At 72.1% G+C, this 50593-nt stretch carries 49 protein-coding genes and 1 tRNA gene (1 of these 50 running past the window's edge); 30 read left to right on the top strand and 20 right to left on the bottom strand.

The genetic code is table 11. The features are described from left to right. Positions 1-5163: hypothetical protein (locus ACWEGE_RS11075; protein WP_449660261.1), on the bottom strand; the 5163-nt coding region annotated here is incomplete at its 3' end. Positions 5164-5239: 76 nt separating this feature from the next. Next, positions 5240-5821, bottom strand: a complete 582-nt coding sequence (locus tag ACWEGE_RS11070) for a TetR/AcrR family transcriptional regulator (RefSeq protein ID WP_449660260.1) — start codon at positions 5819-5821, stop codon at positions 5240-5242. Positions 5822-5881: 60 nt separating this feature from the next. Here ACWEGE_RS11070 and ACWEGE_RS11065 point away from each other — a divergent pair, with 60 nt between their 5' ends. From ACWEGE_RS11065 to ACWEGE_RS11055, 3 genes are all read left to right on the top strand, one after another. Further along, on the top strand, positions 5882-6346 hold the full coding sequence (locus ACWEGE_RS11065) for a GNAT family N-acetyltransferase (RefSeq protein WP_449660259.1): 465 nt from the start codon (positions 5882-5884) through the stop codon (positions 6344-6346). Positions 6347-6457: 111 nt separating this feature from the next. Further along, entirely contained in the window at positions 6458-7363 is a 906-nt protein-coding gene (locus ACWEGE_RS11060; protein WP_449660258.1) for a hypothetical protein, read from the top strand. A gap of 231 nt (positions 7364-7594) precedes the next feature. Beyond that, the gene (locus ACWEGE_RS11055; protein WP_449660257.1) at positions 7595-7924 is read left to right on the top strand and encodes a hypothetical protein; all 330 of its coding nucleotides are present in this window, start codon (positions 7595-7597) and stop codon (positions 7922-7924) included. Here ACWEGE_RS11055 and ACWEGE_RS11050 read toward each other — a convergent pair. Then, complete coding sequence (locus ACWEGE_RS11050) at positions 7913-8752, bottom strand: EamA family transporter (protein WP_449660256.1); 840 nt, start codon at positions 8750-8752, stop codon at positions 7913-7915. The two genes, ACWEGE_RS11055 and ACWEGE_RS11050, sit on opposite strands and share 12 nt — an antisense overlap. Then, complete coding sequence (locus ACWEGE_RS11045; RefSeq protein WP_449660255.1) at positions 8749-9267, bottom strand: MarR family winged helix-turn-helix transcriptional regulator; 519 nt, start codon at positions 9265-9267, stop codon at positions 8749-8751. The genes ACWEGE_RS11050 and ACWEGE_RS11045 overlap by 4 nt, the downstream gene beginning before the upstream one ends. A gap of 75 nt (positions 9268-9342) precedes the next feature. On the opposite strand from ACWEGE_RS11045, the gene ACWEGE_RS11040 reads away from it, so the two are divergent. Together ACWEGE_RS11040 and ACWEGE_RS11035 are read left to right on the top strand one after the other, a co-directional pair. Further along, positions 9343-10737 carry an MDR family MFS transporter gene (locus ACWEGE_RS11040; RefSeq protein ID WP_449660254.1) on the top strand — a complete coding sequence of 465 codons (1395 nt, stop codon included), beginning with the start codon at positions 9343-9345 and terminating at the stop codon, positions 10735-10737. An 81-nt stretch (positions 10738-10818) separates the two neighbouring features. After that, entirely contained in the window at positions 10819-12306 is a 1488-nt protein-coding gene (locus tag ACWEGE_RS11035) for an alpha/beta hydrolase (protein WP_449660253.1), read from the top strand. A 21-nt stretch (positions 12307-12327) separates the two neighbouring features. On the opposite strand, the gene ACWEGE_RS11030 is transcribed toward ACWEGE_RS11035, so the two are convergent. Continuing rightward, positions 12328-12510: a hypothetical protein gene (locus ACWEGE_RS11030; RefSeq protein WP_449660252.1), complete on the bottom strand. Its 183-nt coding sequence runs from the start codon at positions 12508-12510 to the stop codon at positions 12328-12330. A 160-nt stretch (positions 12511-12670) separates the two neighbouring features. Between ACWEGE_RS11030 and ACWEGE_RS11025 the strand changes: the two genes are divergently transcribed. Next, a complete protein-coding gene (locus ACWEGE_RS11025; protein WP_449660251.1) occupies positions 12671-13111 on the top strand; it encodes a GNAT family N-acetyltransferase in 441 nt (146 codons plus the stop codon). Positions 13112-13113: 2 nt separating this feature from the next. On the opposite strand, the gene ACWEGE_RS11020 is transcribed toward ACWEGE_RS11025, so the two are convergent. After that, a complete protein-coding gene (locus ACWEGE_RS11020) occupies positions 13114-13824 on the bottom strand; it encodes a hypothetical protein (RefSeq protein ID WP_449660250.1) in 711 nt (236 codons plus the stop codon). Positions 13825-13912: 88 nt separating this feature from the next. Next, entirely contained in the window at positions 13913-14608 is a 696-nt protein-coding gene (locus ACWEGE_RS11015; protein WP_449660249.1) for an SDR family oxidoreductase, read from the bottom strand. Positions 14609-14711: 103 nt separating this feature from the next. Between ACWEGE_RS11015 and ACWEGE_RS11010 the strand changes: the two genes are divergently transcribed. The 3 genes from ACWEGE_RS11010 (at position 14712) to ACWEGE_RS11000 (ending at position 17259) form a co-directional block, all read left to right on the top strand. Continuing rightward, positions 14712-15626 carry a LysR family transcriptional regulator gene (locus ACWEGE_RS11010; RefSeq protein ID WP_449660248.1) on the top strand — a complete coding sequence of 305 codons (915 nt, stop codon included), beginning with the start codon at positions 14712-14714 and terminating at the stop codon, positions 15624-15626. 194 nt (positions 15627-15820) lie between these two features. Beyond that, complete coding sequence (locus ACWEGE_RS11005; RefSeq protein ID WP_449660247.1) at positions 15821-16999, top strand: lytic transglycosylase domain-containing protein; 1179 nt, start codon at positions 15821-15823, stop codon at positions 16997-16999. A gap of 5 nt (positions 17000-17004) precedes the next feature. Beyond that, the gene (locus ACWEGE_RS11000; protein ID WP_449660246.1) at positions 17005-17259 is read left to right on the top strand and encodes a hypothetical protein; all 255 of its coding nucleotides are present in this window, start codon (positions 17005-17007) and stop codon (positions 17257-17259) included. Here ACWEGE_RS11000 and ACWEGE_RS10995 read toward each other — a convergent pair. Further along, on the bottom strand, positions 17256-18026 hold the full coding sequence (locus ACWEGE_RS10995) for a TetR/AcrR family transcriptional regulator (RefSeq protein WP_449660245.1): 771 nt from the start codon (positions 18024-18026) through the stop codon (positions 17256-17258). The two genes, ACWEGE_RS11000 and ACWEGE_RS10995, sit on opposite strands and share 4 nt — an antisense overlap. A gap of 62 nt (positions 18027-18088) precedes the next feature. On the opposite strand from ACWEGE_RS10995, the gene ACWEGE_RS10990 reads away from it, so the two are divergent. The 4 genes from ACWEGE_RS10990 (at position 18089) to ACWEGE_RS10975 (ending at position 21443) form a co-directional block, all read left to right on the top strand. After that, the gene (locus ACWEGE_RS10990) at positions 18089-18502 is read left to right on the top strand and encodes a DnaJ family domain-containing protein (RefSeq protein ID WP_449660244.1); all 414 of its coding nucleotides are present in this window, start codon (positions 18089-18091) and stop codon (positions 18500-18502) included. 199 nt (positions 18503-18701) lie between these two features. Beyond that, on the top strand, positions 18702-19823 hold the full coding sequence (locus tag ACWEGE_RS10985) for a metallophosphoesterase (RefSeq protein ID WP_449660243.1): 1122 nt from the start codon (positions 18702-18704) through the stop codon (positions 19821-19823). Between the two features lie 122 nt (positions 19824-19945). Further along, on the top strand, positions 19946-20737 hold the full coding sequence (locus ACWEGE_RS10980) for an alpha/beta fold hydrolase (protein ID WP_449660242.1): 792 nt from the start codon (positions 19946-19948) through the stop codon (positions 20735-20737). A 58-nt stretch (positions 20738-20795) separates the two neighbouring features. Next, on the top strand, positions 20796-21443 hold the full coding sequence (locus ACWEGE_RS10975; RefSeq protein WP_449660241.1) for an HAD family hydrolase: 648 nt from the start codon (positions 20796-20798) through the stop codon (positions 21441-21443). Here ACWEGE_RS10975 and ACWEGE_RS10970 read toward each other — a convergent pair. Next, complete coding sequence (locus tag ACWEGE_RS10970; RefSeq protein ID WP_449660240.1) at positions 21433-21900, bottom strand: NUDIX domain-containing protein; 468 nt, start codon at positions 21898-21900, stop codon at positions 21433-21435. The two genes, ACWEGE_RS10975 and ACWEGE_RS10970, sit on opposite strands and share 11 nt — an antisense overlap. 102 nt (positions 21901-22002) lie before the next feature. On the opposite strand from ACWEGE_RS10970, the gene ACWEGE_RS10965 reads away from it, so the two are divergent. Next, the gene (locus tag ACWEGE_RS10965) at positions 22003-22437 is read left to right on the top strand and encodes a DoxX family protein (protein ID WP_449660239.1); all 435 of its coding nucleotides are present in this window, start codon (positions 22003-22005) and stop codon (positions 22435-22437) included. Between the two features lie 19 nt (positions 22438-22456). Here the strand turns inward: ACWEGE_RS10965 and ACWEGE_RS10960 are convergent, their stop codons facing one another. The 5 genes from ACWEGE_RS10960 to ACWEGE_RS10940 all read right to left on the bottom strand — a co-directional run bounded on the left by ACWEGE_RS10960 (position 22457) and on the right by ACWEGE_RS10940 (position 27647). Then, positions 22457-23059 (bottom strand): GTP-binding protein, encoded by a 603-nt coding sequence (locus ACWEGE_RS10960; protein WP_004561734.1) that lies wholly within the window; start codon positions 23057-23059, stop codon positions 22457-22459. After that, the gene (locus ACWEGE_RS10955) at positions 23040-23411 is read right to left on the bottom strand and encodes a DUF742 domain-containing protein (RefSeq protein WP_004561733.1); all 372 of its coding nucleotides are present in this window, start codon (positions 23409-23411) and stop codon (positions 23040-23042) included. The genes ACWEGE_RS10960 and ACWEGE_RS10955 overlap by 20 nt, the downstream gene beginning before the upstream one ends. Continuing rightward, positions 23408-23824 carry a roadblock/LC7 domain-containing protein gene (locus ACWEGE_RS10950; protein WP_043776694.1) on the bottom strand — a complete coding sequence of 139 codons (417 nt, stop codon included), beginning with the start codon at positions 23822-23824 and terminating at the stop codon, positions 23408-23410. Before ACWEGE_RS10950 ends, ACWEGE_RS10955 begins: the two co-directional genes overlap by 4 nt. After that, positions 23824-26391 carry a nitrate- and nitrite sensing domain-containing protein gene (locus tag ACWEGE_RS10945; RefSeq protein ID WP_449660238.1) on the bottom strand — a complete coding sequence of 856 codons (2568 nt, stop codon included), beginning with the start codon at positions 26389-26391 and terminating at the stop codon, positions 23824-23826. Before ACWEGE_RS10945 ends, ACWEGE_RS10950 begins: the two co-directional genes overlap by 1 nt. Positions 26392-26990: 599 nt before the next feature. Beyond that, positions 26991-27647 (bottom strand): transcriptional regulator, encoded by a 657-nt coding sequence (locus ACWEGE_RS10940; protein WP_449660237.1) that lies wholly within the window; start codon positions 27645-27647, stop codon positions 26991-26993. Positions 27648-27845: 198 nt separating this feature from the next. On the opposite strand from ACWEGE_RS10940, the gene ACWEGE_RS10935 reads away from it, so the two are divergent. Next, positions 27846-29702, top strand: a complete 1857-nt coding sequence (locus ACWEGE_RS10935; protein WP_449660236.1) for an AMP-dependent synthetase/ligase — start codon at positions 27846-27848, stop codon at positions 29700-29702. Between the two features lie 81 nt (positions 29703-29783). On the opposite strand, the gene ACWEGE_RS10930 is transcribed toward ACWEGE_RS10935, so the two are convergent. Continuing rightward, on the bottom strand, positions 29784-30683 hold the full coding sequence (locus ACWEGE_RS10930) for an SDR family NAD(P)-dependent oxidoreductase (RefSeq protein WP_449660235.1): 900 nt from the start codon (positions 30681-30683) through the stop codon (positions 29784-29786). A 337-nt stretch (positions 30684-31020) separates the two neighbouring features. Between ACWEGE_RS10930 and ACWEGE_RS10925 the strand changes: the two genes are divergently transcribed. Next, the gene (locus tag ACWEGE_RS10925) at positions 31021-32235 is read left to right on the top strand and encodes an MFS transporter (protein ID WP_449660234.1); all 1215 of its coding nucleotides are present in this window, start codon (positions 31021-31023) and stop codon (positions 32233-32235) included. Between the two features lie 283 nt (positions 32236-32518). Then, positions 32519-33934 (top strand): diguanylate cyclase, encoded by a 1416-nt coding sequence (locus ACWEGE_RS10920; RefSeq protein WP_449660233.1) that lies wholly within the window; start codon positions 32519-32521, stop codon positions 33932-33934. On the opposite strand, the gene ACWEGE_RS10915 is transcribed toward ACWEGE_RS10920, so the two are convergent. Further along, positions 33912-34991, bottom strand: a complete 1080-nt coding sequence (locus tag ACWEGE_RS10915) for a hypothetical protein (RefSeq protein ID WP_449660232.1) — start codon at positions 34989-34991, stop codon at positions 33912-33914. The genes ACWEGE_RS10920 and ACWEGE_RS10915 overlap by 23 nt on opposite strands. Positions 34992-35103: 112 nt before the next feature. On the opposite strand from ACWEGE_RS10915, the gene ACWEGE_RS10910 reads away from it, so the two are divergent. The 3 genes from ACWEGE_RS10910 to ACWEGE_RS10900 all read left to right on the top strand — a co-directional run bounded on the left by ACWEGE_RS10910 (position 35104) and on the right by ACWEGE_RS10900 (position 39714). Next, positions 35104-37257 carry a phospholipase gene (locus ACWEGE_RS10910; RefSeq protein WP_449660231.1) on the top strand — a complete coding sequence of 718 codons (2154 nt, stop codon included), beginning with the start codon at positions 35104-35106 and terminating at the stop codon, positions 37255-37257. 145 nt (positions 37258-37402) lie between these two features. Further along, positions 37403-39064, top strand: a complete 1662-nt coding sequence (locus ACWEGE_RS10905) for an LCP family protein (protein WP_449660230.1) — start codon at positions 37403-37405, stop codon at positions 39062-39064. A gap of 179 nt (positions 39065-39243) precedes the next feature. Next, positions 39244-39714, top strand: a complete 471-nt coding sequence (locus tag ACWEGE_RS10900) for a helix-turn-helix domain-containing protein (RefSeq protein WP_176178197.1) — start codon at positions 39244-39246, stop codon at positions 39712-39714. Between the two features lie 50 nt (positions 39715-39764). On the opposite strand, the gene ACWEGE_RS10895 is transcribed toward ACWEGE_RS10900, so the two are convergent. Then, positions 39765-41222 carry a flavin-containing monooxygenase gene (locus ACWEGE_RS10895; protein WP_449660229.1) on the bottom strand — a complete coding sequence of 486 codons (1458 nt, stop codon included), beginning with the start codon at positions 41220-41222 and terminating at the stop codon, positions 39765-39767. A 113-nt stretch (positions 41223-41335) separates the two neighbouring features. On the opposite strand from ACWEGE_RS10895, the gene ACWEGE_RS10890 reads away from it, so the two are divergent. Both ACWEGE_RS10890 and ACWEGE_RS10885 read left to right on the top strand, forming a co-directional pair. Next, a complete protein-coding gene (locus tag ACWEGE_RS10890) occupies positions 41336-41893 on the top strand; it encodes a TetR/AcrR family transcriptional regulator (protein WP_449660276.1) in 558 nt (185 codons plus the stop codon). 204 nt (positions 41894-42097) lie between these two features. Continuing rightward, positions 42098-42514, top strand: a complete 417-nt coding sequence (locus ACWEGE_RS10885) for a hypothetical protein (protein ID WP_449660275.1) — start codon at positions 42098-42100, stop codon at positions 42512-42514. Positions 42515-42518: 4 nt separating this feature from the next. On the opposite strand, the gene ACWEGE_RS10880 is transcribed toward ACWEGE_RS10885, so the two are convergent. After that, positions 42519-42740: a DUF3618 domain-containing protein gene (locus ACWEGE_RS10880; RefSeq protein ID WP_004559246.1), complete on the bottom strand. Its 222-nt coding sequence runs from the start codon at positions 42738-42740 to the stop codon at positions 42519-42521. 112 nt (positions 42741-42852) lie between these two features. On the opposite strand from ACWEGE_RS10880, the gene ACWEGE_RS10875 reads away from it, so the two are divergent. Next, positions 42853-42926: transfer RNA gene (locus tag ACWEGE_RS10875), tRNA-Leu, on the top strand. A gap of 82 nt (positions 42927-43008) precedes the next feature. On the opposite strand, the gene ACWEGE_RS10870 is transcribed toward ACWEGE_RS10875, so the two are convergent. Continuing rightward, positions 43009-43926 (bottom strand): helix-turn-helix domain-containing protein, encoded by a 918-nt coding sequence (locus tag ACWEGE_RS10870; RefSeq protein ID WP_449660228.1) that lies wholly within the window; start codon positions 43924-43926, stop codon positions 43009-43011. A gap of 70 nt (positions 43927-43996) precedes the next feature. On the opposite strand from ACWEGE_RS10870, the gene ACWEGE_RS10865 reads away from it, so the two are divergent. Continuing rightward, positions 43997-44950: a saccharopine dehydrogenase NADP-binding domain-containing protein gene (locus ACWEGE_RS10865; protein ID WP_449660227.1), complete on the top strand. Its 954-nt coding sequence runs from the start codon at positions 43997-43999 to the stop codon at positions 44948-44950. On the opposite strand, the gene ACWEGE_RS10860 is transcribed toward ACWEGE_RS10865, so the two are convergent. Next, positions 44944-46026, bottom strand: coding sequence for an aldo/keto reductase (locus ACWEGE_RS10860; protein WP_449660226.1), 1083 nt, complete (start codon positions 46024-46026; stop codon positions 44944-44946). The genes ACWEGE_RS10865 and ACWEGE_RS10860 overlap by 7 nt on opposite strands. A 118-nt stretch (positions 46027-46144) precedes the next feature. Here ACWEGE_RS10860 and ACWEGE_RS10855 point away from each other — a divergent pair, with 118 nt between their 5' ends. The 6 genes from ACWEGE_RS10855 to ACWEGE_RS10830 all read left to right on the top strand — a co-directional run. Next, complete coding sequence (locus ACWEGE_RS10855; RefSeq protein WP_449660225.1) at positions 46145-47020, top strand: AraC family transcriptional regulator N-terminal domain-containing protein; 876 nt, start codon at positions 46145-46147, stop codon at positions 47018-47020. A 49-nt stretch (positions 47021-47069) separates the two neighbouring features. Beyond that, complete coding sequence (locus tag ACWEGE_RS10850) at positions 47070-47957, top strand: hypothetical protein (protein ID WP_449660224.1); 888 nt, start codon at positions 47070-47072, stop codon at positions 47955-47957. Between the two features lie 130 nt (positions 47958-48087). Continuing rightward, positions 48088-48270, top strand: a complete 183-nt coding sequence (locus ACWEGE_RS10845; RefSeq protein WP_410616069.1) for a hypothetical protein — start codon at positions 48088-48090, stop codon at positions 48268-48270. 188 nt (positions 48271-48458) lie between these two features. After that, positions 48459-49004, top strand: coding sequence for a hypothetical protein (locus ACWEGE_RS10840; RefSeq protein ID WP_449660223.1), 546 nt, complete (start codon positions 48459-48461; stop codon positions 49002-49004). Positions 49005-49019: 15 nt separating this feature from the next. After that, a complete protein-coding gene (bcp, locus tag ACWEGE_RS10835) occupies positions 49020-49493 on the top strand; it encodes a thioredoxin-dependent thiol peroxidase (RefSeq protein WP_449660222.1) in 474 nt (157 codons plus the stop codon). A gap of 78 nt (positions 49494-49571) precedes the next feature. After that, positions 49572-50593, top strand: the 5' end (the start) of a protein-coding gene (locus tag ACWEGE_RS10830; RefSeq protein ID WP_449660221.1) for an NACHT domain-containing protein. 2095 nt of this gene lie beyond the right edge of the window; 1022 of the gene's 3117 nt are visible here — the first part of the coding sequence; its start codon is at positions 49572-49574; its stop codon lies beyond the right edge, outside the window.

Raw genomic sequence — 50593 nt, 5'->3', positions numbered from 1 at the left:
CCGGGCGGCGGAGACGCGGATGTGACGCGGGGCCTGGTCGTCGTGGGCGATCTCCCGCGCGACGACCGCGGCGGCTTCCCGGTGGCCGCGGTGCAGCCGCGCGGCGGCCCAGGCGCTGCGGCACCGGACGACCGGGCCCAGGGTTTCGTCTCGCGCCATCTCTAGGAGGCCCAGTGTCCCTTCCTCCGGCTGGAAGTAGCCGATCGCCTTCCAGGTCCGCAGCCGGGCGAGCGCGTCTCCGTCGGCCAGGAACCGGCGCAACACAGCGAGCACGTCACCGCGCAGATCCGGCCTGGCCGACCCCAGTCGCCGGGCGGCCGCCCGGCGCGCGGTGAGCGGGAGTGTTTCGTCCCGCATCAACGCTTCCAGGGCCGCCGTCCCGAGCTCGTGGCCTCGCGGCCCCAGCCGGGCGAGGTGCCGGGCGGCCCGCCAGCGCAGCTCCGGGTGGCAGCCTGAGCCGGCCGCGATCGCCTGATACAGCTCCGCGGCCGCGGAGCGGTCTTCGCGGCTGTACCCGGACAGCCAGTTCGCCGACTTCAAGCGCAGCCAGAGTGGTTCACGCTGATCGTCGCGCACCGCGCGGACGTCGTCCATGCGCCGAAGACCGATCAGGATCCCGAGCCGGAGCCGACCGGCGATGCGCTCGTCGGTCAGCAGCTCCTCCAGATCCTTCCGGCACGGCCCGGGCAGCTCGGAGGTCAGCTCGATAACGACGAACCCGGCTTCGGCCCGCTCACGCCCGGGCCGTTCGGCGTCCGCCAACACGGATTGAGCCTCGGCGATGACGCGTCCACGCCAGCGGTTGTCCAGGAAGGCCAGTTCCCGCCGCGCGCGACGGGTGGCGACCCGGCCGCGAGCCAGTTCCTCGAGTTCCCGCACCGCTCCCGGTTCGAGCGCGGGCGCGATCCGGCTCAGCGCCACCGCCGCTTCGATCCGGGCCGTCGGGGCCGATTCCGGGCCGGCGAGCCGATCGAGGAGTGCTCGCTCGGCTTCCTCGGCCAGCAGCGCGTCGGTCCACCGGCTCACGCGATCCGACCAGGTCTTCGGCGAGACCAGGCGGTCCTGCACCAGCGCGCGGCCGACGGATCGGCTGTCCTTTCCGGCGAGGTCACGCAGAACGCCGGCGCGGACCTTGCCCGAAGTGGCCGCCGGGTCGTGCGCCAGCGCCAGCCGGAGCGGGGTCATCCCGGTCTCGGGGGTGAAGTAGTCGAGCACCCGCAGCGCCTCCCCGCGTTCCCCCTGCGTGAGCTCCGGCGCCCCGGCCAATCGCACCAACGTCCGGCGCGCGAACTCGCCCGCCGGGCCGCCGAACACCGCGAGCTGACCGGCCGCGTCGCAGCGTTGGTCGATCGGCTTGCGCTCGTCCACCATCGTCGCGCGGAAGTCCGCGGCGGCCCCGCTGACGGTAGGCGGGTCCACGGTGACCAGCCTCGTCGTCGCCCTGGCTCGCCAGACGGCATCGCCGAACGGGTCTTCCGCCTGCGACCGCAGTTCGGCGATCACTCCGGGGACTTCGGTGGTGGCCATTTCCGCGAGCAGGACCGCCGCTTGCTGCCGGTGGCGGCAATCCGTATCGCGATCCAGCATGATTGCGCGCACGTCATCCACCACATCGACACCGGCCTCAACAGCACTGCGCACGCTGTAAATCCAGGCGGCCTGCTCCATTTTCGCCCGAAGACCGAGGACCGTCGCCACAGCATCCGCCGGTGGCATGGTGCCGTTTCTCAGCAAGAGCACCGCGGCATCGCACCGCGACGTGGCGTCCACCGCAGAGTCCACCGCGATCTTCGTCAGCGCTGCCAACACATCGTCGCCCAACGCGTCCAAAGCAGCCATTGCTTCCGCAGCGCTGCAGACCCGGTCAGGTCGGCTCTCTACGGAAAGCACAGTACGTCGCAGTGCATCGGACACGAGACGGCGCGTCGCCGCGCCAGTACGACTGGCTTGGCGTCCCAGTGTCGTGAGCCAGCTACCGCTCACGACAGCATCCCGGATCAGTCCCACCATTCCTCGTGCGGCCGCGAGGTGGTACCGGTGGTGCATCGACGTCACGATGAGAACCGCGTCAAACCGCTGGCGACCGCTGAGTGCACGGTCACCGACAACCCGTTCCAGCAGCCGCGCCAGCTTGTCCGGCTCAGGAACCTCCCAGCGGTACGACGGGAGACCTTCGCCCCACGCCTCGGCGCCTGCCCGTCCGAGCGGCAGCCTGCTGATCTCGGCGGAAGCCCGCTGGTCCATTCCCGGGAGGAAGCGTTCCAGTTGCCGCCACGCGGCCAACCGGGTCTTCAACGGGAGCGACGCCGCTGTCAGCCGAACCAGCCGATCCACTGCTTCGGCATGGAATTCCGGTCCGAGGGAAGCCAGTTCGTAGGCCGCGCTCAGTTGGGTGTAGGAGGTCGATTCCGGGCGGTTCAGTGCGGAACGGAGCCTCGCCACGGCTGATTCCCGGTGAGGGGCGCCGAGCGTGGCGAGGAACCCGAGAGCGCTCATGACAAGTCCGTCGTATCCACGCGAATGGTTCGCGGCTCGGGTGAGCGCGTCCACGGCATCCGGCCACTGGTCGGGTCCCAGGTCGATCAACCTGCTGCCCACCGTGAGCAGCGATCCCGATACCGCAGCGGGATCGTCCAGCGTGGAACGAGCCAGCGCCACGGCCCGGACGCGGAACTCGGGTCCGCAGTCGGCGAGCAGCGAACCGAGGTGGGCCTTGTCGAAAATGTGCCCGGCCAGGCCGGTCGCCAATTCGACCACGAGCTCGCCCGCCCGCGTGCGGTGTTGCGGACCGAGCTGTGACAGAGCCCGAGCGCTGTCGATTCGGTCGGCGAGTTGCAGCCGGGGGTCGGCGATCCGGTGTTCCAGCGCGGCGGCAGCCTCCGCGGAATACTCCGGACCCAGCGACGACAGGCCACGCGCGGCGTCCTCGATCCCGATGAGCGGCCACGACGGGCGATGGAGCACAGCCCGGAACACCGCCGCACAGCGTTCGTGGTGCGCGAAGTCGATGTCCAGCAGGCTGCGCGCCGCAGCCACGAGGTCCTGATCGGTCGCGCTCGGGTTCTCCAGGACCGCGGTCAGCGCGTCGATGGCGCGGGCCCGGGGCTCCGCACCCAACCCGGCCATGACGACGGCGGCGTCCCCGTGCTGCACTGCGGTGGCAGCCGGGCTGTCCAGAACGGCCAGCAAGCCGTTCACCGCCGCTTCGCGCTCGCCATCACCGCACTGCGACAGCGCTTCCGCCGCGTTGAGCCGGGCCTGCACGTCGACAGCAGCGCTCTGCACGGCCTGCCGGAGCGTCTCCACGGCCTCGTCACGGGCATCGTTGTCGAGCCGGGTCCCCAGCGCCACGGCGGCCTCGACGCGCGATGGCCACGGCATCCCGCCATCCCGCATGAGGGCCTGCAGCCAGATGACCAGGCCGGGGTGGTGCGCGGCCCGGCTGACCTCGGCCAGGATCTCGCCGCCCGGGTGCTGCGTGGTCGCGGCCCAGGCCCGCGCGGTGGCCAGGAAAGCGTCCACGACTTCCGTTCCCGCCGGCACGTGCCAAGCGAGCAGGCGCCCGGCGAGCAGGTGCTGCTGGGGCCCGCCGTCGTGGAGGTACCGGATCAGGCGATCCGCCTCCGCCGGGTGCAACCGCGTGTAGTGGACCAGGACGCGCCGGGCGTAGCGACCGCGTTCTTCGGGCTCGGCCGCGTGCAGCAGCCCGACGATCTCCTGGTGTGCCGAGTCGAAGGTCGCCGGGAGCTGCCGCGCCTTCGCGGTGGCGGCGAGGTGCTCGGCGAAACTGTGGTGGAGAAAGCCGAGGTCGTCGCCGCGGCGGAGGAAGGGCCCGACCGCGGCCAGGTGTTCGACGAGCTGCTCGCGCCAGCCGGTCTCGGCGCCCAGCCCCGGCAGCTCGGCGCCCACCCGGCGGCAGGCCGCGGTCACCAGGGAGGTGTCCTCCTCGAGCCGGACCCGGCCGAGGTACTCCATGAGCGAGCCGCAACACGAGTCGAACGGTCCCGGCTGCACGGGGTGCGCGGATCTCAGGTAGTCCAGGTACGTCTCGTACAGCTCGTACTGGTTGTCCGGCAGCGGGCGGTCGGCGTATTCGTCGAAGATGATCGCCGCGATCGTGGCCAGCAATGGGACCCGGACCAGCTCGTCCAGGTGCGCGTCGCGGATCTGGCGCAAGAACGTCTTCGCATCGCCCGAGCCCTGCGCGAACCAGTTCTCGGCGAACCGGCGGAACGCCTCCTCGTCGAACGGCAGCAGTTCGTAGCGCGCCGCGCCGATGCTCTGGAACGGCGCCAGCGTGGCGCCTTCGATCGGCCGGGTGGTGAGGACGACGCGATACGCCGCGGTGGCGTCCGACGCCCACGTGGCCAGGACCGTGACCAGCAGGTCCCGGACCGTCGTGTCGGCCACCTCGTCCAGTCCGTCGACGAGCAGCAACCACCGGCAGCCGGCGAGCCGCCCGGCCAGGTCGTCGGGCCTCGGCGGGTGGGCGAGCATCGCGCCGTACTCGCCGCGGACGGTCTCCGCCAGCGCTTCGAAAAAGGGCAGCTCGAGCCGGGTCGCCAGGGCACGCGCGGTCACCCTCAGCGGCACGACGGGTTCGCTCAGCGGGGCTGAGCCACCGGCGCCCTCCCAGTGGCGGGCCACATCGGCGGCCAGGCGCAACGACAGCGTGGACTTCCCCTGCCCCGGCCCGCCGGTCACCAGCAGGTGTGCACTGCTGTCGAGCGCTTCCGGCATGCTCCGCGACGGCGGCCGCACGGTGATCCGCGCCGCCGGCGGCCCCGGGACGTCGATGAGCCGCCCCTTGCTGTCGAGCACCGGGAGCGGGCGCGCCTGAGCGGACGGTGGCAGGTCGGTCCCGGTCGTCACGTCCTGGCGCACATAGACCGTCGACAGCGAGGTGCGGCGTGCTCCTCGCAGCCGGTACGGCATCTTCTCGGCGTTCCGGACCTGCGCCCGCAGCAGGGAAACGATCTTCGGCGGCAGCTCCGGGAGATCCGACCAGCTCGTGGGCGGATCCACCGGAACCGGCTCGGCCGCCGGAGAAGCCGACGGGAAGCCGACGTACATGTCGCCGTGCACCGTGCCGACCTGCAGGGCCGCTCCCGATACCTCTCCGGATATGTGGTTGGCCGGCTCCGGCGGTGGTTCCTCCGTCACGAATTCTCCTCCCGCCGGACCGGCATCCTAGCGGTTCACCGCGCGACCGAACACATTCAGTGATGACGGACAGGCGTCACGCCAGCGGCGCGAGCGCCTCGGCCAGCGCATCCTGCTGCAGCCGCACCGGGTAGGTCTTCGGGTCGGCTGCCGCCAGGACGTTCAATCCCTCCACCAGCGCCACCAGGCTCTTCGTCGTCAGCTCGACCCGGTCGTCTGTCCACTCCGGACGGCAGGCCGTCACCAGCCGGTGGATGCGGGCCAGGAACGACCGGTTCGCCGCGCGGTGGCGTCCGGCCAGGTCGTCGTCGGCCAGGGCCGCCGCCAGGAAACCCACCCAGATGCGGCTTTCGTCGTGGTGGCCGTGCGGGAGGTCCACCGCCTGGCCCAGGACCGCCGCGAGCGCGTCGAACGGCCGGGTGCACGCCGCTTCCGCCGCGTCCGCGCGGACCGCCGTGCGCTCGTACAGCAAATCGCGCGCGTGCAGCAGCAACGCCTTCTTCGTCGGGAACGCGTGCATCACCAAGCCGGTCGTGCAGCCTGCGCGGTCGGCGACCGCGCGCAGCGTCAGACCCGGGAGGCCGGCTTCGGCGAGCACCTGCCAGGTCGCGTTCGACAGCAGCTCCCGCTGCGCCTCGACGTCGCGCTGCTTGGGCATGGCCCGGAAGCGTAACAGATGCTACGGTAACGTCTGTTACGAAAAAGAGGGGGTGCCCCGATGATCGACTGCGCGCTGACGATCACCCCGGTGACCTGGGACGATCCTGACGCCGTCCGCCTGCGCGATGCCCAGCGGACCGAGCTCGATGCCCGCTACGGCACCGACGACCACGAGCCCGGCGCCGTCCCCACCGCCGAAACCGTCGCCGTGTTCCTGCTCGCGCGCGACGCCGGCGGCGCCGCCGTCGGCTGTGGCGGGCTGCGGCCGCTCGGGCCCGGGTCGGGCGAGGTCAAGCGCATGTACGTCGAGCCGGCCGCCCGGGGCACCGGCGTCGCGGTCGCCCTGCTGCGCGCCCTCGAAGACCACGCGCGGGAGCTCGGGATCACGCGGCTGCTGCTGGAAACCGGCACCGGTCAGCCGGACGCGATCCGGTTCTACCAGCGCGAAGGCTACGAGCCGATCGAGGCGTACGGGCCGTACCGCGGCGAACCGCTCTCACGCTGCTTCGCCCGCGATCTGTGATCGGCTTTCCGATGGCCGCCCCAGGCTGAGCTATTGGCGGCCGGACGCGCACCGGGCCTACCGTCGAAGGCACGGCGAATCCGCCGTGCCTCCCACGAACCGGAGTTTCCCTTGCGCATCAAGCAGATCGGCGCCGCGCTGGCCGCCGTCCTGGCCGTCTCCGCGACACCGGCCGAAGCGGCGCCGGGCGAAGCGGCGCCGCGGATCGTCCCGCTCGACCTCGCCGCCGGGCAGCAGCCCGAAAACATCGCCTTGGAGCCCGACGGCTCCGCCGACCTCACCTTCGCCTACACCGGCGAAATCGGCCGCGTCACGCCCGGCGGCCAAGTCGGTGTCATCGCCCGGATCCCGGTGCCCGCCGACGGCGACGTCCCGGTGGTGCACCGGAAACTGTTCCTCGGCGGGATCGTCCGCGCCCCGGGCGGCGATCTCTACGTCGCCGTTTCGACCGGCACGGCGGCGACCGGCCTCTACCGCGTGCGCCCCGGAACCGCGCCGGCGCAGGTGGCCGCGCTGCCACCGGCCGGCTTCCACAACGGCGTCGCCCGCGACCCCGTCAGCGGTGACGTCTTCGTCGCCGACTCGTTCGGCTCAGTCGTCCGGCGCGTCTCGCCGCGCACCGGGCGGGTCACCGACTGGGCCACCGGCGAACTGCTCGCCCCGGTGACCGGCTTCGGCGCGAACGGCGTCAAGGTCCACGACGGCGCGCTCTGGGTGTCCAACCTGGACCGCGGCACGCTGGTCCGGTTCCCCCTCACCGGAGCACCCGGCCGGGTCGTCGTCTCGGGTCTCGGGCCGGTCGACGACTTCGCGTTCCACGGCGGGGACGTCGTCGCGGCCGTCAACCAGGAGAACCGGGTGGTCACGGCGGGCCACGACGGGGTACGGACCATTTTGTCCATTTCGGATGGCCTGGCCAACCCGACGTCGGTCGCCGTCCGCGGTGACGCGCTGTACGTGGCCGACAGTGCGTACTTCGGCGGATCCCCCAACCTGTTGCGCACCTGGCTGAAATGAACGTGCATCCGCACGCCGATTGTGCACGCGCTTTCCGCGATCTTCGGGAAACGGTTGCTGGGAGCCAAATCCACCGGTAAATTGGCGGACCCCGGTGCTCGGCCATCGGTCACCGGGGTTCGCGCTGCTCGGCGGGGTGGGGAGGCCGCCGTCGAGAATGCGCTTTCCGGCGGTAGGGGTCACCGCCGGGTGCAGGAGGGAAGCGGTGCCTTGGTGTTGCGGGGAACGGTCATGGCCGAGCACGTGACCGAGCCGTACGTGGTCGGCCTGGAAGCCATCGCAGGTGAGCTGCTGCGCGGCAAGTGGTGCGTCTACCTGCACGAATGGCTCGGCGACGACCTCGATCTGCCCACCTGGCAGGCGGAAGTGGCCGCGCACGCCGAGCACGCCGGGGTCGAAGTCTGCTTCATCGAAATCCCCCGCAAGGACATGACGCTGGTGGCGAACGTGCGCGCGCTGCCGAGCTTCGAGCAGGTCACCGAATCCGTGGCGGCGCTCGAGCACTACCGGGGGCTCAAGGCGGGCAGCCGGAACGTCGTCAGCCGCCGGTCAGCCCAGTGACACGAGCGCGATCGCCGCGCCCGCACCGAGCAGCCCGGCGACCTGGGTCCGGCTGAGCCGCTCGCGCAGGAAGACCAGCGCCAGCAGCACCGGCACCGCCGGGTAGAGCGCGGCGAGCACGGTCGCGACGGCCAGTGGCTGCCGCTGGGCCGCGAGCAAGTAGAGCACGATCGCCGCGCTGCCGCACACCCCGGCGAACGCGGCCGCTCCGGACAGCCTCGCCGGCAGCCGCCACGGCGCCCGGGTCGCCGCCACGAGGACGGCGATGGCCACCACCGACACCGCGCGGCCGAGCACCACCGGCCAGAACCCCGCTTCGGGCGGGATCCGCGACAGCGCGACGAACTGGACGGCGAACCCGAGCCCGGCGACGAAGGCATCCGGGATCCCCGCCGCCGTCCGGCCCGCCCGCTCCCCACGCGACCGCGATACCAGCCACAACGCCGGTACCGCGCAACACGCCCCGGCGAGCGCGAGCGGTGAAAGCCGCTGCCCCGGCAGCACCAGGCCGAACAGGACCGGCAGGACCACGGCGGCGACGTCGCTCGCGGGAACGACCAGGCTCATCGCCCCCTTGCCCATCGCGCGGTAGAGGAAGGCGACGCCGACCCCGGTACCCGCGCCGGAGAGCGCGCCCCAGCCGAGCGCCGCCGCGGTGGGCGCGCCCTGACCGGCCAGCGCGGCGAAGGGAACGCTCACGACGGTGCCCGCGACCTGCGCGTACAGCGAGACGGTCATCCCCGGCGCGTGGCGGGAAACCAGCCCGCTGTTGAAGTGCGTGACCCCGAAGCACAGCGCCGAAACGAGCGCGAGGACGTTGCCCGTCACGGCGATCCGAGTTCGCGCTGCGCCTGACCGACCGGGCAGACCCGGTCCTGCGCCACGCAGCCGGGGCGGTCGCAGAGCCGGCACATCAGGTCGCCCGAGCGGACTTCGGCGTGCAGCCCCCGCAACAGCTGTTCCAGCAACGGCTCCAGCGCGTCCGGATCGGACACCGCGTCCAGCGCGCCGGCCAGCACTTCCCGCCGGGCTTCGAGCGCGCGGTTCGCCGCGGACCGGCCCGCGCGGGTGAGCACGATCCCGACCGCACGGCCGTTCCTCGCCTGCCGCCGCACCAGCCCGCGCGCCTCCAGCTGGTCGAGCATCCGGGCACAGGCCGGCTGGCTGAGCCCGATCCGCTGCCCGAGCGCGGTGCCGCCGGTGCCGGGGAACTCGGTCAGGACGACCAGCGCGGCCGTCCCGCTCAGGCTCACCCCGGCGGCCGCCGCGGCGGCGGCCGTCATCCGGTCGGACAGGTTCAGCACCGCCGCGCCGAGCAGGTTCACCAGCCGGGTTTCATGCATCGCTCATGCATAACACACAAGCCCGGCATCGACAAGGTTGACTTCAACCTTCCTCGAGCTTTTACCGTCGGAGCCATGACCGATCTCCGCACCGCACCGCCGCCGATCCCGCGCACCGTGTGGATCGCCTCCGGCGTGATGGCACTCGGCGGTTTCCTGGGCAACATGGACGCTTCGATCGTCGCCGTCGGGCTCGAATCGATGCGGGACAGCCTCGGCGTCGCACTCGCCGAGATCCAGTGGGTCGCGACGGCGTACCTGCTCGGCCTCTCCGCCGCGCTCCCCCTCACGCCGTGGCTCGGGCGCAAGTTCGGTGCCGGACGGCTGTGGCTCGCCGCGCTGTCCGCGTTCCTGGTGACGTCGGTGGCCTGCGCACTCGCCCCGGACGCGGGCATGCTGATCGGCGTCCGGGCCGTGCAGGGCATGGCCGCGGGCGTCATGGTGACCGCCGGGCAGACCGTGATCGGGCTGGCCGTCGGCCCGGAACGGCTGGGCCGCACCATGGGCACGCTGGCGCTCGTCGTCGGGCTCGCACCGGTCGTCGGCCCGAGCGTCGGCGGCTTCCTGCTCGCGCACTTCTCGTGGCCGGTGCTGTTCTGGCTCAACCTCCCGATCGGGCTGCTCGCGTTCGGCCTGGCGCTGCGGTACGTGCCGCGCGGCGACCGGCGGCAGCCGCCGCCGATGGACTGGCCCGGCCTGGCGATGGTGTCGCTCGGCCTGCCGCTGCTGGTGTACGGGCTGACCGAACTCGGCACACCCGGCTCGCTGAACATCGCGCTCGCCGCCATCGGCGCGGCCGCGATGGGGCTGTTCACCTGGTGGTCGCTGCGCACGCCCCACCCGGTGCTGCAGCTGCGGCTCGCCAGGCGGCCGGTGCTGGGCTCGGCGCTCGCGTCCGTGCTGCTCGGCGGGGCCGGGATGTTCGGCGCCGTCCTGCTGCTGCCGCTGTGGTTCCAGCTCCGGCTCGGCGCCGGGACCGCCGAGTCGGGTGTCCTGCTCGCGCCGATGGGGCTGGCCACGACGGTGTCCGTGGTCGTGGCAGGCAGGCTGGCCGACCGCCACGGCGGCGGGACCGTCGCGCTCACCGGGTCACTCGTGGTGCTGGCGAGCACCGTGCCGCTCCCGTGGCTCGGCCCGGAGACGCCGATGTGGCTCGTCCAGGCCCTGCTCCTGGTCCGCGGCGCCGGGCTCGGCCTGTCGATCATGCCCGCGTCGACGGCGGCGTACGCGTCGGTCGGCGCCGCCGAGCTCGGCCACGCCACCGCGCTGGTGAACATCGTCATGCGGGTGGGCGGCGCGCTCGGCGGGGCGTTGTGCGTGATCGTGCTTTCCCAGGGCCTCGACGCCGGCCCGGCGACCGGGTTCGGCTGGGCTTTCGGTGTGGTCGCGGCGCTGTGCGCGCTGGGTTCGGCGGCCGCGGAGTGGCTCCGGCGCGCCGAACGTTCGTCCACAGTGGACATTAAGGAGTGATTCACCAGGGAAGCTGGCGGGATCACCGGATCGGTGATTTGCTGGAGCCGGTCATGCACTGTCGGTAGGGGAGGACTGACGATGGCAGGGGTGGGCAAGCGGCTGCTGACGGCCGTGGCGGCGGCAACGGTCCTGGGGAGCTTGCTGGCGGCGGCGCCGGCTTCGGCGGCAGAACCGATCGGCTGGCAGCCGTGCGCGGACGCGCCCGGCGTCGACTGCGCCACGGTGACCGTGCCGGTGGACTGGGCCCACCCGGACCGGGGCACGACGACCGTCGCGCTCGCCCGGCGCAAGGCCACGGACCCGCAGGCCCGGATCGGCTCGGTCCTGATGGACCCGGGCGGCCCCGGCGGGTCGGGCACCGAGGAGGTCAAGGGCGGCTGGTCGCTCTCGCCCGAGATCACCCGGCGCTTCGACACCGTGGGGTTCGACCCGCGTGGCGTCGGCGCCAGCGCCCGGATTTCGTGCGGGCTCGAGGAACTGATCGCCGACCACCCGCGCGTGCCGCGCAACCAGGCCGAGTTCGAGCAGCTCGCGGCGTACAACCGGAAGCTCGGCGAGAGCTGCAACCGGCTCTCCGGGCCGCTGGGGCAGTTCGGCGACACGAAGAGCGTCGCCCGTGACATGGACGCCATCCGCGTCGCGCTCGGCGAGCCGAAACTGACCTACTACGGCGTTTCCTACGGCACGCTGATGGGCCAGCAGTACGCGGAACTGTTCCCGGACAAGGTCCGCGCCCTCGTGCTGGACAGCAACATGGACCACTCGCAGTTCACCGCGGGCGAGTTCCTGCTCAGCGAAACGCGCTCGGTGCAGGCGGAGTTCGGCGAGTTCGCGGCCTGGTGCGCCCGGACGCCGAGCTGCGCGCTGCACGGCCGGGACGTCTCGAAGCTGACCCGCGACCTGCAGGACAAGGCCGCGCGCGGGGAGCTGAAGGACCCGCGCAGCGAAGAGGTGATCGAGCCGCTGGACCTGGCGTCGATCTTCCAGGGCAACTTCTACGGCCCGAGCTGGGACAGGCTCGCGACGGTGCTCAAGCTGCTGGCGGACGGCACCGCACCGGCCGCGACGGCCCGGCTGCGCGACGACATCCCGATCAACTACGTCTTCCAGAGCGTGTTCTGCGACGACTGGCGCATGCCGGTGCACAGCTTCGCGGAACTCGAGACGTACCGCCGGGTGTCGGCCGCGTTCGCCCCGGACGTCAAGGTCAACTCGCTGGGCTGGACCGCGGTCACCGGCTGCATCGGCTGGCCGAACCGGACGAGCAACCCGCAGCACCCGCTGCAGGTGCACGGCGCACCGCCGCTGCTGGTGCTGAGCAGCCGCCACGACCCGGCGACACCGTACGCGTGGTCGCAGGCGGTGGCCCGCCAGACGGGCAACACCCTGCTCACCTACGACGGCTGGGGCCACGGGGCGTACTTCAAGAACAGCCCGTGCGTCACCAAGGCGACCGACGACTACCTGATCTCCGGCAAGCTCCCGGCGCCGGGCACGCACTGCGCCGCCGTCGAGCCGGGGGCATCGGCGCTGATCGCCCGTCCACCTTCGACGATCGGCTTCTGAAGCGCTCGTTCGCGGGGCGGGCTACCTCGGCTTGCGCCGCCACAAACCGGTCACGACGGCCAACGCGCGGGCTCCCGGCGAGGGAGCCCGCACCGCGGCCTCGGGGCCGATCCGGCGGCGCATGCGGTACGCGAGTTCGAGCACTTCCAGGTCCTCGGGGCGACGGCGGCCACGAACATCCGGCCGCAGCATCAGCTCCCCCACCGAGACGCGTCTGCCACTGGCACGGTGCGCCGTGCGCGCCATCAGGAACCTCCACTGCGTTGCCGACCCGAGCTCCGCGATTCTATGAATTCGTTTCGGGTTCGTCACCTTACTCGCGAGTTGTGTCCGGTGCCTGTCCCCCGCGCGTTAGCCTCCGGCCATGATCACCATTGGGGGCCTCACCGAAAAAGACCGCGCTTCCTGGGAAAACCTGTTCGCGGGCTACAACGCGTTCTACGGCAGGACGCTCGCGCCGGAACTGGTGGACCGGGCCTGGCGGGAGTTCGCCGACGGCACGCGCATGCACGCGCTCGGCGCGTGGGCCGACGGCGAACTCGTCGGCATCGTGCACTTCTTGACCCACGCCAGCACCACCTCCGCCGACGTCTGCTACCTGCAGGACCTCTTCACCGACGCCGGCGCCCGCGGACGAGGGGTCGGCCGCGCGCTCATCGAAGCCGTTGCCGAATGGGCGCGGGCACAGGGGTGCGTGCGCGTCTACTGGCACACCCAAACGTCGAACACGACCGCGCGGCGGCTCTACGACCAGGTCGCGCTCGACAAGGGTTTCATGCAGTACCAGATCCCGCTCGGCACCTGAGCTCAGCGACGGTGACGGCCGCCGCCACCGCATTCGTGGTGTTCGCCGAAGGGGAAGCCCGCGGGGCGGCGGCCGCCCCACATCGCCGGCCAGTCCGGGGTTTTCGGGCGGGCGCGCGACCAGAGCGGGATGTCCGGGATCTCGTGGCGGACCGGGGCCACCTGCTGCTCGGGCGGCGCCGGGGTCACCTTCTCCACCGGCTTCGGCACCTTGTCGACGACCTGCACCGCACGCGCCAGCTTGCCGCGGCGCACGGCCGGATTGGCGGATTTCGGTTCCGGTTCGAAAGATTCCGGGGAAACTGCAGCCGGATCAACCGGTGGTGCTACGGATTCCGGAGCCGACGGTGAACTCTGCGGAGTCTGCGGAGCCGGTGCCGCGTGCTTGGCCGGGGGCACGACGACGTCCGCCGGCAGCGGCACCAGCGCCACCGCCGGGGGTTCCAGGCCGATCGGGGGCCAGGCCGCGGCCGTGTTGCGCGAGGACGGCAGGGACACCGCCGCGCTGACCCCGCCCGTCAGGGCCAGCGCCCCGGCGACCACGGACAGCACCCGCAGCCGCGCGAGCGAACGCAAGACCTGTGGCTTCTCCCGGTGACGCGCCCGCGGGAGCACCAGGGTGTCCTCGTCGCGGTACCGATCGAACGGTGCGTCGGACCGGCCCAGCAGCTCGGCGACGGTGACCTGCTCTCGGCGCGGCGCCCTACGTGCCATCAAACCCTCCACCTGGGCCACCCGGACGTGCGGCAACGCGTCCGGGTGGCCGATCATAGGAACGCTTCAACTCCGTGTAAAGACTCGCTCACCCGAGCCGGCCGCCACCGTCCACATGCAGCACCGAACCCGTGACGAACGGGTTCTCCAGCAACTGGAGCGTGGCCGCCGAGACGTCCGCGGGACGGCCCACGCGGCGGGCCGGGTTCGCTTCCGCGGTCCGGCGGAAGAACGCCGCCTTCGCCTCGCCGAGCCGGTCCCACGCGCCCGAGTCGACGATGCCGGGGGAGATCGCGTTGACCCGGATCGGCGCCAGCTCCACCGCGAGCGCTTCCGCGAGGAACGCGACCGCGCCGTTCGTGGTCGCCATGACCGTCCTTTCCGGCATCGGCCGCCACGCGGCGACGCCGGAGAACAACACCATGGCACCGCCTTCGCGGAATCGCGGAGCGAAGTGCTTGGCCAGCATCAGCGGACCGGTCACTTTGGCGTCGAACGCCTTCGTGACCGCAGCCCGCTCCAGCGCCACGACCGGGCCGTTCGCCGGCGCCGCGGCGAGCGAAACCAGGTAGTCGACTTCGCCCGTTTCTTCGGCAAGCGCTTTCAACGACGATTCTTCCCCGAGGTCCGCGAACGCGGCCCGGACACCACGCTCGGCCAAAGCCGCCGGCTCGCGTCCGGCCCAGGTCACCTCCGCGCCCGCCGCGTACGCGTCCGAAACGATCCGCCGGGCGATCCCCGAACCGCCGCCCACGACGACCAGCCGCTTTCCCTCGAACGACATTTCCGTGCTCCTTCCGTCTCGCACACGTCGTTCAGCGCCGGCCGCCGCCGGAACAATCCCGTCGTGATCCGAAGGTTTTCGATGTCTGCGATAGAATTTCCGAATGCCTACGCTGCGCGCGCTGGAGTGCCTGGTCGCGGTCCTCGACGCGGGCTCGATCACCGAGGCGGCCGCGCGGCTGCACCTGTCGCAGCCCGCGCTGTCGCACCAGATCGGCGCGCTCGAACGGGAACTGGGGACACCGGTGCTCGAACGGCTGCCGCGCGGGGTCCGCCCGACGGCCGCGGGGCGGGCGGTGCTGGCGGACGCGCGCGCGGCACTGGCCGCCGCGGAACGGGTGGTCCGGACCGGCCGGGCGGTGGCCGGTGGCGGCCGCGGCACCCTGCGCGTCGCGTGCGCGGAGAGCATGACCGCCGGGCTGCTCGCCCCCGTCCTGCGGGCCTGGCACCGGCACCGGCCGGAAGTCCTGGTCACGCTGACCGAAACCACGAGCGCGGACGCGCTGGCCGAGGCACTGGAAACGGGCGAAGCGGACGTCGCGGTCGGCCCGCGGCCGAGCCGCTGGAGCGGCTCCACCGAACTCGTCGGGCGGGAGGAGATCGTCCTGGCGCTGGCCTCGGACCACCCGCTCGCCACCCGCGCGACTGTCCCGATGACCGCCCTCACGGGCATTCCGCTGGTGCACTACCACCGGGACAATGGGCTCGGTGGATGGCTCGACCAGGAAGCCGCACGGCGCGGCGCGGTACTCGAGGTGGTGATGCGCACGAAGCAGGCCACGACGGCAGCCCAGCTGGCCGCGGCGGGGCTCGGTGCCGCACTGGTCCCGACCACGGCGCTCACGCGGACCTTTCCGGGCGCACTGCGGCGGCTGAAGCCCGCCCTGCACCGGGACGTCGTGACGTTCAGCGCAACGCCGTCGGATTCGCTCGTCCGGCGGTTTTGTTCGGACGTGGCACAACGCGGGCTCACCGTGCCCGGTGTCCTGTCGGACAAACTGTCCGCAGCACCCGGTTAAGTCCTGGTGAATCTGACAGATTTCCTACGAAGGTTTTGTGCCATCCAGACGAACTTCTCCCGCGAGGGCGGATTTCGCTGTGGCATTCGCCAAAGTTCGCTTCCATCGGCTAGCTTGCTCCTACCGGTCAGTACCGGTGGGTGAGGCCGATCGGGTGAGGCGATCAGCGAGGATCGAGGGAAGCGGGGACGACCATGCCGAAGCACCGGCCACGTCGCAAGGGTGCGCGTTCGGTCCGCCGGACCGCGGCGGCGCTCGCGGGTGGGGCGCTCGTCGTGCTGCCGACGCTGACCACGGGCCTGCCCGCGCCGGTCGTCGTGGCCAACGCCGGCGACACGCAGCCGGACCAGGCCGTCGCCGCGCCACCGCCGAAGCAGCCGGACATCGTCATGCCGCCGATCGCGGTCGACGGCAGCCTGCCCCAGCCGCCGCTGCCCGAGCCGCTGGTCGTGCCGGGCGGGCGCGCCGGCTCCGCGGGCATCTCCGGGTCGCTCGGCATCCCGGGGAGCATGCTCAAGGCGTACCAGAACGCCGCGAACATCCTGGCCAAGGAACAGCCGAACTGCCACCTCGACTGGGCGCTGATCGCCAGCATCGGCCGGATCGAGTCCAACCACGCCCGTGGCGGGTACGTCAACGCCAACGGCGACACGCTGGAGCCGATCCTCGGCCCGGTGCTCAACGGCGCGGGCGCGTTCGCCGCGATCCCGGACACCGACGGCGGCAAGTACGACGGCGACACGGTGTGGGACCGGGCGGTCGGCCCGACACAGTTCATCCCGTCGACCTGGCGCGGCTACGCCTCCGACGGCAACGCCGACGGCGTGTCGAACCCCAACAACATCTACGACGAGACGCTGGCCACCGCGCGCTACCTGTGCTCGGGCGGCCTCGACCTCTCCACCGACGCGGGGCAGCGGATCGCCGTGCGCCGCTACAACAACTCGCAGTCCTATGTGGACACGGTGCTGGCGTGGGCCGCGGCCTACCGCGGCGGCGTGGCCCAGCTGCCCGACAGCCAGGTGCCGATCGGCACGCCCGGAGCCCCGGACGCCGCCGCGGCCGGGTCTCCGGTCGGCGTCCCGGCGCCGCCCGCGCCGCCGGCCGACACCCCGCCGAGCAACACCCCGCCGACCGAAACACCGTCGTCGACCACCACGCCGAGCACGCCGTCGACGAACCCCACCACGCCTTCCACGGACCCGACCACGCCCTCGTCGACCGACCCCGTCACGCCGCCGTCGACGGACCCGACCACGCCGCCGCCGTCGACGACCAGCACCACCACACCGCCGCCGTCGTCGACGGCCGCCGCCCCGGCCGACTCGGAGAAGACCCCGACCGAAACCACCTCGACCAGCTCGGCCGGGTGAGCCCGGTGGAGCCGTTCCTGGTGCACATCCGCTGCGACACCGACGGCTACACCCACGCCGTCACCGAAGAGGAGTTCGCGGCGGGGCGGCACGACGGCCGGTTCCGGGCGGTGTGCGGGCACGTCGTGCTGGCGGCGCCGATGATCGAGGAACCCGGCCGGTTCGACCCGGTCTGCCGGGACCTCCTGCGCGCCGCGCCGCAGCCGGCCGAGGTGCCCCAGCAGGAGCGCCGCCGGCTGCGGTGGCGCAGCCGGCGCTAGCCGACCATGGCCTGGATGCCGTCGAGCATCCGGTCCAGGCCGAACTCGTACGCCGTGTCGCCCTGCGCCTTGGCGCTCTGGTCGAAGCCGCCGCCGAGCCAGATGCGGTTCATCGCCGGGTGGTCGTCGACGACGAAGTAGTTCTCCCAGAACGACGACCGCTGGTGCCACCACGCCTCGGTCGACTGGCCGGTGCTGCGCTCCAGCCGGGTGTTCTCCGCGTCGAGCGCGGCGTTCGCGTCTACGTACGTGCCGATCCCGTTGGCCGCCGCGACGGCCTGCCGCGGCGGCAGCCCCAGCTCGTCCATGATCGACAGCAGGTACTCGTGCCCCGCCAGGTGACCGGGGCCGAGCGGCGGCCGGACGCGCGAGACCTCGCACAACCAGGGGTGGCTGCGGTAGGCCTGCCGGGTCCGCTCGGCGTAGAGCGCCACCTGCGCGCGCCAATCCCCGTGGCGCGGCTCGCCCGGCCCGGGCAGCCGGCGCCCGACGAGGACGTCGTCGACCATCAGGTCCACCAGCTCGGCCTTGCCGGGCACGTAGGTGTAGAGCGTCATCGTGCCCGCGCCGAGCTCCTTGGCGACGCGGTGCATCGACGCGGCGGCGAGCCCGTCGGCGTCCGCGACGGCGATCGCGGCCGCGACGATGCGCTCGATCGTCAGCGTCGGGCGGCGGCCCCTGGTCGGTTCGGCGGCGGCGCCGCGGGCGCGCCAGAGCAGCGCCAGCGTCCGGTCGACGTCCTCGGCGCCAGTGCGTTCGGCGGTCATGCGGTCCCCTCGCTCGTCGTTGCGGAGATTACCCTGGAAGAGGACGGAGGGGGTGGGAGGAGATGACCGCACGCAAGCCGCCCAAGGTGTCTTTCCGCTGGTGGGTCGACCGGAAGATCGAGGAAGCCCGCGAGCGCGGGGAGTTCGACGACCTGCCGGGCACCGGCAAACCCCTGCCGAAGCCCACCGGCAACGACGCGGCGACCGACTGGGTGCTCCGCGAAGTCAAGAGGGGCGGGCACGACACGAAGGCGTTGCTGCCGCCGGCGCTCGCGCTCAAGCGCGAGGTCCAGGACCTGCCGGCCCGGCTCGCCGGGGAGCGAACCGAACGGCAGGTCCGGGACGTCGTCGAGGACCTCAACACCCGCATCCGCCAGGCCTACCTCAACCACCACACCGGGCCGCCGCTCACGGTGGCGCTGGTGGACGTCGAAGAGGCGGTCTCGGACTGGCGGCGTTCACGAGCCGCGTCGTAGCAGCGATCCCGTCTCCCCCGCGCGGCCCGCCCCGCAGGACGACCAGCACTCGCGGCGGCGAGGGAGGCAAAGGCAACCAGTGCGGCCGGGCCGGCCGGCGCGGGGAAACGCCTGCTCCGGCAACGGGTGCACGGCGCCCCTTCCGCCGCCTCCAGCGGAGCCGAAACGCTAACAGCCCGATGGGCTGTAACCTGGTTCGATGAGAGGGCAACTCGTCGTCGTGCCGATCCTGGCCATGCTCCTGCTGTACGGCGTGCCGTGGTGGACGCTCGTGCTGGCGCCGGAGTGGGGCCTGGCCGGCACGATCGCCGGCACCGTCGTGCTGCTGGCAGGCCTGGTCACGATGCCGGTTGCGATGTTCCGCGGCCACTCCCGGCACCAGAGCGACGGCGCCGCCCGCCTCGGCGACTCGCTGCTCGCCGTGATCTGGGTGCTGTTCAGCTGGTCGATCCTGAGCCTGGTGCTGCGGGTCGCCCTGCTCGGCGTCGAAGACCCGCTTCGCTCGCGGATCGTCGCCGGCGCGACCGTGCTGGTCGCCGCCGGGCTGCTCGTGCACGGCAACCGCGTCGCCATGCGCGTGCCGCCGGTGAAGGCGGTCGACGTCGTCATCCCGCGGCTCGGGGCGGGGCTCGACGGCCTGCGCGTCGCCGTGCTGACCGACACCCACTTCGGGCCGATCGACCGGACGAAGTGGTCGGAGAAGGTCGTCGCGGCGGTCAACGCGCTCGAGGCGGACGTCGTCTGCCACGCCGGCGACCTCGCCGACGGCGCGGTGGCCAAGCGCCGCAAGCAGGTCGACCCGCTCGGCGGCGTCCAGGCCGGGCTCGGGCGGTTCTACATCACCGGCAACCACGAGTACTTCGGCGAGGCCCAGGCGTGGCTCGACCACATGGCAGGCCTCGGCTGGGACACCCTGCACAACCGTTCGACGCTGCTCGAGCGCGGCGGCGACCGGATCCTCTTCGCCGGCATCGACGACCCGACCGGCGCGGCGTCGGGCCTGCCCGGCCACGGCCCCGACCTGGCCGCGGCACTGGCCGACCGGCCCGGCGGCGTCCCCGTGGTGCTGCTGGCCCACCAGCCGAAGCAGGTCCGCGACGCCCGCGAGGCAGATGTCGACCTGCAGATCTCCGGGCACACGCACGGCGGGCAGATCTGGCCGTTCCACCTGCTGGTGCGGCTCGACCAGCCGACGCTGTCCGGCCTGAGCAGGCACGGCGGGACGCAGCTGTACAACAGCCGCGGCACCGGGTTCTGGGGCCCGCCGTTCCGGATCTTCGCGCCCAGCGAGATCACGCTCCTGACCCTGCGTTCCGCCTGACCCAAGCGCCCCAATGTGGCCTTGGTTGCGTCAGACGCACCGAAGGCCGCCTTGGGGCGCTTGACTGCACCGACAAATTTTTTTGTCTTGACAGATCGATACGTCGGAGTCAGGCTGTGCGCATGACGACGACAACCTCAGCCGACGGCACCCGCATCGCCTACACCCGCGCCGGGGCCGGCCCCGCGCTCGTCCTCGTGGACGGCGCGATGTGCTACCGCGGCTCATCCCCCAACGACGCACTGGCGAAGGAACTGGCCGCGCACTTCACCGTGTACACCTACGACCGCCGCGGCCGGGGCGAGAGCGGCGACACCGGGCCGTACGCGGTCGAGCGCGAGGTCGAAGACCTCGCGGCGGTCGTCAAGGAGGCCGGCGGCGAGGCGTTCCTGTTCGGCATTTCGTCGGGCGTCGCGCTGGCCCTCGAAGCGGCACCTCGGCTCGCGGTCCCGAAGCTGGCGCTGTACGAGCCGCCGTTCATCGTCGACGGCAGCCGCCCCCGCGTGCCGTCGGACTACGCGGCCCGGCTCGACCAGGCGGTGCGGGAGGGCAAGCGCGGCAAGGCGGTCAAGATGTTCATGACCGAAGGCGTCGGCCTGAGCGGGGTCATGGTGGCGACGATGCGGATCATGCCGTTCTGGGCCAAGCTCAAGAGGGTCGCCCACACGATCCCGTACGACACGGCGATGGTGATCGGCCACCAGGCGGGCGAGCCCCTGCCCGCGGCCTGGCCGGAGGTGACGGTCCCGTCGCTGGTGATCGACGGGGGCCGCAGCCCGGACTGGATGCGCCACGGCGTGGCGTCGCTGGCGAAGGTCCTGCCGTCGGCGGAGTACCGGACGCTGCCGGGCCAGACGCACATCGTGAAGGCGGCGGCGCTGGCCCCGGTGCTGACGGAGTTCTACCTGAGCTGAACCGGCCCTCGTCACAACTGTCTTGCCTGAACGATCACCGAGCGGGCAGGGTGCAGGCGTGCCCACCCGCGCCCTGGTCTTCGACTTCGACGGCACGCTCGCCGACACCGAATCCGCCGTGCTGCAGTCGTGGCAGGCCGTCTTCCGGGAACACGGCACCGAGCTGCCGCTGGACGCCTGGTACGCCGTCATCGGCACCCAGCACACCACGCCCGCCATGTTCGCCCTGCTCGCCGAGCACGTCCCCGGCATCGACCCCGAGGCGCTGCGGCCCAGGACACGCGCCCACGTCCTCCGGCTCCTCGAGGACCTCGGCCCGCGCGAAGGGGTCCGGGCGTACCTGGACGCCGCGCGCGAGCAGGGCATCAAGCTGGCCGTCGCCTCCAGCTCGTCCGGGGCCTGGGTGAACCCGCACCTCGAACGACTCGGCCTCGACCACTACTTCGACGCCGTCCTCACCGGGGACCTCCACAAGGCCAAACCCGACCCGGACCTCTACCTCGCCGCCCTCGACGCACTCGGCACGGCGGCCGGAGACGCCATCGCCTTCGAGGACACCCCGCACGGCGTCACCTCCGCCAAGGCCGCCGGCCTGACGTGCATCGCCGTGCCGAACGCGATCACCCGGAACCTCGACTTCGGGCAGGCGGACGTCGTGCTGCCGTCCTTCACCGCCAAGCCGCTGGACGCCCTGCTCAGCCGGTGACCACGGCCAGCAGCCGGTCCAGGAACGGCAGCTGGCCCTTCACCAGCTTCTCCCGGGCGTCCGGCAGCGAGAACCAGGCGACCCGGTCCACCTCGGGGAACTCCTGCTGACGGCCCGAGCGCGGCGGCCACTCCATGGTGAACGTCCCGGGCACCACCGCGGCCGGGTCCAGGTCGGCCTCGACCGCCCACGCCGTCACGACCTTGCCGCCCGACTGCTTCACCACGCCCAGCTCGACGTACTCCCCGGACGGCGCGGGCAGCCCCAGCTCCTCCGAAAACTCCCGCCGCGCCGCGGCCTCCGGGGACTCGTCCGGGTCGAGCTCGCCCTTGGGCAGCGACCACGCGGCCGCGTCCTTCTTCGCCCAGAACGGCCCGCCCATGTGCCCGAGCAGCACCTCGACGTCTTCGCCGCGGCCCCGGTAGAGCAGCAGCCCGGCACTCTGTTTGCCCGCCATGGGGAAAGTCTCCCAAGATTTTTCCGCGAGGGTGTCGAAACCCGCCGGGGCCCGATCGACGCGTGGGCAGAAGGCAAGCGGAACCCAGGGAAGGGACCCACCATGACCACCACCGTCGCCCGCGAAACCCAGACCGCCACCGCCCCGGCCAAGACCAAGGTCACCGGCATCGTGGTCGGCGCGAGCCGGATCGTGATCTCGTTCCTGTTCGGCTGCCACGGCCTGCAGGGGTTCGGCCTCTTCGGCGGGATCGACGGCCAGGGCGGCGGCGTCCCGTTCGGCTCGTTCCCCGGCTGGTGGGGCAGCGTCTTCGAACTCGTGGGCGCCGTGCTGCTGCTCGTCGGGCTCGCCGGCCGGCCGGCCGCGATCCTGCTGTCCGGCGTGATGGCCTACGCCTACTTCACCGTGCACGCCCCGATGGGCCTGCTGCCGCTGCAGAACATGGGCGAGCCCGCCGCGGTCTACTCGTGGGTCTTCCTGCTGTTCGCCGCGGTCGGCCCGGGCCGGTTCGCGCTCGACAACCTGCGCAAGCGCTGAGCGAACGCGGTCCGGCCGGTCAGTAGCCGCCCTGGGCGGCGGCCAGGTCGGACCGCGCCATCACGTGTTCCATCAGGCTGGTCAGCACCTGCTTCGTCGACTCGCGCTCACGCGCGTCGCACAGCAGCAGCGGGACGTCCATGCCGACGTCGAGCGCCTGCCGGACCTCCTCGGTGCCGTAGCGGTACGCGCCGTCGAAGCAGTTCACGCCGACGACGAACGGCAGGTTGCGGCGCTCGAAGAAGTCCACCGCGGCGAAGCAGCTGTCGAGCCGGCGCGTGTCGGCCAGCACGACGGCGCCGAGCGCGCCCTCGGCCAGCTCGTCCCACATGAACCAGAACCGGTCCTGCCCGGGCGTGCCGAACAGGTAGAGGATCAGGTCCGGGTTGATCGTGATGCGGCCGAAGTCGAGCGCGACCGTCGTGGTGGTCTTCTGCTCGACGCCGGACAGGTCGTCGACACCCTCGGACGCGGTGGTGATGACCTCCTCGGTCCGCAGTGGCGGCACTTCGCTCACCGAACCGACCATCGTGGTCTTGCCGACCCCGAACCCGCCGGCGATGAGTACCTTGACCGCGGTCGCGGTCAGGTTCCGCCGGGGGTCAGAGTTTCCGGATGCCATCAAGGACCGCCTGCAATACGTGTCGGTTGGGGGTTTCCTGGACCGGTGCCGCGGTACGGAACAGCACCAGGTTCTGCTCGATGAGGTCGCTCAGCATCACCTTCACCACGGGCAGCGGGAGATCGACCCTGGCGGCCACCTCGGCCACCGAGACCGGCCGCTGGCACAGGGCGATGATGCGGGCGTACTCCGGTTCGAGCATGCCTGCTTCGTGGGCGGTGCGCAGCGCGACCACCAGCGTGATGAGGTCGAGCCCGAGCGTGTCCGACCGGGTGCGGCCACCGGTGACCGCGTAGGACCGGACCAGCGGGCCGGCCTCGTCGTCGAACCAGGCTTCGTGCCGTGCGCTCATGGCGCAGTGGGCTGCGCGCCGGCGGTCCGCGGGGCCGAGGTGAGCACCTGCCCGACCCGCTTCACCATCAGGTTCATCTCGTACGCGACCAGCCCCATGTCCGCGTCTTCACGGGCCAGCAGGGCGAGGCAGGCGCCTCGGCCGGCCGCCGTCACGAACAGGAACGCGTGGTCCATCTCGACCATCGTCTGGCGGACGTTGCCGCCGCCGAAGTGCCGCCCGGTACCGCGGGCCAGGCTCTGGAACGCCGAAGCCACCGCGGACAGGTGCTCGGCGTCCTCTTCGGAAAGGTTGCCGGACCTCCCGATGAGCAGGCCGTCCGAGGACAGCACCACCGCCCGGTCCGCCCCGGCGACCCGCTTGACGAGGTCGTCCAGCAGCCAGTCGAGCTCGTGGGCGCCTGAGTTGACCATTACTCGCGCTCTCCGTACCTGTCGTCGTTCTCGGGAAACTCTTCGTCTCGGGCCCGCCGGGTGCCCTGCTGGAAGGCGGAGAGCCTGCTGCGGGCGGCCTCCGGCGAGTCCAGCCGGACCTCTTCGCGTTCCTGTGCGGGCTTATCTTCCCGCAGCTGCGGAACGAGGTTCTGCTGACGTCGCCGTTGCGGCAGCGGCGGGCGGCCGGGGGCCTCCGGACGGCGCGGCTGCTGCGGACGGCTCTCCGGCGTCGCCGCGGCCCGCGGCTCCTGCGGCGGCCACACCGGCTGCTGCGCGGCCGGACGCGCCGGGCGCGAAGTCCGGGCGGGCGGGGCGGGCGGCCGGACCGCGGCCACCGGCTGGGCCTGGGTCGGCTGGCTCACCGGCTCCGACACGGACCCGACCGGGACCGGCGTCGGCGCGGACGAAGGCTGGGCGGACGGCGACTGCGCCGGCGGCGGGACGGTGACCGGCGGGGCGGCCATCGGCGGCACGGGCGTCGGCGGCTGGGTCACCACGGTCGCCGGAGCCGTCGGGGGCGCCGGCGGGACGGCCATCGGCGGCTCGGTGCGGTGCCGGGCCGGGCGGCGCACCGGCCGCTTGAGCGGCGCGACCTCGTCGTTGGCCGTGGTCTCCGGCTCGACCGGGTTCGGCACGAGCTCCGGCTTCGGCGGGGTGATCGGCTGCTCCGGCTCGTTCTCGGCGAGCGGGGCCAGCAGGTCGGTGCGCACCAGGACGATGGCCCGGGTGCCGCCGTAGGCGGACTCACGCAGGTGCACCTGGATGCCGTGGCGGGCGGCCAGCCGCGCGACCACGAACAGGCCCAGGCGCGGCTCGTCCGACAGCGCCATGATCCCGAAGTCCGGCGGGTCGGCCAGCATCGCGTTGATCTCTTCGGTCTGGTCCGGCTCGAGCCCGAGGCCCTGGTCCTCGACCTCGATCACGACACCCTTGCCGACCACGTTGCCGCGGATCTCGACCCGCGACTGCGGCGGCGAGAACGACGTCGCGTTGTCGATCAGCTCGGCCAGCAAGTGCACGAGGTCGCCGACGACCGGGCCGCGGATGGCGATCTGCGGCAGCACCGCCGTCTTGACCCGCGCGAAGTCCTCGGTCTCGGCGGACGCGCCGCGGACCAGCTCGGCGAGCCCGACCGGGTTGCGCCACTGGCGGCCCGGCTGGCCGCCGCCGAGGATGATCAGGTTTTCGGCGTTGCGGCGGGCGCGGGTGGAGAGGTGGTCGAGCTGGAACAGCGTGTCCAGCTGGTCCGGGTCCTCCTGCTTGCGCTCGGCCTGGTCGAGCACCTTGAGCTGGCGGTGCACGATGACCTGGCTGCGGTGGGCGATGTTGAGGAACACCGTCTTGGTGCCCTCCTTGGTCTTCGCCTCGTCGATGGCGGCCGCGATGGCGGTCTGCTGCGCCTTGTTGAACGCGTCGGCGACCTGGCCGATCTCGTCGGTGCCGTGGTCGAGGAAGTGCCCGCCCTCTTCGAGGTCGACGGGCTCGCCGGCCTGGACCCGGGCGACCAGCTCGGGCAGCCGGACTTCGGCCGCGTCGAGGGTGTCCTCGCGCAGCCGGTGCAGGCGGCCGATGAGCCGGTTCGACAGCCGGACGGCGACGAAGACCACGAAGACCGCGAACAGGACCGCGACCACGCCGGCGATCAGCGACTCGGTGAACGTCGAGTCCGCGTCGTTGATCGCGGCCTGGCTCGCGTTGGAGCTCTGCAGGATGAAGATGCCCATCAGCGCGGCGCCGACCTGGCGGGCGGCGGTGCGCCACTGGTCCTGCGGCACCGGCAGCTTGGAGAGGTCACCGCGCAGGAACGCGGTTTCGACCTGGTTCACCGTCTGCCACGGCTGGCTGGCCAGCAGCTCGTCGTACTTGGCCTTGACCTCGGGGATCAGCTTCGGCGCCGACGCGTCGAGCTGGGCGTGGTAGGCACCGACCTGACCGACGTAGGTCCGGAAGTCGTCGTTGCTCAGCCCACCCGCGGCCAGCCCGGCGGCGGCGAGCGCGTCACTGCGCTGCATCTGGTCGGCCGCGGTGAACAGCGGGATCGCGGTCAGCCGGTCGAACGCGTTCTGGGCACCGCGCGCGTTCTGCGCGAGCCCGGCCACGCCGTCGGTGAACTGGTCGATCATCTTGTTGTAGTAGACGAAGGCCTGGTTGATCTGCATCTGGCCGCCGTCGATCGCCTGCCGGTTCTGCGGCAGCTGCTGGTACAGCCCGAAGAACGTGGCGATGTTCTTCAGGACGCTCGGCGGGGTGTCGTCGTAGTCGGCGAAGTTGTCCTTGAGGTACTGGATCGTCTTCGCGGCGTTCTCGTCCGTCTTCGGCCGGATGCCCGCGAGCACGGCGCGCTGGTTGCTCTGGCCCGCGAGCAAGCTCAGCGTGGCCTGGCGCTCCTGCTGCAGCGAGGCGAGGAACGGGATGGACGGAGCCTCCGAACCCCGGATACGGTTCGTGTAGTCCCGGCCGGTGACGGCGTCGTAGATGAGGTAGCCCGCGAGAGCCACACCGACCAGCAACAGCGCGACACTGGGGACGAGCGCGATCGTGAGCACGCGCTTCCGAATCGAGGATCCCCGGTTGCGTCGAAGAGAAATCTGCTTCACCTGGGTCCGTTTTCCTTCCGGCAGTACATGGTTTCGGGTCGCCCGAGGCGGTCAACACCCGGATTCCGACCAGCCGGATCAACATCACCGTGGTCTGCTTCGCCCGCGACGACGTTAGGCAGCCCTCCAGGGCTCGTCAAGTCCGTGGCGAGAACGTGATCTTGCGACCGTGATCCCTCCACACTCGCTGCCTGCGCTTCGAAAGTCCACCACCGAAAGTCGTGACGTTCGTCGCAGGGCAACTTTCCTTCCCTGTACGTATCTGAGCACTGGAAGCGCTCCCGGAGCCCCGCGCGTCCCGGCCGGCGCCCTCTACGTACGACAGAGCCGGATCGTTCGGTGACAAACATCACGGGGTCGCGGAGGCCACCCGGAACCCCGCCTTTGTCCGGGGTGGACGGTCCCGGAAAAGCGGAATGAGCAGGAATTCCGCGCCCGGCCGCGGATTCCCCGGGCAGCGAGCCGGAATTCCCGGCATTCCGCAACCGCAGCCGGTTGATCACCCTGCGCTGACCGCCGAAACCGGTTCCGCGGGGACGCGGGTCCGCTCAGCCCGGGAACTCGTCGGCCAGCGTGTTCCAGAAGAGCAGCTCGTAGCTCTGGAACAGCCGCGCGCAGCGGTGCGCCTCGCGTTCGTCGAGCCGGTGCGCGTCGAGGCCCGCCTGGATCGCCGCGAGCGCTTGTTCTTCGATTTCCGGAACGTCCGCAGCGAAGAAGTCGAAAAACGCGCACTGTTCGTCGGTGAAGCTGTAGTGCTCGCGCATGCCCGCGGCGACGTCGGCGCAGTACCGGCCGAAGGCGGCGAAGTTGGCGAAGATCCCCGCCGCGGTGGCCGACGACTCGCCGTTCAGCGCGAGCCAGGCGACGTAGGCCGGGTAGACCTGGCAGCCCGCGCGCGGCAGGTCCTTCCCGTGGTCCGGACCAGTGGCGGCGAGCAACGCGTCCAGCATCGCGTTCGCCTGCTGCTCGCCCGGCGCGAGCCCGCCGAAGAACGTGCGCGCGTTCGGTTCGTCGGCCCGGGCGGCCAGCGCGTGGAAGCTCCGCCAGTCGCTGAGCGTGATCAGCTTCTCTTCGGCGGCGAGCGCGGCGAACACCGCGCGCGGCGCCCGGCCCGCGGCGATCAGCGGCACGAGCCGGTTGTCGCCATCGCGCGGCACGAGCTCGGCCTGGATCGCTTCGAGCAGCTTGCGCGCGGAGTGTGTCATCGCCTACCCCCAGGTGTCCGTGACCACTCCATTGAAGCGCGATTCCCGCGCCGACGCCCGTGTGCACAGTGGACAGTCGTGGGGACCTGACCGCTTTGTCCGGTTCACCGGCGAGGCTTGACGTGGCCGCGATTCTCTATCCACCTGCGTCGGGAGCCCCTACAGTGTGGCCATCCGGAGCACCCGAGGAGGCCAGCGTTGACCACCCCGTCCGTCGCCGAGCAGACCGAAGGCCAGACGATCCCGCGGCTGCTGCACCGCAACGCGGTCGAGTACCCGGACCTGCCGGCGATCACCTCGCTCGACATCGAAGGACAGCCGACGCTCACCTGGCTGGAGTTCCGCACCGCGATCGCCGAGGTCTCCCGCGGGCTGGCCGGCCTCGGCCTCGCCACCGGCGACCGCATGCTGATCATGGCGCCCGGCTGCCCGGACCACATCGTCGCCGACCTCGCCGCGACGCACCTGGCCGCGATCCCCTGCACCGCCTACGCCACCCTCAGCCCGGACCAGATCCGGTTCGTCGCGCGGCACAGCGCGGCGCCGGTCGTGGTGCTCGGCGGGGAGAACGAGCTGGCGCGCTGGCGGCCGGTGCTCGAGGACCTCCCGGCGCTGCGCCACATCGTCGTCATGGACGAGACCGCGATCCCCGAAGGCGACGACCGGTTCCTGTCCCTCGCCGCGCTGCGGGAGCGGGGCCGGGAAGCGCTTGCCGCCGATCCGGAGGCGTTCGAACGGTCGTGGGCGGACATCAAGCCGGACGACCCGCTGTCGATGATCTACACCTCCGGCACCACCGGCGACCCGAAGGGCGTCGTGCTCTCGCACCGCAACGCGATCCACCAGGGGTACGCGGTCACCGAGCTGCACCACCCGCCGATGCACGCGACGAACATCGCGTACCTGCCGCTGGCCCACATCGCCGAGCGGGAGCTGTCGATCTACCTGCCGATCATCTGGGCCGGGCACGTGCACACCCTCGCCGACCCGAGCGGTGTCGTCGGCGCGCTCGGCAAGGTGCACCCGCAGAGCTTCTTCGGCGTCCCGCGCGTGTGGGAGAAGATGGTGGCCGGGCTCAAGAACATGCTCGGCGGCGTGCCGGAGGACCGGCGCACCGCGCTGCTGCAGGCGAACGAGCTGCTGCAGCAGGGCTACAAGCTGCGCAGCGCCGGCCGGCCGGTGCCCGCGGAGCTGGCCGAGAAGATCCGGCAGACCGACGAAGCCGCGCTGGCGCCGGTGCGCGCCCTGCTCGGGCTCGACAAGGTGCTCGTCGCCTCCAGCGGCGCGGCAGCGCTCCCGGTGGAGATCATCTACTTCCTGGCCGGGCTCGGCATCGAGATCAGCGAGGTCTGGGGCCTGTCCGAGACGACCGGCGCGGCGACGTCCAACTCCGGTTCGGCCTTCCGCGCGGGCACGGTGGGCAAGCCCCTCGAAGGCGTCGAGGTGAAGGTCGCCGAGGACGGCGAGCTGCTGGTCCGCGGCCCGATCGTGTTCCTCGGCTACCTGCAGGAGGACGGCACGATCGCCGATGCCACCGACGCGGACGGCTGGCTGGCGACCGGCGACATCGGCACGATCGACGAAGACGGCTTCGTGACGATCACCGACCGCAAGAAGGAACTGATCATCACCTCGAGCGGCAAGAACATCGCGCCGACCCGCGTCGAGGGCCTGCTCAAGGAGCACCCGCTGATCGGCCAGGCCGTCGCGATCGGCGACGACCGCCCGTACGTGACGGCGCTGATCGTCCTCGACGACGAGATCGCGCCCGGCTGGGCGGCGGCCAACGGCGTCGAAGCGGCGCCGGAGGAGCTCGCCGACCACCCGGCGGTGCGGGCCGAGCTGCAACGCGCGGTCGATTCGGCCAACAGCAGGCTCGCGCGGATCGAGCAGATCAAGCGCTACCACGTGCTCCCGAAGGCGTGGACGCCCGAATCCGGCGAGCTGACCCCGACGCTCAAGCTCAAGCGCCGGGTCATCAACGACCGCTATTCGGCCGACATCGAAGCCCTCTACGCGGCCACCCGCGACCCCGAGCCGGCCGCTGGTTCCTGACACGCGGGCTGAAGGGCACCTTCCTCCCATGGGACGGGTGGAAGGTGCCCTTCAGCGCGTCAGATGCGGTGAAGGTGCCCTTCAGGCGGTGCGGGGCGAGGTCGTCTCCGTCCACTTGCGCAGCCGCGGCGGCACGCGCTTCTCCAGGCCGTAGTTCTCCAGGTGGGCGGAGAAGACCTCGTCGAACGCCTTCTGCACGGTCTCGGTGTCCCACACCGGGCGCTCGAGGATCGGCTGCTTGAGGAACGGCTGGCCCATGATGTGCAGCTGCGGGCCGTTGCACCGGATCATCTGGCCGGTGATGCCCTGCGAGCCCTCGCCGAGCAGGAACAGCACGACCGGGGCGATCCGCGACGGCGTGCGGTCCGGCGGGCAGGCGCGCAGCGACCGCTCGGACTTCCACACCATCCGCGTGTGCGCGAGCGGGCAGACGGCGTTGACGCGGATCCCGACGTCCTCGAGGTCGAGCGCCCAGGAGTAGGTCAGCGACGCGACCGCGCCCTTGCTCGCCGCGTACACGCCGAGCTTGCGCTGCCCGAGCGAGGCGCCCGAGGAGATGTTGACGATCGAGCCGCCGGTGCCCGCGTCGACCATCGCCTTGATCGCGGCCAGGCCGGTGTTCACCACGCCGAGGACGTTGACCTGCACCAGCTCGCGGGCCTGCTCGGCGTCGTCCTCCCAGGGCAGCGCCTCGTAGTTCAGCCCCGCGTTGTTGACCAGCCCGTCGATCCCGCCGAACTCCTTGACGCAGAGGTCGACGATCTCCTGCGCCTCGCCCGCCTCGGCCACGCTGTGCCCGCTCGCGACGGCGCGGCCGCCGTGCGCGCGGATGGTCTCCGCCGTGCGCTCCGCCAGCTCGGCGTCGACGTCGTTGACCACCACCGCCCCACCCTCGCGCGCGACGTGCACCGCGAACGCCTCGCCGAGGCCCCGGCCCGCCCCGGTGACCACGACCGCCTTGCCCTGCATCAACCCGTCCATCGCTTCTCCCCGATCTGCAGCGCCGGCGGCGCGCGGTCCGTCCACCCCGGCCGGCTCACTGTCCAGTCTTGGCCCATTCGGTCCAACGCGGCATCGGCGCGACGACGAGCGGCCGCCGCCCTGCGCCGAGCGAGTCCGGATCGATCAGTCGGGACGTACCCGTGAGCCGGTCACGAGGGGGTGACTGGCCCGCTTTGCGGCGACACCGGGGCGTAACCGGCGGCATACTGTGGGTGCTTTCCGGTGGCCGATCGTGACTCCCCCGGACGGGGCCGTCACCGGAGAGGCACAATGCGGACGGTTCATATTCACTCGATTGGCGGACGGCGGTGACGAGGTGACAACACGCGCGACACCCCGGCTCCGGGCCGTCCTGGCCAACCGCGAGTTCCGCGCGCTGTGGTTCGCCGAGACGCAGTCGATGCTCGGTGACCAGCTGACCATCGTCGCGCTGGCCATCCTCACCTTCGAGCGGACCGGGTCGCCGCTGCTGTCGGCCGTCGTCTACTCGCTGACCTTCCTGCCCGCGCTCGCCGGCGGGCTCGGGCTGTCCCAGCTCGCCGACCGCTTCCCCCGGCGCGCGGTGCTGGTGACCGGCTCGCTCGCGCAGGCCGTGCTGATCGGGCTGATGGCCCTGCCCGGGATGCCGATGGGCTGGCTGTTCGCGCTCTTCGTCCTCGCCAGGCTCGCGAACGCGCCCGGCAACGCGGCGCAGAACGCGCTCGGCCGCGAGGTCTTCGCCGACGACGACGTCTACCTGCAGAGCCAGGACCTGCGCGGGATCACGAACAACGCCGCGATGCTGGCCGGGCTGGCCGCCGGCGGGCTGCTGGTGACCTCGATCGGGACGTCGTGGGCGCTGGCGATCGACGCGCTGACGTTCCTGGTGGCCGCCGTCGCCGTGCGGCTGCTGGTGCTGCGCCGTCCCGCCGCGGGCGACGGCGGTGCCCCGTGGTTCGGCGCCGTCCGGCAGGTTTTCGGCGACGAACGGCTGCGGGTGCTGCTCTACCTGTCCTGGCTCGTCGGCCTGGCGGTGATCCCGGAGGGCCTCGCGGCGCCGCTCGCCGCGCAGCTGAACGCGGGCGACCAGGCGGTCGGCTGGCTGCTGGCCGCCGACCCGCTGGGCTTCGTCGCCGGGACGTTCCTGCTCTCGCGGTTCGTCACCACCGAGCACCGCCGCAAGCTGCTCGGGGTGCTGGCCGCACTGCCGCTGGCCGCGCTGGCGGCGTTCGCGCTGCGGCCGAACCTGGTGTTCGCGCTGATCCTGCTCGCGCTGGCGGGCGCGACGGGCGCGTACGTCATCACGGTGTCGGCCACGTTCATCACGTGGGTGCCGAACGACATCCGGGGCAGCGCGGGCGGCCTGTACCGGACCGGCCTGCGGGTCGCGCAGGGCGTGGGTGTCGGACTGGGCGGGCTGGTCGCGCAGGCGGTGGGTTCCGCGTACACGACCATCGCGCTCGCCGGCGCGGTGGGTCTGCTGCTGGCCGTGCCGGTGGCGTTCGCCTGGCGCCGGGTTGGCGGGACGGACCCGCAACCCTGGCCGTCGTGAGCGCCGGGTCCCACCTCCGGGTACGGCCAAGATCATGAATGGCATTCGCGGACGTCGCGGGTGACAATTCGAGGGTGGTTCAGAAGTCGCGGTTGCTCATGGGGGCCACCTCCATGCGGGGAGAGTCTCGCAGAACCTTTTGCGCCGCGTTCCCGGCAGTTACTCCGGGCCTTGGCCGATCCGTTGCTGTGGGATGGTACCCGGCCGCGGAATGTGTGAACACTCTGCCAGGTACCGATGAGATTACTCAAGGGCGAGACTAGGCTGGAAAGGAGGTGACCAATTGCATCCAGGACCGGACGGGAGCCCGGCCGCACCGGGCGAACCGGGCGGCTCGGCACCGGAGCAGGCAGAAAGCGCTGCCGAACCGGGCGTGACCACAGGTACGCCCGCGACCACGACCGGTGGTCCCCGGGTCCGCCACGCGTACTGGCCGGGCAACTGGGCGCTCTGGCGCCGCCGGCCGGTGCAGGTCGCGTTCATGCTGACGGCCGAAGCCGTCGCGGTCGCGATTCTCGCCGTCTCGTTCGCGCGCTCGCCGATTCCGTCCGGAAACGACTGGATCAATTTCGCGATCCTGGCCGCCGGTGCCACCGTCCACATTCAACTGACCCAGCGCCAGGAAGAGCGGCGGCGCGACCGGACCAAAACGGTGCTGATCGACCTCACCGCCGTGTGGACGTTTTCCGCGGCGATGATACTGCCGGTTCCGCTCACCCTTTTCGTCATCGCCGTCATCCGGTTGCAGCACTGGTTCATCGCACGGCGGCCTGCCCACAACTTCATTTTCTCGTCCATCACGCACGGCCTCGCCGGCGCGCTCGCCCACCTCACCTACACGGGGCTCGGGCCGCACCTGCTCGGCCGGCCGGGGTGGGGCGACTTCCTCCGCGAGTTCGGCACCATCGTCGTCACCGGGGCCATCTACGAAGCGATCCAGATCGCGTACGTGGGCGGGGTCCTGCTGCTGGGATCCCCCGCCGGGCGCACGGTTCGTAACGTGCTGGGCAGCCCGGCCGACAACATGCTCGAGGCGATCACCATCGGCCTCGGCGCGGTGACCGCGATCCTGCTCGCGGCCGTCCCGCCGATGGTGGCGGTGATGGCCGTGGTCACCGTCGTCTTCAATCGCCTCGCCGAACTCGACCAGCTCCAGAACGACGTCCGGACCGACCCGAAAACGGGCATTCTCAACATGCGCGGCTGGTCGGAGGCGGCCGAGCGGGCACTTGAACGCACCGCTCGATCGGGTGATCAACTGGCGCTGCTGATGGTCGATCTGGACCACTTCAAGTGGATTAACGACACCTATGGACATCCGGCGGGCGACGACGTGCTGCGCACCGTTGCGCAAACGCTCGACGAAGTGACCAGACCGAGCGACTTGGTCGGCCGTTTCGGCGGCGAGGAATTCCTCGTTCTGCTGCCGGACATCGGTGAAGAGGCGACCTGGGACGCGGCCGAGCGCATCCGCATCGCGGTCGCCAAGCTGCACATGGTGACGACGGACAAGCGCGGCGACCCGGCGACCATCGCCGACCGGACGACGTCGATCGGCGTGGCCCGCCACCCCCGCCACGGCGACACCCTCGAGCGCCTCCTCCAGTCCGCCGACGCGGCGGTCTACCTGGCGAAGGAGAACGGCCGCGACCAGGTCTGCTTCGCCCCGGACCCGGTCACGCCCCCAGCCGAACGGTGAGTTCGAGCTTGACGAGCACCTCCGCGCAGGTCCCGGCGGCCGCGGGTGCCAGCCGCACCCGCTCGCCGCGGTAGCCGGCGGACTCGAGCCGCAGCACGCGCGCGCCGGGCGCGGGCCGGGGGTGGCACCAGTGCCGGACGGTCCCGGTGCCGGCGTGGTCCCTGGCCAGCAGGAGGTATTCGTGGCCGAGGTCGTCGGCGACCCGGCCGAGGCCGTTCCACCACAGGGCGCGGAGGGTGAGGCCGTCGCCGTCGCGGAGGAGTTCGACGGGCGGCTCGGCGTGGACGTCGACCTGGAAGCCGTCGTCGGTGACGCGCACCGAGCGGACGTGGAGGAACGCGCTGCCGCCGGGCCCCGCGGTGGCGCCCGATCCGGGCGGCCCGCCGCGGGAGCCGCCACCCGCCCCGGCGCGGGGCGCCAGGCCGGACCGAACGGCCGGCGGGCCGCCGGCGCCGGGCTCCGGCGACCCGGCCGAGGCAGGCTCCGCACCCTCGTCCGGCCAGGGCAGCAGCACCTCCCGCCCGCCCGTCCCGGCCGCCACCTCCGGCAGCAACTCCGCCACCGCCAGTTCCGCCGCCAGCCGGCCGTCCTCTTCGTCCGGGCTCCCGCCCGCCCCGCGCAGCTCCTCCGCCAGCATCCGGTGCCCGCGCACCTCCGCCCACGCCAGCGCCGCCGTCCGCAGGCCCGGCTCGGTGTCCAGCCGCTCACGCAGCCGCCGCCGCGGGCGGACCCTGCCGAACCTCGCGGCCCGCACCAGCCGGGCGGACTCCGGCACCCCGGCGTCGAAGAACCCCGTCATCGCCCGGTCCAACGCCCGCAGCTGGGCGGCCAGCACCACCCGGGCGACCGGCCCGGGGTGCACCCTGGCCAGGTCCGCGAGCGCGCAGTCGCCCAGTGCCCCGGCCAGCACCCGCAGGTCCGGGGTGCGCAGCGGGCGCAGCCGGGCGCCGGGGGCGAGCCGGCGCAGTGCGCGCACGGTGTTCTCCACGGGGACGGCGAGCTCGGTCGAGCGCACTGCTGCCTCCTGGTCGCCGTCGCCCCCTCCGCCCAGTCTCACCAGGGCCTCCCCGCCGGGGAAGGGAAGAACGGGCAGCCATCCGGGCAGCCCCACCGCACCCCTGCGGTTATCCCCATGTCGGCTCCACAGCGGGGCTGGCACCCTTGAACCCATGCCCGCCCCGACCGATCCGACCCGCACCCGCCGGCCCTGGTCGACGTCGGGCTGGCTGCTGCTCGTCCTGCTGGTCGTCTTCGCCTTCGGGCTGATCGCCTCGCGCCCGCCGTCGCCGCCGGACCAGGGCCCGCCCACCGGTGACGTGCTGGCCGCGCAGAACGCCGTCGAAGCGCTGGTCCACCCGGGCCCGCACCCCGACGCGCTCGCCCGGCTGCCGAAGGACTTCACCGCGCTCAGCGGCGTCACCCCGGGCGCGCTGCCGGCCCGCGACGGCACGGTCCGCGCCGTGCACGTCGACGGCGGCTGCTCGACGCCGTGGGGCGACGACAACACGAAGTGGGACTACGCCGTGCCGTGCAAGGCCCACGACCTGGGCTACGACCTGCTCCGGTACGCCGACCGCAAGGGCCACCCGCTCGGCCCGGAGGTGCGGGAGGCGCTGGACGACCGGCTCTCCTACGACATGCACCACACCTGCGACCTCAACCCGATGAACTCGGCGATCACCTGCCGGGTCGTCGCCTCCTTCTACGCGGCCGGGCTGGTCGTCAACTCGTGGCACCAGCGCTGGGGCCCGCCGGTCGGCGACCCGATCGGGCCGATGGTCGCCGGGGTGCTGGTGATCGGCTGCCTGCTGGTCTTCCGGCTGCGCGGCTGGCTGCGGGCCCGTCGCGAGCCGCGGGCGCCCGCGCTCGTCACCGCGCCCGCGGAAGTCAGCCGGTGGGCGCTGCTCGGCGCCGGCGGCGTCGTCCTCCTGCTGCTCGGCGAGTCGGTGACGGCGCTCGCGCACTGGGCCGGCGCTCCCGAGCCGGCCCTGTGGCCGCTCACCTGGCTCGCCCAGCTCGCCCCGCTGATCTTCTTCGCCGGCGGCCACGCCAACGCGGCCGGCTGGCGCGCCGAGCAGGAGTCGGGCGGCGGCTACCGCCACTACCTGGCCGAACGCGCGAGCCCGCTGCTGCGCCCGGCGTTGATCTTCGCCGTCGTCGCGCTGCTGACGCCGCTCGCGCTCGAGCTGCTCGGCAGCCCGGCGGGGACGACGGCGACGGTGATGCGGATCGCGCTGCACCCGCTCTGGCTGCTCGGCGTCTACCTGCTGACGATCGTCTGCGCGCCGCCGCTGCTGGCCCTGCACCGCCGGGCGCCGGTGAGCGCGGCCGTGGGCCTGCTCGCCCTGGTCGGCGCCGGCGAGCTGACCGCGAGCTGGTCCGGTTCGCCGCTGCCGCGCTACGCGGCGACGTTCGCCATCGCCCTGCTCGCCCAGCAGCTCGCCTTCGCGCACGCCGACGGCGTCCGGCCGTCCCGGCGCCTGCTCGCCGCGGCCGCCGTGGCCGGGGTCGCGGGCCTCGCCGGGATGAGCGTCCTGCGCGACGGGCCACCCGTCCTGCTCGGCAGCCCGGGCGCGCCCGCCGCGTTCTCCGCCCCGCCGTGGGGGGTGCTGCTGCTCGGCCTGGTCCAGCTGGGCGTGCTCGGGCTGCTGGCCCGCCCGCTCTCCCGGCTCGGCCACCGCCCCGGCGTCACCCGCGCCTGCCGGTTCGTGCTGCGCGCGCCGATGAGCCTCTACCTGGCGTTCCTCGCCGCGATGCTGCTGCTGGTCGCCGTCGTGTACCTGCCCGGCCGGATCGCCGACGGGCTCAGCTGGCTGATCCGGCCGCGCACACTGGTCGCGGTCGGCCTGCTCGCGGTGCCCGCCACGCTGGTCTTCTGGTGGTTCGAACGGCACACCCACGGCGTCCGGCAGCCGCGCGCGGCCGACCACCCCGGCCGCCGGACGGCGGTGCTCACCCGGGCCGCGGCCGGGCTCGGGATCGGCTACGCGACGCTGGGCGTCTTCGGCTTCGCGCTGACCCGGTTCGGCGGGGTGGCCGCCGACGCCGACCTGCTGGGCCTGCGGCTCGACCCGATCCAGAGCCTGGTGCACCTGCTGCTCGGGGTCTTCCTGCTGCACACGATCCGCATCGGGGCCGGCGCGGCCACCGGCACGTGGCTGGCCACGGCGCTCGCCTGCGCGCCCTCGCTGCTGTTCGCCGCCGACGGCAGCACGCCCGGCTTCCTCGGCGTCACGCTGCACGCGGTGACGGCCGCGTTCGCCCTGCTGGCCGCCGCGGGCACCCTGATCCCGGCCAGGCGAGCGGCGAACGCGCCGTCCTGACCAGGCGAAACCGTCGATCCTGCGGGAAAATGGGTGGTGCATGACACATCGGCAGGGGGATGTGTAACGCTACGGCAACCCGGGGCAGGCACCATGCGTCCCAACCAGTAGCACCACCCGATCGATGGAGTGAGGAGTCGCCCGCGTGGATCACCCGCCTCGGAACGGGCAAGGCGGCCGCCGCCCCGCCCGGCCCTGGCAGGACGAGCCAGGCCGGGACGACGCACGGCGTGGCACCCCACCGCCGCGCCGCCCCGCACCGCGCCGCGAACCGGCGGAGCCGCGCCGCGCCGCCCCGCCGCCGTCCGGCCGTCCGCGGCCGCGCCCGGCCTCGCGCGGCCGCCGCAACTCCTTCCGCGGCGGCAAGATCGCGCTGGCCGTCGTTTCGCTGCTGGTGGTGGGCCTGACCGGGTACGCGTGGGCCGCCATGCACAGCCTCAACTACACGAACGTGATCAGCGACGGCGGCGGTGGCGAGAAGCCCGCCGACGGCGCCCGCGACATCCTGCTGGTCGGCCTCGACAGCCGCACCGACGCCCAGGGCAACCCGCTGCCGCGCGAGGTGCTCGACGAGCTGCGCGCCGGCGACGCCGACGGCGAGCTCAACACCGACTCGCTGATCTTCGTGCACATCCCCAACGACGGCAGCAAGGCCGTCGCGATGTCCCTGCCGCGGGACTCCTACGTCGACATCCCCGGCTACGGCAAGCACAAGATCAACTCGGCGTACGCGCGCGCCATGCTGCAGGCGCGCAAGGACCTGCAGAAACAGGGCGTCACCGACCCCAAGGAGCTTGACGTCAAGGCCAACCAGGCCGGGGCGAAGGAACTGATCGAAACCGTCCAGAAGCTCACCGGGTCGACCATCGACAACTACGCCGCGGTGAACCTCCTCGGCTTCAGCGAGATCACCAAGGCCGTCGGCGGCGTCGACGTCTGCCTGAAGAACAACGTCAAGGACGACTACTCCGGCGCCAACTTCACCAAGGGCCAGCACACGATCTCCGGCGTCGAGGCGCTCGAGTTCGTCCGGCAGCGCCACGGCCTGCCCAACGGCGACCTCGACCGCGTCGTGCGCCAGCAGGTGTTCATGGCAGGCATGGCGCGCAAGGTGCTCTCGGCGGGCACGCTGACCAACCCGGGCAAGCTCAACGACCTGATCGACGCGATCAAGAAGTCGGTCGTGCTCAACCAGAACTGGGACGTCTTCGGGTTCGCCCAGCAGATGAAGGGCCTGACCGGCGGCCAGCTCGAGTTCCGCACCATCCCGGTGAAGAACGTCGAGTACCGGACGCCCGAAGACGGCGTCGCCATCCAGGTCGACCCCGTCGAGGTGAAGCAGTTCGTGCAGAGCCTGGCCGGGCCGCAGCCGGGCCAGTCGGCCCCGCCCGCCCAGCAGGCCGACCCCGCGAACAAGGCGACCACGGTCGACGTCCGCAACGCCTCCGGCCGCACCGGCCTCGCGGCGGGCGTCGCCAAGACCCTCGAGAACAAGGGCTTCACCCCCGGCGACACGGCGAACGCGACCTCGCGCAAGACCACGGTGATCTGGGTGCCGAAGGGCGGCAAGGACAAGGGCCAGGCCGTCGCGGACGCGCTCGGCGGCTCCCCGACGATCCAAGAGGACAAGAGCGTGGCGGCGGGTCACGTGACGGTGTTCCTCGGCGCCGACTACCAGGGCACGACCTCCGACGCGAGCTCGGGCGCCGGCGCCGCGGGCGCGACGTCGCAGGCGGCCACACCTCCGCCGGCCGCCACCGACGAGGAGAAGCCGATCACCGCCGAGGGCGTCCCCTGCGTGAACTGACCCGGTCAGCGAGCCATCGTTAACCCGTTCGGCCTAACTCGCGCAATCGGTATCAAAGACATGCCCGAAATCGCGTAAGGGCCGGGCCCCAGCGCACTTACATACACGTGAGGGTGCACCTGCACGGGAATTATCACGCTCGTGCGGTGCCGTGGGAGCGCACGGCAGGGGACATTGATGTGCTGATCGACGCTGAGGAGTACCAGCGGATCCTCGGAGACGAGCTCCGCAAGCTCCGGCGCAGCCGAGGGTGGACGCGCAAGGAGCTGAACCAGCACTTGCAGAGCGAGATCTCGCTGCAGACGCTGGCCACCTACGAGCTGGGCACCAGACAGTGCTCCGTCGTGCGCCTGGTCGAACTGTGCGTCGCGATGGACGAACTGCCGCAGGACCTGCTGGCCAAGGTGCACCGCCGGGTGTTCCTGGACGAGCCCGGCCGGGTCCGCGTCGACCTGCGCAAGGTCGTCGCGGACGCGCCGGCCGACCTGCTGCCGCTGCGCCGCTGGGCCGAGGACCGCCTGCGGCAGGCGGGTGAGCAGGGTGGCGGCGAGATCGCCCTCGACCTGCCCGCACTCGAGCGCATGGCCGAGCTGTGCAGCCTGCCGACCGTGGAGCTGATCGCCCGCCTCCGCCGCTACACCTCCCGCTGATCCCCCGGCCGGGGCCCTCACCACCTCCCTCGGTGAGGGCCCCGGCCGGGTCAGCCGACCAGGAAGTCTTCGCGCCGCACCTTCCGCGTGTCCAGCCAGTACCGCCAGGTGAAGCCGGGCCAGATCGTCCGGTTGACGCCCTTCGCGTCGAGGTACCAGCTCTTGCAGCCGCCGCGGGTCCAGATCCCCTTCGCGAGCTTGCGCTGGATCCGCGCGTTGAACCGCTCCTGGACCTCGGGCTTCGGCTCGATCGCGCGGCCGCGGGCCAGCCGCAGCGCTTCGGCGACGTAGGAGATCTGGGCCTCGATCATGAACACGACGGAGTTGTGGCCGAGACCGGTGTTCGGGCCGAGCAGGAAGAACAGGTTCGGGAACCCGGCGACGGTGATGCCCAGGTGCGTCCGCATCCCCTCGGTCGCCCACTCCTTGCCGAGGTTGCGCCCGTCGCGGCCGACGATCTCGAGGTCGTCGAAGGCGTCGGTGACGTGGAAGCCGGTGCCGTAGACGATGACGTCGGCCTCGTGCTCGACACCCGCGGCGTCGACGACGCTGCGCGCACGGACCTCACGCACGCCCTCGGTCACCACGTCGACGTTGTCGCGGGCCAGCGCCGGGTAGTAGTCGTTGGAGACGAGCACGCGCTTGCAGCCCATGGTGTAGTCCGGCGTGACCTTGCGCCGCAGCTGCGGGTCGGTGATCGCGCGGTCGATGTTGCGCTTGGCGATCCGCTGCCCGAGCTTCATCACCCACGACTGGCCGTTGAAGCCGATCGCCCGCGCTTCGAGCAGCCAGTAGAGCAGGGTGCGGTAGGCGCGCTGGGCCGGCGGGAACGCCTTGAACAGCGCGCGCGTGCGGCCGGACATCTCGTGGTCGGCCTTCGGCATGATCCACGGCGGCGTCCGCTGGAAGAGCGACAGCTGCGCCACCTCGGGCGCGATCTTCGGGACGAACTGGACCGCGCTGGCGCCGGTGCCGATGACGGCGACCTTCTTGCCCTTGAGGTCGACGTCGTGGCGCCACCGCGCGGAGTGGTAGGCCGGGCCTTCGAACTTCTCGATGCCCGGCAGCTCGGGGATCATCGGCAGGTGGAGCGCGCCCACCCCGGCGACCAGCGCGGTCGCGGTGAACTCGTCGCCGCCCCTCGTGGCGACGTGCCACCGGTTCTCCTCGGCGTCCCAGCGGGCGCCGGTCATCTCCTGCCCGAACCGGATGAACCGGCGCAGGTCGTGCTTGTCGGCGACCTCGCGCATGTACCGCCAGATCTCCGGCTGCGGCGAGTAGGCCCGCGACCAGCCCGGGTTCTGCTCGAAGGAGAACGAGTACATGTGCGACGGGATGTCGCAGGCGCAGCCCGGGTAGCTGTTGTCGCGCCAGGTGCCGCCGACGTCGTGGGCCTTTTCGAGGATGACGAAGTCCTCGCGACCCTCCTTGCGCAGCTGGATCGCCATGCCGAGACCGGAGAAGCCGGTCCCGACGATGACGACCCCGGTCTCCGTGCGGTTGCCCATGACGCCTCCGGGTTCCTGTTACTCGTCGTCCATCTTACTGGGAGTAGGTTACCAGCGGTAGAGTGTGACCCGTGACCACCGCCAAGCGCAAGCGCATGCCACGGGCCGACCGGATGCGGCAGATGATCGAGGTCGCCGAGCAGGTCTTTTCGGCACGCGGCTACGCGGCGGCGTCCATGGACGAGATCGCCGAACTGGTGGGCGTCTCGAAGCCGATGCTCTACGAGTACTTCAACTCGAAGGAAGGCCTGCTGCTGGCCTGCATCCGGGAGTCACGGGCGGTGCTGCGCGAGGTCACCGAGCAGGCGACGGTCGGCGCGGCGGACGCCGAGGACGCCCTGCGGCGCGGCCTGCTGGCCTTCTTCGTCTTCATCCGGGAGCGGCGCCAGGCCTGGTCGCTGCTGCGGCACGAGATGGCCTTGATCGGCACACCGGCCGCCGACGAGGTGGAGGAGACCCGGCGCCAGCAGACCGACCTGATCGCCGCGCTGATGAGCGGCCACTTCGACAACGGGGACGAGCTGCGGGCCGAGGCGGCCGCGGAATTCGTGGTCGGCGCCTGCGAACGGCTCGCGATCTGGTGCGAACGCCACGACGAAGTGAGCCCCGAGCTGGCCACCGAATACGCCATGGACGTGCTGTGGAGCGGCCTGCGGGGCCGTGCGCGTTAGCCGGCACGCGCATTAGGCCATGAGTTGACTACGTAGAGTTAGCGTGTCTTGTAACACAGAGTTGCTCTACTGTTCTTCCGACACGGTAGAAAGTGTGCTGGACCTTCGCGACCGGAGGAGGGGCGAGGAAGCTGCGTCACGAAAGCGCAGTGACCGCGTCACGGTTGTGTAAGGATGCTGGTGAGGGAGAGGGGCGTGAGGCAGATGGTGGAAACGATCACGGCGACGTACGTCCAGGAAGACGCCGACTGGGCGATCAAGGTCAGCGGCCGCGGCAAGGAGCTGACAGCCCGCGAACCCGGCATCATCGCCGCGCGCGACCGGGCCGACCAGCTGGTCGAGGAGCTCGCCGGCGACGCCAAGACGACGGTGGTGCACCTGCTCAACGGCAGTGCGCTGGACTTCACCAGCGCGTACATGACGGCCCGGCTGACGCTCCCGAAGCTGCCGCCGCTCGAGGTCCCGCCGCCGGGCAGCGTGCCCAAGCAGCAGATGCCCGAGTCGGCGGGCAAGAAGCCCCAGCTGCCGCCGAGCAAGCAGCTCCCCAAGGCGGTCGAAGACCGCAAGGCCCCGGCCGAGCCGGCGCCCGCGGAGAGCAAGGCGCCGGCGAAGCAGGCCTGAGCCGCTACTTCAGGAGCTTGCGCACCAGCAGGACCAGCACGAGGACGCCCGCACCGATCAGCGGGAACTTGACCTTGGGGTTGTCCAGCTTGGCGCGCACGCCGTCCTTGGCCGCGTCGGCGAGCTTCTTCGGGTCGGCCTTGACGGTCAGCTGGTCGAGCGTCGCCGCCAGGGCGGTCCTAGCCTGCTCGATCTCACGCTCGATCGTCTCGGGATCGCGGGCCACGTGTCCTCCTCGCCGCATGGGACTTCCAAGCCCCAACTTAGACGACCGCCCCGCCGCCTCCGCACCGGCCACGCCGCACGGGTGACACCGCACGCTACGCTTCGGAGTGCCGGGGCCCGTAGCCCAATTGGCAGAGGCACACGGTTTAGGTCCGTGCCAGTGAGAGTTCGAGTCTCTCCGGGCCCACGCGAACGCGCTGACCAGCGCCGATCCCCTCCCGGTTCGGCGCCTGGTCGGGCCCCGTACAGCAGGTTTTCGGCAGCTCCCTTCAGGAGCGGAACGTTCGCCGGTAAGCGTCCGGCGACACCCCGACCGTCCGGTTGAAGTGCCGCCGCAACGTCGTCGCCGTGCCCATCCCGACCGCCTCCGCCACCGCGTCGATGCTCGCGTCCGTGTTCTCCAGCAGCTCCTGCGCGCGCCGGATGCGCTGGTTCAGCACCCACTGCAACGGCGTCGTGCCCGTCGCGGACCGGAAGTGGCGACCCAGGTGACGGCTGCTCATGTTCGCCTGCCGGGCCAGGTCCTCGACCGTCAGCGGCCGGTCGAGGCGGGACGTGATCCACGGGAGCAGCGCGGCCAGCGGGTGGTCGTCGCGGGAGGGCACCGGCGTCGTCACGAACTGGGCCTGGCCGCCCGCCCGGTGCGGGGGCACCACCAGGCGCCGGGCGATGGCGTTGGCCGCGGCCGGGCCGTGGTCGGCGCGGACCAGGTGGAGGCACAGGTCCATCGCCGCCGCCTTGCCCGCCGAGGTGAGGACCTGGCCGTTGTCGACGTAGAGCACGTCCGGGTCCACCGTCACCGCCGGGTGGCGGGCGGCCAGCACGTCCGTGTGGGCCCAGTGCGTGGTGGCGCGCAGGCCGTCCAGGAGACCCGCGGCGGCCAGCACGAACGCGCCCGTGCAGAGCGACGCCACCCGGGCGCCGCGGGCGTGGGCCGTGCGCACGGCGTCGATCAGGTCCGCGGGCGGGGCCGCGTGGACGTCCGCCCAGCCCGGGACGAGCACCGTGTCCGCCTGCGCGAGCCGGTCGAGGCCGTGGTCCGGCTGCAGCAGGAAGCGGTCCACCCGCACCGGCGCCGGGCCGCACACCGCGAAGGCGTACCGCGGGTCGCCGCCGAACACCTCGGTGGCGATCGTCAGCTCGAACGACAGCATCCCGTCGGTGGCGGCGAGCGCGACAGCGTGCATGTCCGAAATTGTACGCAGCACGTCGTTCCGGACACTAGTGACGACGACCGGCCGTCGCGAGGATCGCCCCATGACTTCGGTACTGGTTTACGGCGCTTATGGGCACACCGGCCGCTTCGTGGTGGCCGAGCTGCGGGAACGCGGCTATGACGTCGTCCTTTCCGGACGGAACGCGGCGAAGCTGCCAGGCGGGCGGCCCGCGTCGGTGGACGACCCGGCGGCCCTCGACCGCGCCCTCGACGGCGTCGACGCGGTGATCAACTGCGCGGGCCCGTTCGCCGAGACGGCCCTCCCGATCGCGCAGGCGGCCATCCGCACCCGCGTCCCGTACGTCGACGTCGCCGCCGAAATCGAGGCGAACCTCGACACCCTCGCCCTGAGCGCCGACACCGCGGTCGTGCCGGCGATGGCGTTCTTCGGCGGCCTGGCCGACCTCCTGGCCACGGCGGCGATGGACGGGGAGACGGCGGCCGACGAGGTGCACGTCGCCTACGGGCTCAGCGGCTGGCGCCCGACCGCCGGCACGCTCGCCGCGGGCCGGGTGTCCCGGGAACGCCGTGGCGGCAAGCGCATCCGGTACGCGGGCGGCCGGCTGGAGCACCGCGACGACGCCCTGCCGACGCGCGAATGGGCGTTCCCCGAGCCGCTCGGCCCCCGGCCCGTCTTCGGCGAGTTTTCGATGGCCGACATCGTCACCATCCCGCGGCACCTGCAGGTCCGCGCCGTCACCAGCTATCTGACGGTGGCCGCCGCCCAGGGCCTCGCGGCGGCCGGTGCGCGCGACGCGGCCGAGACGTTCGTCGTGGACGTCGTGGTGCGCACCGGGAACGACGAACGCCGGATCGTCGCGCGCGGCGAGGACGTCTACGCGGTGAGCGCGCCGCTGGCGGTCGAGGCGGTGGACCGGATCCTGACCGGCCGGACGAAGGTGAAGGGCGTCGCGACCGCGGGCGAGATGTTCGACGCGGCCGACTTCCTGCGCGCGCTGGCGCCGCACATCACGGTGACCCTGCCCGCTCAGTAGCGGACGTCGCTCTGCAGCAGTGGCGGGTACACAGTGGACGGTTCACCGTCGACCGTCGCGCCCGCGAACTGCAGCATCGCCCGCTGGGCGCCGTGCATCGGCGCCGGGTAGTCCAGCTCCGGCGCGGAAACCTCGTCGAGCCGGGCCAGCTGCGCCGGCGTCAGCGTCACCTCCAGCGCGGCGAGGTTGCCGGTCAGGTGCTCCAGCCGCCGCGCGCCGACGATCGGGACCACCGTCCCGCGCCGCGCCCGCAACCACGCCAACGAGACCGCCGCGGACGTCGAACCCACCTCCTCGGCGATCGCCGCGACCGCGTCGATGACCGCGAAATCCGCTTCGGACGGACCGCCGACGAAGGCCGCGCGGGCGGAGTCCGGCGCCGCGGCGCCGCGGCGGTACTTGCCGGACAGGAAGCCGTTCTTCAGCGGGCTCCACGGCACCAGCGCCAGGCCCTGGTCCAGCGCGAACGGCGCCAGCTCGCCCTCGACCGTCCGGGCCAGCAGCGAATACTCGACCTGCAGCGCGATCAACGGCGTCCAGCCGCGCAGCACCGCCGTCGTCTGCGCCCGCGCGGTGACCCACGCGGGGGTGTTCGAGAAGCCGACGTACCGGATCTTGCCCGCGCGCACCAGGTCGTCGAGGGTCCGCATGGTCTCCTCGACCGGCGTGGCGCGGTCCCAGTTGTGCAGCCAGTAGAGGTCGAGGTAGTCGGTCCGCAGCCGCCGGAGCGTCTCGTCGAGCTGGGCGATGATCGACGCGCGGCCGGCGCCGCCGCCGTTGGGGTCGCCGGGGAACAGGTTGCCGAAGAACTTCGACGCGAGCACCACCCGCGCCCGCCGGCCCGGGTGGGCGGCGAAGAAGTCGCCGAGGATCTTCTCGGAGTGGCCGTTGGTGTAGAAGTTCGCCGTGTCGACGAAGTTCCCGCCGCGGTCCAGGTAGGTCGCGAGGATCTTTTCGGACTCCGCGACGTCGCAGCCGGCACCACCGGGGTCGGTCCCGAAGGTCATCGCACCGAGGGCGAAGGGGCTGACGCGGAGACCGGACCGGCCGAGGGTGACGTAGTGGTCGAGTGACACGAAACTCTCCTTGGTTAGCGGATCGACTGACCCAAGGAAACCGGAAATGACCTGCTCAGCGGTAGACCGATCGCCGCGACCTCTTGCACAATCCTGCCGATACCGGTTTCCTGGACCCGTGCTCGACGAACTCCGCGACCTCGTCGCCCGGCACGCGCACGCCGACCTGCGCACGCCGGTGCCGGGCCTGCTGCTGTCCAAAGTGGAAACGAGCGAGCCGCACCACTCGCTCGCCGAGCCGCTGCTGGTGGTCATGGCCCAGGGCGGCAAGCGCCTGCTGCTCGGCGAGCAGGTGCACGAGTACCGCGCCGGCCAGTACCTGCTGGTCGGCACCGACCTGCCGGTGACCGGCCACTTCGTCGGCGCCACCCCGCGGACGCCCGCCCTCGGCCTCGGCGTCGCCCTGCGACCCGCGGCGATCGCCCCGCTGCTGCTCGAAGCGCCGCCGCGCACGCCGCCGTCGTCCCCCATCGCCGTCGACGACGCCGGCCCGGAGCTGCTCGACGCGGTGCTGCGGCTGCTCCGGCTGCTCGACCGGCCCTCCGACGTGCCCGTGCTCGCGCCCCTGATCGAGCGCGAGCTCCTCTGGCGGCTGCTGACCGGCCCGCACGGCGGCCTGGTCCGCCGGATCGGCCTGGCCGGCGGTGGCGCCGCCCACGTCGGCCGCGCGATCCGCTGGATCAGGGACAACTTCGCCGAGCCGATGCGGATCGAGGAGCTCGCGCGGCTGAGCGGGCTGAGCGCTTCGGCGTTCCACCGCCACTTCCGCGCGGCCACGGCGATGAGCCCGCTGCAGTTCCAGAAGCGCATCCGCCTGCAGGAAGCCCGGTCGCTGCTGCTGGCGGACGCGGGGGACGTCGCCGGCGTCGGGCACCTCGTCGGCTACGACAGCCCGTCCCAGTTCAACCGCGAGTACCGGCGGCTGTTCGGCGCCCCGCCCGGCCAGGACGCGGCGCGGCTGCGCTCGGCTCCCGCCGCGCCGCAGCTGCCGTGACGTCCGATCCGTTCAAGACGGACGGCCGCGCCGGTGCGACGCTGGCGGCATGTCCGTGAACCTTCCCGCGGCGGCGTCCTTCATGGCGACGCACGCCCGCCTCCTCGACCGGCGCCGCTTCGAGCTGCTCGAGGGCACGACGAGCGCCGACGCCGTGCTGGCCGCCGTCGACGGCTACCGCAACCCCGACGGCGGCTACGGCTGGGGCCTCGAGCCCGACCTGCGCGCCCCGGAAAGCCAGCCCGGCGGCGCCCTCCACGCCTTCGAGGTGTTCGAGGAGGTCGCCCCGGGCACGACACCGCACGCGGCGCAGCTCTGCGACTGGCTGGCCACGGCGTCCCGTCCGGACGGTGGCCTGCCGTTCGCCCTGCCCGTGGCGGACCCGGCCGGCTGCGCGCCCTTCTGGGCCCAGGCCGATCCGTCCGTGACCACCCTGCAGAGCACCGCGTTCACCGCCGGCGTGGCACTGCGCGTCGCCCGGCACGACCGGGCCGTCCGCGAGCACCCGTGGCTGGCCGCGGCGACGCGGTACTGCTTCCGCGCCATCCGCGAGCTTTCCTCGCCGCCGCACGCGATCGCGTTGTCCTTCGCGGTGCAGTTCGTGGACGCGGCCCACGAGTTCCACGAGGACGCACCCGCGCTGCTGGACCACCTCGCCGCGTTCGTCCCGGCCGACGGGCTGGCGCCGGTGGACGGTGGTTCGGACGGCGAAACCCTCCGTGCCCTGGACTTCGCGCCCCTGCCGGACCGCCCGGCGCGCGCGTTGTTCGCCGGCGACGTCGTCGACGCCGAGCTGCGGCGGCTCGCGGCCGCGCAGCAGGACGACGGCGGCTGGCGGGTGGACTTCGCGAGCTTCTCGCCCGCCGCGTCGCTCGAATGGCGGGGGTACGCGACTGTCCGTGCGGTGGCGATCCTGCGCCGTCACGGCCTCGCCTGAACTTCTACACGAGTGGCACTCAAGTTCACCCGACCGTGGTGAGTCGGGAGTGGACGACAGGCCGCGCCTTCCGGCGTGCGTGACCGAACGCGTACTGTGACGGCGAAGAACCGGTCCGGGGAGGTGAGGCATGGCGTCGCGCAACCCGTTGCGCTGGATCGCCCGGTGGGCGGACTGGTTCGAGGAACGCGGCGTGTACGTGCCCGGCGAGGAAAGCCGCGCGGTCGATCCCGTCCGGGATTTCGGCTGGCTGATGGCCGCCTGGGTGGCCGGCGTCGCGATCTTCATCCTGTTGTTCGCACTCGCGGTTTAAGTGGCATGTAGCCAGAGATTGTCACCAGCCGTGCCGTTCCGGTCACGGATTGGCCACGGGGTGGCACCAGGTGCGCGACAACCCCCGGTTGCGCCTCGTAACCGCGCGCGATCACGGCCAGAGTGGAGCGGGTTCCCGGCAATCCCCCGTTGCCGACGGCACCCGACCCGCCGACTGGAGTACCCGCAATGGCGCTCGCGCGCACCCGCAAGATCATGTTTGCCGCAGGACTGCTCGGCCTGGCGGTGGCGTGCGGGGTCCCCTCGGCTCGCGAAGGCACCGCGGCCCTCGGCGCGGCCGGCTCCCCGGCGGGTGCCGGCGCCTCGGCCTCCCCGGCGGGCAACGACCTCAAGTTCGGCGCGGACCACCGGTTCGCCAGCGGCCTCACCATCTCGGTCGGCTCCCCGCAGTCGTTCCGCCCCAGCCCGTCGGCGTACCCGCAGAGCCCGCGCGGCGCGGCCTTCGACGTCCAGCTGACCAACGACGGCTCGACGACGTACAAGCTCTCCGGCCTCAACGTCACGGCGACCGCGAGCGGCGCGGCGGTCAAGCAGGTCGTGGACACCACGCAGGGCTTCACCGGCATCACCGACGCGGGCAAGGACGTGCTGCCGGGCCGCTCGGTGCACCTCACGCTGGCGTTCGCGGTCCCGCGCGAGCAGACGCAGCTGCGGCTGCAGATCCGGCCGAGCGCGACGGAAGCCGCCGCGGTCACCTACTGCGGGCCGGCCTGACGTTAGGCTCGGGGCATGACCGAGCGCCTTTCCCCCGGTGACGAAGCCCCGGACTTCACCCTGCCCGACAGCGAGGGCAAGGAGGTGTCCCTGCGCGACTTCCGCGGCCGGTCGGTGGTGGTGTACTTCTACCCGGCGGCGAGCACCCCGGGCTGCACCAAGCAGGCCTGCGACTTCCGCGACAACCTCGCCGAGCTGAACGACGCCGGCTACCAGGTCGTCGGCATCTCGCCGGACACGCAGGCGAAGCTGGCGAAGTTCGTTTCGAACGAGGGCCTGACGTTCCCGCTGCTGGGCGACCCGGAGAAGTCGGTCATCGAAGCGTGGGGCGCGTACGGCGAGAAGAAGAACTACGGCAAGACGTACCTGGGCGTGATCCGTTCGACGTTCGTCGTCGACCCCGACGGCAAGATCGCCCACGCCTTCTACAACGTGCGGGCGACCGGCCACGTGGCGAAGCTGATCCGGGACCTCGGCCTGGCTTCCTGAACCGCGCCACCCGATCGCAGGCTTGTCCCCGCCCCGATCCACCGGAATCATCCGGCGGTCTGAGGGCGGGAGGACACGTTGACGAGCCTGGAGGGGCCGGCCCTGAAGCTGGGCAGCCAGATCGCTTCGGCCGCGGCGAAATCGTGGCTGCAGCGCCGGAAGGCCGGCGTCGCCCGGTCGGCGGACCTGGTCGACCTGGCGGCAGGTGAGCTGAAGGGTCCGCTGGAGCGGGCCAAGCTGGAGAACCTCGTCCAGCACATCGGCATGCAGGTGGCCGAGCAGCTGGAGCCGGTCCTCGCCGACCGCTTCTCGACGCTGCCGCCGCACGAGATCGAAGCGGCGTTCGTCGCCGTGGAAGACGCGCTCGCCAAGGCGGACCTGTCGGACTCGGCGTTGCTCGCGGCGGACGCGGATCCCGAGCGGCTGGCCCGCAAGATCCGCGGCAACCTCTCGCACGAGCGCCTGCTCGCCCCGAAGGCAGCCGCGCTGTACGAGCTCGCGCTGGACCAGTCGTGCCGCCACCTCGTGCAGGTGATCCGCCACCTGCCGTCGTTCCAGCCCCGCGCGCTCGCCGACGTCCTGGGCAGGCTGAGCCGCCAGAGCGACCAGCTCGAGGAGCTGCTGGCCCGGCTCCCCAAGACCAGTCTGGCGGCCCCGGAGGGCGTCGACCACGACGCCGAGTTCGAAGCGACGTACCTCCGCCTCCTGGCCCGCGACCTCGACCGCCTGGAGCTGCTGGGGTTGACGATGGACGATCAGCCGGCGTTGCCGTTGACGGTGGCTTACCTGAGCTTGAGCGTCTCGTCCGAAGGCGAACCACGGCGACCCGAGCGGCGCATGGACGAGCTGTGGTTCGAGAAGCGGCAGAACCGCGCGGGCAGCGCGAACATGCGGGTGGAGACGGCACTGAGCGGGGCCACGCACGTGCTGGTCCGCGGCGAGGCCGGCTCCGGGAAGACGACCCTCCTGGACTGGCTGGCGGTGACCGCGGCCCGCGCGGGCTTCACCGGCAAGCTGTCCGAGTGGAACGGCCGGGTCCCGTTTCCCGTCCGGCTGCGGAGTTTCGCGGCCGAGCCGTTGCCGCGGCCGGAGGAGTTCCT

This window comes from Amycolatopsis sp. NPDC004747, assembly GCF_053601335.1.
This window is presented reverse-complemented; position numbering and strand designations above follow the sequence as displayed.

Coding starts and splice junctions, on each gene's coding strand:
- ACWEGE_RS11025 (WP_449660251.1), top strand. CDS start 12,671: ATGATCACCATTGGGGGCCTCACCGAAAAAGACCGCGCTTCCTGGGAA.
- ACWEGE_RS11070 (WP_449660260.1), bottom strand. CDS start 5,821: ATGCCCAAGCAGCGCGACGTCGAGGCGCAGCGGGAGCTGCTGTCGAAC.
- ACWEGE_RS10970 (WP_449660240.1), bottom strand. CDS start 21,900: ATGGCGGGCAAACAGAGTGCCGGGCTGCTGCTCTACCGGGGCCGCGGC.
- ACWEGE_RS11055 (WP_449660257.1), top strand. CDS start 7,595: ATGGCCGAGCACGTGACCGAGCCGTACGTGGTCGGCCTGGAAGCCATC.
- ACWEGE_RS10980 (WP_449660242.1), top strand. CDS start 19,946: ATGACGACGACAACCTCAGCCGACGGCACCCGCATCGCCTACACCCGC.
- ACWEGE_RS11015 (WP_449660249.1), bottom strand. CDS start 14,608: ATGTCGTTCGAGGGAAAGCGGCTGGTCGTCGTGGGCGGCGGTTCGGGG.
- ACWEGE_RS11040 (WP_449660254.1), top strand. CDS start 9,343: ATGACCGATCTCCGCACCGCACCGCCGCCGATCCCGCGCACCGTGTGG.
- ACWEGE_RS10850 (WP_449660224.1), top strand. CDS start 47,070: ATGTCCGTGAACCTTCCCGCGGCGGCGTCCTTCATGGCGACGCACGCC.
- ACWEGE_RS10955 (WP_004561733.1), bottom strand. CDS start 23,411: ATGAGCGCACGGCACGAAGCCTGGTTCGACGACGAGGCCGGCCCGCTG.
- ACWEGE_RS10990 (WP_449660244.1), top strand. CDS start 18,089: ATGACCGCACGCAAGCCGCCCAAGGTGTCTTTCCGCTGGTGGGTCGAC.
- ACWEGE_RS10995 (WP_449660245.1), bottom strand. CDS start 18,026: ATGACCGCCGAACGCACTGGCGCCGAGGACGTCGACCGGACGCTGGCG.
- ACWEGE_RS11045 (WP_449660255.1), bottom strand. CDS start 9,267: ATGCATGAAACCCGGCTGGTGAACCTGCTCGGCGCGGCGGTGCTGAAC.
- bcp (WP_449660222.1), top strand. CDS start 49,020: ATGACCGAGCGCCTTTCCCCCGGTGACGAAGCCCCGGACTTCACCCTG.
- ACWEGE_RS10840 (WP_449660223.1), top strand. CDS start 48,459: ATGGCGCTCGCGCGCACCCGCAAGATCATGTTTGCCGCAGGACTGCTC.
- ACWEGE_RS10870 (WP_449660228.1), bottom strand. CDS start 43,926: ATGCACGCTGTCGCGCTCGCCGCCACCGACGGGATGCTGTCGTTCGAG.
- ACWEGE_RS10950 (WP_043776694.1), bottom strand. CDS start 23,824: ATGGTCAACTCAGGCGCCCACGAGCTCGACTGGCTGCTGGACGACCTC.
- ACWEGE_RS10885 (WP_449660275.1), top strand. CDS start 42,098: ATGGTGGAAACGATCACGGCGACGTACGTCCAGGAAGACGCCGACTGG.
- ACWEGE_RS10960 (WP_004561734.1), bottom strand. CDS start 23,059: ATGGCATCCGGAAACTCTGACCCCCGGCGGAACCTGACCGCGACCGCG.
- ACWEGE_RS11020 (WP_449660250.1), bottom strand. CDS start 13,824: ATGGCACGTAGGGCGCCGCGCCGAGAGCAGGTCACCGTCGCCGAGCTG.
- ACWEGE_RS11065 (WP_449660259.1), top strand. CDS start 5,882: ATGATCGACTGCGCGCTGACGATCACCCCGGTGACCTGGGACGATCCT.
- ACWEGE_RS10985 (WP_449660243.1), top strand. CDS start 18,702: ATGAGAGGGCAACTCGTCGTCGTGCCGATCCTGGCCATGCTCCTGCTG.
- ACWEGE_RS10895 (WP_449660229.1), bottom strand. CDS start 41,222: ATGGGCAACCGCACGGAGACCGGGGTCGTCATCGTCGGGACCGGCTTC.
- ACWEGE_RS11010 (WP_449660248.1), top strand. CDS start 14,712: ATGCCTACGCTGCGCGCGCTGGAGTGCCTGGTCGCGGTCCTCGACGCG.
- ACWEGE_RS11035 (WP_449660253.1), top strand. CDS start 10,819: ATGGCAGGGGTGGGCAAGCGGCTGCTGACGGCCGTGGCGGCGGCAACG.
- ACWEGE_RS10845 (WP_410616069.1), top strand. CDS start 48,088: ATGGCGTCGCGCAACCCGTTGCGCTGGATCGCCCGGTGGGCGGACTGG.
- ACWEGE_RS10865 (WP_449660227.1), top strand. CDS start 43,997: ATGACTTCGGTACTGGTTTACGGCGCTTATGGGCACACCGGCCGCTTC.
- ACWEGE_RS11005 (WP_449660247.1), top strand. CDS start 15,821: ATGCCGAAGCACCGGCCACGTCGCAAGGGTGCGCGTTCGGTCCGCCGG.
- ACWEGE_RS10965 (WP_449660239.1), top strand. CDS start 22,003: ATGACCACCACCGTCGCCCGCGAAACCCAGACCGCCACCGCCCCGGCC.
- ACWEGE_RS10910 (WP_449660231.1), top strand. CDS start 35,104: ATGCCCGCCCCGACCGATCCGACCCGCACCCGCCGGCCCTGGTCGACG.
- ACWEGE_RS10890 (WP_449660276.1), top strand. CDS start 41,336: ATGCGGCAGATGATCGAGGTCGCCGAGCAGGTCTTTTCGGCACGCGGC.
- ACWEGE_RS10930 (WP_449660235.1), bottom strand. CDS start 30,683: ATGGACGGGTTGATGCAGGGCAAGGCGGTCGTGGTCACCGGGGCGGGC.
- ACWEGE_RS10940 (WP_449660237.1), bottom strand. CDS start 27,647: ATGACACACTCCGCGCGCAAGCTGCTCGAAGCGATCCAGGCCGAGCTC.